The sequence below is a fragment of the Mesorhizobium sp. 1B3 genome (assembly GCF_050958605.1).
Lineage (GTDB): Bacteria > Pseudomonadota > Alphaproteobacteria > Rhizobiales > Rhizobiaceae.
In genome coordinates this window covers 223,115-279,359 of the sequence record NZ_JBJHDO010000006.1, presented here as the reverse complement: position 1 = coordinate 279,359, position 56,245 = coordinate 223,115, and the positions used below count along the sequence as shown (strand labels likewise).

Below are 56,245 nucleotides of genomic sequence, written 5' to 3'. Positions count from 1 at the left end.
GGCGGGGGTTGAGAAGGGGATTATCCCCCCGTCGATCGCGATGGAAATCGCTCGCGCCAAAGAGGTCGAGGTTCAAAAGGCGCTCGCAGATGCGTACGAGCAGAAGATCCTTCCGGGCAATCAAATTCTCGCGATCCGCAAGATCGTCGACCAAAGAAACCTCACCGGCAAGACACTTCATTCAGTTGGGCAGGTCAAGCAGGCAGCGAGGAAGCAGGTCACCGCTGCCGCGCTCATTCGTGTCTACCGCAAGGAAACGGAACGCCAAAAGCAGCTTGTAAGGAAGGCGACGCTCGCTCAGAGTCGCCTTCTGTTTGTGGTGAATGCGCTGAAACGGTTACTCTCGGACGAGCACTTCGTAACGCTTCTCCGCACAGAAGCCATAAACACAATTCCGGCGCCTCTCGCGGAGCGCCTCGGTCCAGAGGTACGTCCATGACAGACCAAGTACGCGCCGCTTTTGAGAATACCGTCAAGATACTGCATATCGCGTCCATCCTGCCACGCAGGATCGTTTCGGACATGCTGAAGAACACAGTCAAGTATCGACGAATCGCAAGATCGATAGAAGAGGTCGGCATCGTCGAACCTCTCATCGTCGCACATCTAAAGGGCAGCGGCGATCAATTCATCCTGCTGGACGGACACATCCGATACACGCTGCTGTTTGAACTCGGCATGGAAACGGTGCCTTGCCTCATTGCGGATGATGATGAGGCATTCACGCACAACAAGAGGATAAACCGCCTGGCCACTGTACAGGAACACTTCATGCTTCTGCGCGCCATCAAGAACGGCGTATCGGAAGAAAAGCTCGCACGTGCGCTGGATCTAGATATCGTCGCTATCAAGCGACGTCGAACTCTTCTCGATGGCATTTGCCCTGAAGCGGTGGAAGTTCTGAAAGACAAGTCTGTCAATCCGGCGACGTTCGACGCTCTTCGGAAAATGAAGCCGTTACGCCAAGTGGAAGTAGTCGAACTCATGGCAACGGCAGGGAATTTCACGTCGAGCTACGCGAAGGCACTTTTAGCCGCGACCCGACAGAAGGATCTTCTCCACTCGGATAAACCGAAGAAGATTGCCGGAATGACAAGCGAGCAGATGGCTCGGATGGAACGTGAGATGGCGTCACTTCATCAAGATTTCAAACAGATTGAGGAGTCCTACGGCGACGATATTTTGCACCTGGTTATCGCGTCAGGCTATTTGTCGCGCCTAGTGAACAATCCGGAGATCGAGCACTATCTCAGCGAGCACCACGCCGAAATCCTTCAGGAGTTTAAGGCTGTCATATCTGCGACTTCGTTGGACTAGACAACAGCAGCGTCGAGTCAGCCAACTACGCCCTCGCTAGGAAGTTCCTAGGGATGTTCGTAGGGTGTCGTCGCATTAATCATGTCCCTTTGCCGTTATCAGGTTATGAGCCGCAAGGTCATATCTGGGTAGTCGTTGTTGTCCCGGCGAAGGTCCGGTTTCGAGGCCCGTAATCGGTTTGGGATTATCAGCAATGGGTCAAATCACGCCGTCACCGACAAATCCTAGGTAAGGACGAGGGTTTGTTCGCAGTCGGGATGTTCCGTGTGTCTGAGCAGTTGGAGGACGATCCAGCCTCAAGCATCTAGACATGGTCGGTGTCGCGCGTCGCCACCCCGAAATTTCTTATTCCGCGCTTGGCCTACTGTCACGACTAAGAGTGTCATTTGACATCTAAATGTGTATACAGTATTGGATTGACATAGGCTCATTCCTGCATCCCGTACCGTTCCGGGCCCGCTGGCTCCGGCAGCCGCGCCCCAGGAGATCACCATGGCTTTTCCGGCGGTTTCGCTCGACGACAAGTATCTCCTGGACGACGGGCGCATCTACGTCACCGGCACCCAGGCGCTGGTGCGGCTGCCGATGGTGCAGCGCAGGCTCGACCGCGCTGCCGGGTTGGACACGGCAGGCTATGTGACGGGGTATCGCGGGTCGCCGCTTGGCGGCATCGATCAGGCCTTCGGCCAGGCCGGCAGGTTCGCCGCGGGCGAGGACATACGGTTCCAGGCCGGCCTCAACGAGGATATCGCCGCGACCGCCATCCTCGGCACCCAGCAGATCAATCTCATGGAGCGGGCCAACAAGCAGGGGGTCTTCGCCATGTGGTACGGCAAGGGGCCGGGCGTCGACCGTTCCGGTGATGCCTTCCGCCATGGGAACCTCGCAGGGTCGGCACCGCATGGGGGCGTGCTGCTGCTCGCCGGCGACGATCACACCTGCAAGTCGTCCACCACGTCCCACCAGAGCGAATATGCCCTGATGGACGCGATGATCCCGGTCCTCAATCCGGCCGGCGTTCAGGAGATCCTCGACTTCGGACTGCATGGCTGGGCGCTGTCGCGCTATTCCGGCTGCTGGACGGCGTTGAAGCTGATCGCCGAGACGGTCGATTCCTCGGCCTCCATCGTCGTCAGCCAGGATCGCGTCGCCATACGGATGCCGACGGATTTCGAGATGCCGGCAGGCGGCCTCAATATTCGCTGGCCCGATACGCCGCAGGAGCAGGAGCGGCGCCTGCACAATTTCAAGCTGCCTGCCGCTCTCGCCTTTTCCCGCGCCAACCGCCTCGACCGTGTGGCGCTCGGCGGGCCGCGCCGCCGACTCGGCATCGTGACGACGGGCAAATCCTATCTCGATGTGCTCCAGGCGCTCGACGAACTCGGCATTTCGCGGGAACGGGCACTCGAACTGGGCCTTTCCATCTACAAGGTCGGGATGGTGTGGCCGCTCGAACCGGAAAGCATCACCGCTTTTGCCGCCGGATTGGAAGAGCTGCTGGTCGTCGAGGAAAAGCGCCCGCTGATCGAGGGGCAGGTCAAGGACGTCCTCTACAATATGCCCGCCGATCGGCGGCCGCGCATCTACGGCAAGCGCGACGGCGAGAACCGCATCGTCCTTCCCGCTCATGACGACTTGACGGCCGTGCAGGTGGCGCGGGCGATCGCGGCCCGCATCCTGCCCTGGCTGGACGACAAGGAACTGGTCGAGCGTATCGCCGGCCTGTCGGAGGTGGACGGCGCCAAGCTTGCCAGTCTCGCACCGGTTCAGCGCACCCCCTATTTCTGCTCGGGCTGTCCACACAACACCTCGACGCGCGTGCCCGAAGGCAGCCGGGCGCTTGCCGGCATCGGCTGCCACTGGATGTCGCAGAGCATGGAGCGCAACACCGCCACCTATACCCATATGGGCGGCGAAGGGGCGAACTGGATCGGCCAAGCCCCCTACGTGCCGACGCGCCACGTCTTCCAGAATCTCGGCGACGGCACCTATTTCCACTCGGGCCTGCTGGCGATCCGCGCCGCGGTCGCTGCGCGGATCAACATCACCTACAAGATCCTGTTCAACGACGCGACGGCGATGACGGGCGGTCAGAGGCATGACGGGACGCTGAACCCGCAACGCATCACCCATCAGCTGCGCGCCGAAGGCGTCGACCGTATCGCGGTCGTCTCCGACGACATCGAAAAGTACCAGGAGCAGGAGGCCTTCGCCGCCAACGTCTCCATCCACCACCGCGACGAGCTCGACACGGTGCAGCGCGAACTGCGCGAAGTCGAAGGCGTTTCGGCGATCGTCTACGATCAGACTTGTGCTGCCGAAAAGCGCCGCAGGCGCAAGCGCGATCCCAAGCCGCGCACCGAGCGTCGCGTCATCATCAACGAGCTTGTCTGCGAGGGGTGCGGAGATTGCTCCGCCAAGTCGAACTGCCTTTCGGTGACGCCCATCGACACCGAGTTCGGGCGCAAGCGCCGCATCGACCAGTCGTCCTGCAACGAGGATTTTTCCTGCGTGAAAGGCTTCTGCCCGTCCTTCGTGACCGTCGAAGGCGTGAAGCCGCGCCGCTCGAAGGCGCTCGATCTCAAGGACATCCTTGCTCGTCCCATCGAGGAGCCCGCACTGCCGGAACTGACGGAACCGTGGAACGTGTTGATCACCGGTGTCGGCGGCACGGGAGTGATCACCATCGGCGCCATCCTGGCAATGGCCGCTCATCTCGAGGGGAAGGGGTGTTCGACGCTCGATATGGCCGGGATGGCGCAGAAGGGCGGCCCGGTGACGACGCATCTGCGCCTGTCAGGAAAACCCGACGACCTGCACGCAGTGCGCATATCCTCTCGCGCGGCCGATGTCGTGCTCGGCTGTGATCTCGTCGTCGCCGCAGGGAAAGAGGCCTTGGGCGTGATGGCCAGGGACAGGACACGCGTCGTCCTGAACTCCGAGGAGACAATAACCGGCGCCTTCATCCGTGATCCGAATTTCCGTATCCAGGGGCTCGGTCTCGCAGGTGTGGTCAGGGACGTTGCCGGGAAGGACCAGGTCGAATCCATTTCCGCGACGCGGATCGCCACGCAGCTCCTCGGCGATTCCATCGGCACGAACCTGTTCATGGTCGGCTACGCCTGGCAGCGCGGGCTTATCCCGCTGTCGCAGGCGAGTATTGAGCAGGCGATCAGCCTGAATGGCGCTGCCGTTGAGATGAACCGGGCCGCCTTCAAGCTCGGACGGCTTGCGGCTGCCGACCCTGCTGCGGTGGATGCGCTGCTGCCCAGGCAGCGGGCCAACGGGGATCTCGGACACCGGGTCGCCTCGCAATCGCTCGACGAAATGGTGTCGCGACGCGTCGCCTTCCTCACGGCCTATCAGAACGCCCGCTACGCCGGCGACTACCTCGCCTTCGTCGATAAGGTGAGGACGCGCGAGAAGTCGGTGATGGGCGGAGAAGGCAAGCTCTCGGAAGCCGTTGCCCGCTACCTCTTCAAGCTGATGGCCTACAAGGACGAATACGAGGTGGCGCGTCTCTATTCGGATGGCGCTTTCCGCCGGCAGCTTGCTGAGACCTTCGACGGCCGGGGCAGGCTGACGTTCCACCTGTCGCCCCCACTCCTGGCGAAGACGGACCCGAACACGGGCGAGCCGGCCAAAATGACCTTCGGGCCGTGGATGCTTGGCGCCTTCGGGGTTCTGGCAAAGTTCAAGGGGCTGCGCGGCACGTGGCTCGATCCATTCGGCCATAGCGCGGAGCGCCGCGCCGAGCGATCGCTGATCGGAGAATACCGCAACCGTATCGAGAAGGCGCTTGCGCGGCTGACTCCAGCCGAGCATGCGACAGCCGTGGCGATCGCCGAGGTGCCCGAACAGATCCGCGGCTACGGTCATGTCAAGGAACGCAGCCTCGCCAAGGCTCGCGCCAAATGGGCCGAACTCGAACAGCTGTCCGTCGCGGACCCCTTGCCGATAGCGGCCGAGTAGACGCCAGCAAAGGCTACCGCGAGCTGCCTCACTAGCTTGCCGGACATCTCTCCCGGCAAGCTACGACACAAGACGTCTTCTCGGCGCCGTGCAAGTTCCCCCTCTCCGTCTCGGCTTCGCCGAGCCACCTCTCCCCCACTTCGTGGGGAAGAGGAAAGGCGCCGCGCGCGCGGCCGGCGATTCCTCTCCCTCACGAAGTGGGGGAGAGGTGGCTCGGCGAAGCCGAGACGGAGAGGGGGCCTGTCGCGCGTCATGTTCATCTGGGGAGGGTTGGCCGTCGGGGAACCGAAGCGGGGCGAGAGACGCGGGTCGCCTGAGTACCCTACACAAAACCTCAAAGTGCATCACAATGTGTATTCACTTATGGCGAAAAGTGTGTCTACATACCCATAGCAGAGGGGACCGGGGCGCCTCACGAAGCGGCCGGCCAGAACCAAAACGGAAGGAGATCACCATGCACAAAGCTCTATTGGCCGCCGCCTGTCTTGCCCTTGGCAGCGTGCCCGCATTGGCCCAGGAGGTCGTCCTGGGCGCGGTCCTGCCGCTGTCTGGGGCGAGCGCCACGCTCGGCGACGACCAGCGCCGGGGCATCGAGTTGGCCGTCGACCAGATCAACGAGAAAGGCGGCGTGCTCGGCGGGCAGAAGCTACGCGTCATCATCGAGGATTCCGGCGGCCGCGCTCCCTCGGCGCTGGATGCCGCGAAGAAGCTGGTGACCGTCGACAAGGTGCCTCTGGTGATCGGCGAATATTCTTCCGGAATCACCATCCCGGTCGGCCAATACCTGGTCCAGGAGGGCCGCGTTCATCTCAACATCGGCTCCTCGAGCGGCAAGATCCGGGCCCTGGGCGACGGATCGTTCAGCCTGATCGGCCTCGACAACGTCTCCTCCGGCTTTGCCGCGCAGGACGTGGTCGACAATGGCTGGAAGAAGGCTGCGGTGATCGTGCCGAACAACGCCTATGGCCAGGGTGTCGCCGAACAATTCCAGAAGGCGTTCGCCGAACGCGGCGGCGAGGTCGTCACCACCGTCATGTACACCGAAGGCCAGACCACCTATCGGCGTGAATTGCAGCAGATCGAGCGCGCCGCACCCGACGTTTATGTTTATTCGGCCTACGGCAAGGAGGCTGCCACGATCAATCGCGAGGCCTTCGAACTCGGCATAAATGCCACCCCGTGGTACGCCATCTACCTGTCGATGTGCACCTCCGACGCAGATCCGAAGTTCGTTCAGGGTCAGTATGGGCTCGACCTCAACTATATCGGACCTGATGGGAAGGCCTATGAGGAAGCCTACCGGAAGAAGCATGGCGAAGGCTTCAAGACCAGCTTCAACGGCTACGGCTACGACGCTGTGATGATGGCCGCGGCCGCTATCGAGAAAGCCGGATCGGCCGAGCCCAAGGCCATCACGGCCGCCCTCAAGGAAGTCGGCAATGGCTACAAGGGCGCGACGGGCGACATCACCTTCGACGCCGATCGCCAGCGTTCCAAGCAGCCTTACCTGAAGCTCAAGATCGAGGACGGCGTCCAGAGCCGCTAGGCCGTTAGGCGCCAGGTTACGCCCGGCGCCTCCGACCTTGCGCCGGGCCCCGGTGCGACGAAATTCCCTGGGAGGAACGAGATGGTCCAGTTTGCCGTCGACGTGATCATCCGCGCGGTCGATCTGGCATTGATCGCAATCGGCTTGAGCAGCGTCTATTCGTTGATCCGCTTCCCCAATGTCGCGCTTGTGCAATACGCGACGACGGGGGCGCTGCTGACGCTCGGCCTGCAAATGATCGGTCTGCCCCTTATCATGGCAGGGGTCTTCGCCTGCATATTGGTCGGGGTTGTCGCCGTTCTGCTCAACGTCGCCATCTTCGAGCGCCTGCTGCGCGCCGGTTCCGCCGTCGCGATGATCGGCTCCCTGGCGCTGAGCATGGTGTTTTCGGCGATCTTCCTCGTCACCGCCGGCCCACGTCCGCAACGTTTCGAACTGGAGGTCAATCCTCCCCTGCGTTTCCTCGGCGCCCGGCTCACCGAGCACCAGCTGACCTCCGTCGGCATCAGCGTATTCGCCATTGCCGCCTTTGCGCTGATCCTGTTCCGGACGGATCTCGGCCGCTGCATGCGCGCCACCGCCACCAACTCCGTGCTCGCAAGCGCCACCGGCATCGACACCCGCAAGGTCACCAACGTGGTCGTGTTCCTTTCAGGCGTAATGGCGGCGCTCGGTGGCATCGGGCTTTCTGTCAAGGGCGAGATGAGCGCCCAGCTCGGCCTCGACATGCTGCTGCCGGTATTCGCCGCGGCTATCGTCGGCGGTCTCGGCAATGCGCTCGGCGCAGCCGTCGGCGCGATTGTCATCGCCGCCGCCGAAACGATCGTCACCAACGTCAATTTCGGCCCTTTGCTGGGCGAATCCTTCCTGTTCATCCCGGCTGCCTACGCCACCGCCGCGTCCTTCCTGCTGCTGGTCGTCGTCCTGCTGTTCAAGCCGTACGGCCTCTTCGTCTCGGAGGTGAAGCGTGTTTGAGTTCCTGATCCATGTCGCGATCATGGCCTGTCTCTACGGGCTGTTATCGCTCAGCCTCAACCTGCAGGTCGGCTTCGCCGGGCTCGTCAATTTCGGCCAGATCATCCTGTTCGGCTGCGGCACCTATGGTGCGTCGATCGCCTTTTCCAACCAGTTCGGGCCTGTCGCCGGCATTCTGCTCGGCGTGGCGTTCGCGCTGGTCGTCGCCGTGGCTTTCGCCCGTCTCGGCCGCAATCTCGGCGCGGACTATTGGGGCATCGCCACGCTGGCCGTCGCCGAGGTGTTGCGCATCCTCGCCAACAACGAGGCGTGGCTGACCGGTGGCGCACAGGGTGTCGGCGGCATACCGCTCATCTTCGGCGACATGCCGCGCCCTGCCGGACCGCTGATGACGCTCGGCCTGTGCATCGCGCTGTTGCTCGTCGCTTGGTGGCTGTGCAACCGGCTGACCACCAGCCGCTACGGTCTGGCGCTCAAGCTGATGCGCGAGGAGCCGCAGCTGGCGGCGTCGCTCGGCTACGACATCGCCTCGCTCAAGACGCAGACGCTGATGGTCGCTGCCGTGATGGCTGCAGCCTCGGGCTTCGTCTTCGCTCATTACGTCACCTTCGTCGGGCCCGATCAGCTGGTCAGTTCCGAGACGTTCCTCATCTGGGCGATGGTGATCATCGGCGGCTCCGGCAATCATGTCGGCGCGATCGTCGGCGCCGTGCTGATGCAATTCCTCTTCGCCTTCGTGCCTTTCGTGAAGGATGCCTTCGACCTGCCGTCGGAATACGTCGCCGCCATGCGGCTGACGCTGGTCGGCGCCGGCCTGCTCGCCTTTCTGATGTGGCGCACGCAGGGCCTTGTTCCCGAACGCATTGGGGAGAAGCGCAATGGCTGACTGCCTACTGAAAGTCGACAGTGTCGCCAAAGCGTTCGGTGCCCATCAGGTCCTGGCCGATGTGCGGTTCCAGGTCGGGGAGGGTGAGATCGTCGGCCTGCTGGGGCCGAACGGCTCAGGCAAATCGACCCTGCTCAACATCGTCTCCGGCTTTTCCCGACCGGATGCCGGCGCAATACGGTTCGTCGGCGAAAACATCGCAGGCTCGCCATCCTTCCAGATCGCCCGGCGCGGCCTCGTGCGTACGTTCCAGTTGCCTTCGATGCCGCATCGCATGACAGTGCGCGAGGTGTTGCGCGCCGGTTCGCGCGATGCCGCATCCCTTGTCGACGCTTTCGTGGGAAGATCCGGCGACGATGCGGAAGTCGAGGAGTTGATCGAACAGTTCGCATTGGGGCCGGTCGCCCATCAGCCGGCAAGCTCCCTGTCCGGCGGCCAGAAGAAGCTGCTCTCGATCGCGCTGGCTCTTCGAACCAGGCCAAGGCTGCTCTGCCTCGACGAACCGACGGCAGGTGTCCATCCCCAGCTTCGCAGCCGCATGGTCGGGCTGCTCAAGGCCTTCAATCGCCGCGGGGTCGCCATGCTGGTCGTCGAACACGACATGCATTTCATTCGTGAGCTCTGCGGCCGCTGCATCGTGCTGGATCGGGGCGAGATCATTGCCGATTGCGCTCCCGGCGAGCTCACCGAAAACGAGCGGGTGGTCGAGGCCTATCTCGGCAAATCGGTAGGAGAGCAGAAGGTGCCGGCATGATCCGCGTCAAGAATGTGCGCGCCGGCTATGGCGATGGGCCGGACATTCTCGGGGGCATCGACCTCACTGCCGCCGCCGGTGAGATCGTCACGATCCTCGGGCCCAATGGCTGCGGCAAGTCCACCCTGCTCAAATGCATTGCAGGCTTCGTCAGGCCGCGCGGCGGCACGGTGGAAATGGATGGAAGCGACGTCAGCAACGTTCCGGTCCATGAGAAGGTGACACACCACCGCGTGGGTTTCGTGCCTCAGACCGACAACGTGTTTTCGACGCTCACCGTGGCCGACAATATCCTGCTCGGCGCGCGACACCTGCCGGCCGCGGAGTGTCATGCCCGTTATGCCGAGCTGATGGCGCAATACCCGTCGCTCGCGTCGAAGCAGGATCGCAAGGCCTCCGCGCTTTCGGGCGGCGAACGCCAGATCCTTTCGCTCGCGCGCGCCTTGATCTCCGATCCGAAAGTGTTGCTCCTCGACGAACCTTCGGCCGGCCTCTCGCCGCTCATGATGCATGAGGTTTTCGCGGCAATCGCGGCGATCCGCGACCGCACGGGCATGTGCATCGTGATGGTCGAGCAGAACGCCTTCGAGGCGCTCGGCGTCTCCGACCGCGCTTACGTGCTGTCGCTCGGCAAGGTGGCGATCGAAGGCCGCTCGGAGGACCTGCTCGCCGACCCCGCGATGCGCCATCTCTATCTCGGCGGGGAGCCGCCTGCCGCCGAACGCCGCCCCCGGCTTGCCGTCGTCGGCTGATGCCGCAACTCCCAGATCCCAGACAGGCCAGAACCCAGATAGAAAGGCCAGATCATGACAATCGCTGTGCAGCCGGCCGGCCAGGCCGGGCTCGTCTCGAACACCGAGAACATCCCCTTCGAGACCGACGACGGTGTCGGCCGCCTCGCCAATCTCGGCCTGCTGGTGCTGCGCACGGACCAGACCATAGAGGACGAGTTCCGCTTCGCCTTGCCTGATGGCGTCGCGCTCTACGGAGCCCGGCTGCATTCGCCGGTCGAGATCACGCCGGACAATCTTCGTAAGATGGAGGCGGACATTGCCGGCACCGTTGGCCTTCTGCCCGACGTGCGCTTCGACGTCATCGGCTTCGGCTGCACGTCCGGCGCCCTCGTTATCGGCGAGAGCCATGTGGCCAAGCGCGTGCGGGAAGCAATGCCTGAGGTGAAGGTGACGGATCCGGTGACGGCGGCGCTCGCCGCCTTCAAATCGCTTGGCGCAAAACGGGTCGCGCTCCTCACCCCCTACATAGCCACGATCAACCATTCGCTGCGCGAAGCCTTTATCGCGCGCGGGCTGGAGATCCCGGTCATGGGCTCGTTCAACGAGCCCGACGACAATCGCGTCGCCCGCATCACGGCCTCGGCGATCGAGAAGGCGATCGTCGATGTCGGTTCATCCGATGCCTGCGACGCGGTCTTCGTCTCCTGCACGAGCCTTCGCGTAGCGCGCATCGCGGAAAAGGTGGAGGCCCGGCTTGGCAAGCCCGTGACGTCGAGCAACCACGCCATGGCCTGGCACATGCTGCGCCTCGGCGGATACGACAAGCCTATCGAGGGCCTCGGCGCGCTTTATCGCCGCGGGCTTGGCACGTGAATGGAGGTTTGGTTTCGGTGAATTATCGAATTTGAGCCATTTGTCTCGTAGCGGATTTTTCGCGGAACCGGGCGACTAGTTTCGGGTTTCGACACCATGGGAAGGTGATCTTGGCGGTAGGGTAGTATGGCGATCGGGTTCCTCCTCGACTAAGTCTACTGTTGAAGCAAACGGGAATCATCGCATGGCCGGCAGGACGGAATGGATCGCGGTCGATTGGGGCACGTCCAACCTGCGCGCGTGGGGCATCGATGCAGGCGGTTCCATCACCTTCGCCGCATCCTCCGACAAAGGCATGGGCAGGCTGGAACCGTCCGCCTTTCCCGCGGCATTGACGGAGGTCCTGACGGGCCATGTCGAAAGAGATGGCGATCCGCTCGACGTCCTGATCTCTGGCATGGCGGGAGCCAGGCAAGGCTGGCGAGAGGCGCCTTATCTCGAAACCCCCGCGAATCTCGCCAGGCTCGCCGCCGCCTCCGTGCGTCCAGAAATCAAGGGCTCACGCCTCTCGCCACGCATCCTGCCCGGCATCTGCCAGCGCGAGCCCGGCGCCGAGGATGTGATGCGGGGCGAGGAGACTCAGTTGCTGGGCGTTTCCGCGCTGATCAAAGGTTTCTCCGGAATAGTCGTCATGCCGGGAACCCATTCCAAATGGGTTGAACTGGACGGCCGCATGGTTCGGCGCTTCGCCACGGCCATGACGGGCGAGATTTTCGAAGTGCTCGGGACACATTCGGTGCTTCGTCATTCGGTGAGCGGCGCGGACGACGACGGTGATCGCAACGAAGGCTTCGAAAGCGGCCTCAATGCAGGTTTGGCGCGGCCCGAAATGCTGGTCTCCGAGCTCTTCCGGATACGGCCGCGGGCCTTGCTTTCCGGTGTCGACCCCGCCTGGTGTTCGGGCTTTCTTTCCGGCCTGCTCATTGGCGCGGAGATAGGCGGCTTGCGCCGTTGGACATCGGGTGGAGAGATACCGTTGGTCGGCGGCAAGAAGCTTTGCAGCCTCTATGCCAGGGGCTTTGCCAAACTGGGCATTTCGACGCGCATGGTTGATGCGACCGACGCGACCCTCGCCGGTCTCAAGGCCGCGCGGGAACTCTGATACGTCTGGCGGTGATTAGGCTATAATCGACCCGGAGGCTCGTTGCGGTCGGGGCCGATGGCTGATTTCAAGGAAGCACGGGCAAGGATGGTCGATCGCCAGATCGCATGGCGCGGCGTTGGCGACGACCATGTCCTTCGCGCCATGCGATCGGTGCCACGTGAAGCTTTCGTGCCTGAAAGCATGCGCGTCTTTGCCTATGACGACGCGCCCCTTCCCATCGGCGAGGGACAGACGATCTCGCAACCCTACGTCGTCGCGCTGATGATCGAGGCGGCCGCGCTTCGCCCCGGCGAGCGGGCGCTGGAGATCGGCACCGGCTCCGGTTATGCGGCTGCGGTTATGGCGGAGATCACCGGGCAGGTATTCACGATCGAGCGCCTTGGCGGGCTGGCCGACGCGGCTCGGCGCCGCTTGACGGAGCTGGGCTACGCCAATGTCGAGGTGCGCATCGGCGACGGCACGCTTGGCTTGCCGGAGGCTGCTCCTTTCGACGTCATCATCGCGGCGGCCGCGGGCCCCGAAGTGCCGGCGGCCTGGAAGGGGCAACTTGCGGCGGGCGGCCGCATCGTCATGCCCGTCGGCAGCCACTGCAGCCAGGACCTCATCCGCCTGACCCGCCGCGAAGACGGCGGATTCGACAAGGTGTCCCTCGGCGACGTCCGTTTCGTGCCACTGCTGGGCGCCCAGGGCTGGCGCGATCCGCGGTGACGGACGACCTTTCCGGCAAGCCCCTCATCCGCCTGCCGGCCAATTCTCTCGCACGGAGAAGCCGCTGCCATGTCGGCCTTCGCCGATCGCCAAATCCATGCGGCCGGCGTCTGAAAATGGCCTTCCTCATTGCTGGGCAGCTCCCCCTCTCCGTCTCGGCTTCGCCGAGCCACCTCTCCCCCACTTCGTGGGGAAGAGGAAAGGCGCCGAGCGCGCGGCCGGCGATTCCTCTCCCCTACGCGCAGCGTGGGGGAGAGGTGGCTCGGCGAAGCCGAGACGGAGAGGGGGAGCCTGTCGTGCGCGCCATGCTCATCTGCAAAGATTGGCCGCCAGGCAATCGTGCAGGAAAGTGTGAATCCGATAGGTCAGGGGCGTCTCTCGGCCAGCCTGTGGCTGGCGAGCTACATTCCCTTGTCCTTCAGGACTTGCGCGGCGTTCTCCGCGGTCACCTTCTCGGTCGGCAGGGTGATCGTCTTTTCGACTTTCTCACCCTTGAGGTGTTTCAGCGCCTGGCGAAGCCCTTCCGCCCCGGGTGTGGCGTAGAGGAAGGTGGCGGTCAGTTCACCGTTCTTCACCCAGGTCACCCCTTCCGCGGGCAAGGCGTCGATGCCAATGAATTTGATCTCCTTCTCCCGGCCGACATCCTTGGCCGCCAGATAGGCGCCATAGGCCATGGGATCGTTGTGGCCGTAGACGAGGTCGATCTTCTCGTGATTGCGCAACGCGGTCGCCATGATGTTGTAGGCCTGATCCTGCTTCCAGTCGCCGGATTGCTGGTCGAGCAGGTTCTTGATGCCGGGCTCCTTGTCGGTGAACTCGTGGAAGCCGTCATGGCGGTCATGCGCCGGCTGGGTGCCCATGCCGCCCCAGATTTCGACGACGTTGCCCGCGGCCTTGCCGGGACCCCCGAGCAACTCGACGGCATACTCGCCGGCCGCGCGGCCGATCAACTTGTTGTCGCCGCCGACGAACTGCGTGTACTGGTCCGTATCGACATTGCGATCCAGCACGAAGACCGGGATCTTGGCATCGATCGCCTGTTGCACGACACCTGTCAAACCTGCCGATTCCTTGGGTGAGATCAGCAGCGCATCCACTTCCTGGCGGATGAGGTTCTCCACATCGGCCACTTGCTTCTCGGTCTTGTCCTCGCCGTCGGTGATGATGAGCTCGACGTCCGCGTGCTTCTCCGCCTCGGCGATGATGTCCTTGTTGAACTGGGCGCGCCACGGTTCGATCGTGGTCGCCTGGGAGAATCCGATCTTCCATTTCTTGTCCTGCGCGAAGACGTCCTGGCTGGCGAGCAGCGAGGTACCGGAAACGAGGATGGCTGAGAAGGCGGCAAGCTTGAACAGGTCACGGCGTTTCATTGGCGTTTCCTCCGATTTTCTTGACCACGGTTTCTTGTGACGTCCGTTGTCGTCCGGACGCGTCCTTTTGCGCCGGCCGGGATGCCGGCCGGCGCATAAAGCTCAGGAAGTCGGCGAGGTTGCGCTCTTGTACGAGCACGGTGCCGATGATGATCAGCCCCTTGAAAACCAACTGCAGGTTCGAGTTGATGTTGTGGAGCTGGAGGATATTGGAGAGCAGCCCGAAGATCAGGACGCCGCAGAAGGTGCCGGCCATGCTGCCGCGCCCGCCCATGAGGCTGGTGCCGCCGATGACCACCGCGGCGATCGCGTCGAGCTCGAGTCCGGCGCCCGCATCGGGCTTGCCCTGCCTGTACTGCGCGACATAGAGCACCGCCGCGATACCGGCGAGCAGGCCGGCGACGGCATAGGTGGCTATCTTCACCTTGTCGGCTTCGATGCCGGAAAGCCGGGCGGCCTCCTCGTTGCCGCCGATCGCGTAGACATAGCGGCCGAACGGCGTGAAGCGCAGCACGGCTGCGTAAAGAGCGATCGCCGCGATGAAGAACAGGCCGGGCATCGGAACGACCCCGAACACGAGCGAGCGCAGCGTGTCGAACTCGGCGACGGCATTGCTGCCGGTATAGACCGGCAGGACGGCGTTGTTCTGCCCGGCCGTCAGGCGGGCTATGCCGAGCGCCGTCACCATCATCGCCAGCGTGACGATAAAGGGCTGCAGCCTGCCGGCGACGATGATGATGCCGTTGATCGCCCCGAAGCACAGGCCGACGCAGGGCACGACGATCAGCACGCCCAGCACGCCGAACTTCGCATTCATCTGCGGCAGCAGATACCAGAGGAGGAGGCCGGCAAGCGCGATACCGACAGCCAGGGGAATGACGACGCCGCGTGTCCTGTCGAGCGGCAGGTCTCGGGCCTTTTCGGCACCGCCTCGCGATTTCTCGGCATTGGCGAACAGGAAGCGCGCGACCGCCGCTCCGACCAGCAGGGCGACGAGAGCCGCCATCGGCAGGCCCATCGCCGCGGCAGGCGTTCCGCCGGCGACCGTGAGCAGCATGGCGCAGACCACGCTGCAGATCGCCATCAACGAACCGACCGAAAGATCGATGCCGCCGGTGATGATGACGGCCGTCATGCCGGTGGCGATGAGGCCCGTGATGGAGACCTGCCGCAACACGTCGAGCAGATTGCCGTAGGAGAGGAAGATGTTCTTGCCGGAAGAGGTCTCGGGCGAGAACAGGACGCCGATCAGGAAGATGGCTATCAGCCCCCAATAGAGCTTGGTGCGTGACAGGAGGCGCAGCACCGTCATGCCGCCGCCTTCCGGCCGTAGGGCGCAGCAAGCTGCATGATGCGCTCCTCGCTGGCTTCGTCCCTCTTGATCAATCCGGTCTGGCGGCCTTCGGACATGACCAGGATGCGATCGGAAAGCAGCAGCAGCTCGGGCATTTCCGAACTCACCACCACGATCGCCAAGCCGTCTTTCCGGGCCAGATGGAAGACAAGGTCATAGATCTCGCGCTTGGCGCCCACGTCGATGCCGCGGGTCGGTTCGTCGAGCAGCAGCACGCGCGGTTGCGTCGCCAGCCATTTGCCGATGACGACCTTCTGCTGGTTGCCGCCGGAAAGCGTGCCCGCGGCCTGACCGACGCTCTCGCATCGTATGCCGAGCGCCTGGACGGCCTGCCGCGCCAGCCTCGTCTCACCGGCAAAGGAGCGGATGCCGAATCGGGCGAGGCGTCCGACAAGGGGTAGCGCGACATTGTCGGTGATGGACGATTGGAGATGCAGTCCCTGGCCTTTGCGGTCTTCCGTCACCATGGCGAGGCCGAGCCGGCGGGCGTCGCGGGGCGAGCGTATGTCGGCCAATTCCCCCCGGATCCGGATTTCGCCGCCGGGGCGTCCCGTGGCGGAGCCGAAGATCGTCTCGAGGATTTCCGTGCGGCCGGATCCCAGCAATCCGCCGATGCCCAGGATTTCTCCCGCGTGGAGATCGAAACTGACGCCGCGCAGGACCTTGCGCCATCCGCGGCGATGGGGCTTCTCGAGAGTCAGGTCGCGCACGGAGAGAAGAGTCGCACCGCGTTCCGTCATATCTGCCGCCGTCGCCGCGAGAAGATCACGGCCGACCATGGCGGCAATGATGTGGTCTTCCGTCAGCTCGGTCATGATGCTGGTCATGACATGGCGGCCATCTCGGAACACCGTCACCCGGTCGGCGAGATGCATGACCTCGTCGATCCGGTGCGAGATATAGACGATCGCGACTCCTTCCCTGGCGAGCTGTCTTACGATCCTGAACAGCCTCTCGCATTCCAATGGCGACAGCGCAGAGGTCGGTTCGTCCATGATCAGGATACGCGCGGAGAAAGACAGCGCCTTGGCGATCTCGACGAGCTGCTGCTCGCCCACCCGAAGATTGCCGACCCGCATGTCCGGATCGAGGTTGATGCCGAGCCTTCCGAGCAGATCTCGGGCGGCCGCCCTGCCGGCCTTGCGGTCGATGACGAGGCCGGCGATGCGCGGCTCGCGCCCAAGGAAGACATTGTCGGCGACGGTGAGCTCCGGCACCAGGTTGAGTTCCTGGTGGATGATGGCGATGCCCGCGGCCTCGGCCTGCCGGACATTGGCGAAGCTGACAGGCATGCCGTCGAGCAGCACCTCACCCTCATATTGGGGATAGACGCCGGAGAGGATCTTCATCAGCGTCGACTTGCCGGCGCCGTTTTCGCCCATCAGCGCGTGGATCTCGCCGGAAGCGAGTTCGAAATGGACATCGCTCAGCGCGACGATCCCGCCGAAACGCTTGCCGATCCCGCGCGCGGCGAGAACGGGCGCGCCCTCATGAGGCTTCTTGTCCTGATCGGAAGACACAACAACACGCGCGCCTGTCATAACAACGATGGCCTCCCGTCCACGCTGCTACCGCCGGAAACGCTAATCGAAACGTTTCGGTCTTGTCAATCGGTGCGACGGGCCGCGATCTATGTTGCAACGCAAATGCTTGCTTTTCTTCTTCATATTCCCTAGTCATCATCGATCTGAACTATCTAAACGTTTCGGCAGATGGACGAAGTTAGGCGCCGAGGCAGGAAATCCAACGCACCGACGATGATCGACGTGGCGCAGGCGGCAGGCGTCTCCATCGCTACCGTCTCGGCGTTCATAAACGGCACGTCCAATGTCAGCCCGGAATTGGCGCAGCGCATCGAGACGGCGATCGGTGCGATCGGATATCAGCGTAACGCCATAGCCAGGAGCCTCAAGACCGGCGCCACCAGGACGATCGGCCTGACCGTCGCGGACATACGCAATCCATTCTTCACCGATGTCGTCGCCACTATCCAGCAAGTGCTGAACAAGGCGGGTTACGCGGTCATGCTCTGCAGCAACGACGAGGATACCGCCAAGCAGGACGATCAGATCAAGCTCCTGCTCGACAGGATGGTCGACGGGCTGATCATCGCTCCGGCAGGCGAAGATGACGTCATGAAGCGTCTCGTCACGACCGCGCGCAAGCCGGTCGTGCTGATCGACAGGATCTGCGACGGCCTCGACATCGACGCCGTCGTGCTCGACAACCTCAAGGCTCTCTTCGATGTCACGAGCTACCTGCTGGGTCTCGGCCATCGCCGGATAGGCTATCTCTCCGGCCCACCCGACACGTCGACGGGCAGGGATCGGTTGACCGGCTACCGCAAGGCCTTGGGCGCGGCCGGCGTAGAGTTCGTCGCCGACCTCGTGCGCGACGGGAGCTACCGCGAGGCCGACGGCTACCGCGCCGCCATGCAGTTGCTGACGATGCCTGAGCAGCCTACAGCCATCGTCTCCGCCAACAATCTCATGGTCATCGGCGCTATGCGCGCGATTCGCGATATGGGCCTCACCTGTCCTGCCGACATCTCGGTCGCCTCCATGGACGATTTCCCCTGGGCAGATGCCTTCAGCCCGCGCCTGACCACGGTCGCCCAGCCGGTCGAGGCGATCGGCGAGCAGGCGGCCAATCTGCTCCTCGAGCGGTTGCAGGGCCGGGCGCCGGAGCGCGCGCGCAAGATCGTGCTGCATGGCAGTCTGGTGGTTCGCAACTCCTGCGCTCCCCTGGCGGTCCGCTGAGCGGAGCCATACCAACGGTCAAAAAGATTGACCGTTGCAACGCGCGATCGCAAGCTCTGCCACTTTGAGTGACGCATCGTGCTTTCCGAACCCAAGGTTCGGACCGATGCGTGGCGCGAAAGCCAAGCGGCCCGGATGGGCCGCACCGACAATTGAGGCCCCCTGCCAACATCCAGGACCAGTTTATCACTCCGGATGGAGTGTTCTCGCGATGGAATGCTGGACCCGAACGGCGTCGCCGTGGCGGGTGAGCCTCATGTCCATCTCTTCGGCCGACGTGCTGCCGGGACCTGAACTCGGCGGCTTCAGGCGCTTTGCGGCTTTATTCCCATCTCCTGCATATCCTGGAAGCGGTCGCCGATGCGCGGATGCATGCGGCCGCCGTCCGAGGCGCCGATCGCCACCAGGATCTCGTCGCGGTCTGGTGCGTCGCTGACGCAAAAATCGAGCGTCAGAAAATGCGAGCGCTGGCCGACGATGGTCTTGTGCGTCATCGGCAACGACACCATCGCGCCGGCGGCGTGGCGGGTGTTGGTGAAGCTCAGATAACTGGTCCCGCCGGCGGCTTCTCGGAAGACATTGCCGAAGCGCAGCGTATGGATGAGAGCCGAGCCATGCTCGATCTCGCCGGCGAGGCCGACCACCGCAGCCTTGCCATAAGCCTCGATGCGCTCGGGAGGGCACAGTTCCAGCAGTCGGCCGACTAGCGCGTCGGCGAGCTTCGGAGAGATCTCCAGAACCTCGGGGCGCAGATCCTCGACGAAGCCGCGGTGCGCCCAAGGGTTCCTGACGATTGCCGCGACGGCCACTGCCGTCACCGGCCGTGGTCCGGCTTTGCCGCCTTCGATGAAGACCTCTTCGGCGTGGCGGACGATCTTGCGAATTTCCAGGCTCATGGTCTTCCTTCGTCAATGGGTTCCGATCGGGATTGCTGGAGGCCCCGACGCCATGGGCACGATAGGCTCCACGCGGCCGCGCCTCTTCCTACGGGAACGAGGAGAAACCCTCGTTGAAATCCTGCCTTAGAGATGACAGTTTCCTGGCGTTCACCCACAGCCCATGTTTGAGGAGGATCTGTTGAACGCGATCGATCGCCCGCTTTCGCGTGCCCTAAGGGATGTCGCGCGTCTCATCAACTCGAGCGTCGATCTCGACACCACGCTGCAGCATCTCGTCGACGCCGCCTGCCACAACACGGTCTGGAAGATGGGCGGGGTGATGAGCATAGATCAGGCAAGCGGCGACGCGCTCGTGGTGGCGCGGCATGATTCCAATCTCTTGGGCGGGTCCTACCAGGACCGCTGGACGCTCGCGACGAGCCCAACCCTGATCGCCCTCACGCGCAACGAGCCGGTCATCATTCGCGACGCGCAGGCGGCGTCGGAGTTTCCCGGCTATCAGGAGGAAGCCATTAAGCGCGGCTACCGCACGGTTGTCGTGCTGCCGCTCGGCTGTAAGGACATGGAGGGCCGTGCCATCGTGCTTTCGGTCCAGTCGCGCAGCGTCGTGGATCTTTCCGAGGCCGATCTCGCCTTCCTCGAGACCATCGTGCATTTGGGCGCAATTGCCGTCGACAAGGCCCACCGGCTGAGGGCCGAGCGCGTCGCGGCCGAGCGGCTGCAGAACGTGCTTGCCGCGCATTCCGCGCTGATGCGCAAGGTGCTCTCGGACGGCTCCGTGGCCTCGGCCGCCGCCATGGTCGAAACCTTCCTGCCGAATCCCACCGTCGTGGTGGACCTGACCGCCAATCTGGTCGTTGCCGACCGCTCTCCCAAGCCCGACGTCGTGGACGATGTCCGCTGGCGCGACGAGGTCAATCGCAGCATGAGTCGCCAGTTCCTGCGCATCACCCGCGAAGTGGCGAACAATACGCGGCTGGAAATCGGCAAGCTTTATCTGAGCGTCGGCGACCAGCACCTCAACCTGCCCGCCGTCGTGGAGCCGCTATCGGTGGACGATGAAACGGTGGGCGCGCTGATCGTCTTTTCCCTCAACACCGATTTCAGCGATCTCGACCACCTGCTTCTGGAGAGCGCGAAATTCGCGCTCAGCGTCCAGATGATGCGCAGCCATCTGCGCTTCCAGACGGAATCGCATACCGCCAGCGAACTGTTTGCCGAGATCGTCTCGGGCAAATGGCGCAACACGGACGACCTGATCGCCCGCGCACGGCGGCTGGGCATAGGGGTCGATTCTGCGGCGAGGCTCGTCGCCATAGGGCTGACGGAAAGCTGCACGAAAGACGGCAAATCCCTGCAGGAACTGCATCGATCCGTCGTTCGCCTGGCAGAGCAGCAGAACCCGCCGGCAACGGCCGCCCTGCTCACGGATATCATCCTGTGCCGGGTTCCGGGCCCGGAACTGGACGGCGAGGCCGCGGCGAAGGCGCTGGTGCGCAAGATCATCGAGGAGGCGCAATGGCTGATCGGCAGCAAGCCGATCGTGGTGATCGGGAAATCCTGCGCCGGCATCCACGACCATGCCCAGGTCTGGCGCGAATGCGAGCGGATGATCCGCCTCGCCGTGCGATTCAACCGGACCGGCCTTCTCGCCGCGCAGGACTTCGGCCCATTTCCGCTGCTGCTTTCGGCGGCCGATACGAACGAAGTGCGCTCCTTCGTGGACGTCACCATAGGCGCGGTTTCCCGCCACGACGAGGCGCACGGCACCGACTATGTCAGGACGCTGACGGTCTTTCTCGAGCATGGCTGCCGGAGCCAGGCCTGCGCGGACGCCATGGGGCTGCATGTCACCACGCTGCGCTATCGCCTGAACCGTATCCAGGAATTGTTCGGCATCGAGATCGATACGCCGGAGCGCCGTTTCGCGCTGGAACTCGCCATCCGCCTCGACGAAACGCTCTCGCATAACGAGCAGATCTGAAGCCGTTCTGCTCTGCTGCCTAGGAGGTTGATCGAAACCTCTCCTGCGGAGCGCAGGAAGAGCCCACCTGCCCCCAAGGCTATCTTCTCCGCAAAACGGAGAGGCATGGCGCATGTTGGCCGTGAGCGAAAAAGAGCAGAGCACGATCGATCCTGTGGAGTTGCGGCGGGCGTTCGGCACTTTCGTCACCGGTGTCACCGTGGTGACGACGCGCGACCGGGATGGCGCGCCGCGTGGGATGACCGCGAATTCCTTCACCTCCGTCTCGCTCGATCCTCCGCTTCTCCTCGTTTGCATAGGAAAGACGGCAAGCAGCTTCCCGGCATTCGATGCCGGCGACAGCTTCGCGGTGAATATCCTGCACGAGCACCAAAAGGAGGTGGCGAGCCTCTTCGCTTCGAAATTGGTCTCGAAGTTCGATGCGGTGGCTTATGACACCGTCCATACCGGCGCGCCGGTCCTGTCCGACAGCCTAAGCTGGTTCGACTGCACGGTGCACGATCGCGTGGAGGCAGGCGACCATGTGATCCTCGTCGGCCGCGTCCGCGCTTTCGGCACCAGTCCGGCCGCCCCGCTGGGCTTCTGCCGCGGGCGCTACGTCTCGGTGGAAGATCCGATGCCGCCCGGATGGACGCCTTCGCACCGGATGATGATCGGCTACCTCGTCGAGCATGAAGGCCGCATCCTGCTGCGCAGCGACGGATCGGGAGGTTGGGGCCTGCCGGCCGCGAGCCGGCGCAAGGCCGGCGACGTCGTCAGCCTGGACGAGCAGGGAACGGTCGCGCTGCGTGCCGACGGTGCGTTCCTCTATTCCGTCTTCGACGTCGCCGACCAGGAACCCGGCTATGTCGTCTATCGCAGCGTATTGTCCGACCAGGGCGGCAAGACCCCGGAGTTGCCGTCCTCGCTGAAGTTCTTCGCGCCCGACGAACTGCCCTGGGAGCGCATACCCGTCCGGCAGATCCGCGCGATGCTGCGCCGCTATCTGCACGAACGCAGGGAGGCTCGTTTCGGCATCTATGTCGATTCCAGCGATGGCGGCCGTGTCGCCATGATCGACGGTCCGCCGCGGCATTGGCGCATGCTCGACGGCATGGCCTTCGACCAGGAAAATGCAAAGGAATGAACGGAATGGACCTTACGGCAAGGGCGATCGAAGGGTCGCGGCAGGATTTCTACATCGCCAATGAGCGCGTCGCTCCGAAATCGGGCCGCTACATACCGAGCTACGATCCGACCAATGCCGAGCCCTGGTATGAGGTCGCCGATGCCGGCGCGGAGGATGTGGACACCGCCGTGCAAGCCGCGAAAAAGGCGTTCGCCGATCCGGCATGGCGGCGCCTGACGCAGACCGATCGCGGCAAGCTGCTGCGCCGGCTCGCCGATCTCGTCGCCGAGCATGCCGACGAGCTGGCGGCGATCGAGACGCGCGACAACGGCAAGCTCCTCAAGGAAATGCACGCGCAGCTTCGGGCGGCGCCCGACAGCTATCTCTATTTCGCGGGGATGGCCGACAAGCTGCAGGGCGACACCGTGCCGGTCAACAAGCTGGACATGCTGAATTTCACGTTGCGCGAGCCGATCGGCGTGGTCGGCATGATCTCGCCCTGGAATTCGCCGCTGATGCTTCTGACGGGCACGCTGGCGCCTTGCCTGGCCATCGGCAACACCGTTGTCGTCAAGCCGTCCGAGCACACATCCGCTTCCACCCTCGCGCTGGCCGAACTGATCGCGCGCGCCGGTTTTCCGGCCGGTGTCTTCAACGTGGTGACCGGCAATGGCGCGACCGCAGGCGAGGCCCTGACGCAGCACCGGGACGTCGTCAAGATCGCCTTCACCGGCAGCACGGCGACTGGCCGTCGCATCGCCGCCAACGCCGCCAGCCGGCTTGTCTCCTGCCAGATGGAGCTGGGCGGCAAGTCGCCTCATGTGGTGTTTGGGGATGTCGACCTTGACCGCGCGGTGAACGGCGTCGTCGCCGGGGTGTTCGCCGCCGCGGGGCAGACCTGCATCGCCGGCTCCCGTTGTTTCGTCGAGGCAGGCGTCTACGAGGCGTTCGTCGAACGGCTGGTGGAGCGCACGCAGCGCATCCGCATCGGCCACCCGACCGACCCCGAAACCGAGCTCGGCCCGTTGGCGCTGGCCGCCCAACTCGACAAGGTCGAGCAATATGTGGGCTACGGCATTGCCGACGGTGCGCGGCTGGCGATCGGCGGCCGCCGCCCACAGCGGGAGGCGCTCGCGAAGGGCTGGTATTACGAGCCGACCGTGCTGGCGGATGCTCGCAACGACATGCGCTTTATGCGCGACGAAATCTTCGGCCCCGTGGTCGGCGTCGTGCCCTTCCGTGACGAGACCGAACTCATGGCGCTCGCCAACGACACGAATTACGGCCTGGCCGCCGGCATCTGGACCCGCGACATCGACCGCGCCATGCGCTTCGCCCGCAATGTCGACGCCGGCACGGTCTGGATCAATACCTATCGCTCGGCCGCTTTCATGTCGCCCTCCGGCGGCTTCAAGGAAAGCGGCTACGGCAAGCGTGGCGGCTTCGAGGTCATGAGGGAATTCTCGCGTCTGAAGAATGTCGTGGTCGATTATTCGGGCGCCACCCAGGACCCGTTCGTCATCCGCCTGCGCTGATTTCCTGTCGAGCGATCCGCTGAAATACTGGAAAGGACATTGCCATGAAGTTTTCCGTCGCCCTGAACATGGAGCGATTCAGTCCCGCCCGGGATATGCGGGAGGTGGTGGACGAAACGCTGGAGATCGTGCGCATGGTCGATGCGGCCGGCTTTGAGACGCTCTGGTCGGCCGAGCATCACACGATCGAATTCACCATCGCGCCCAACCCGTTTCAACTGTTGACATGGTGGGGCTCGCATACCGAGCAGATCCGGCTCGGCACCGCGACGATCGTCGCGCCCTATTGGACCCCGATCCGCCTCGCGGGCGAGGCCGCCCTTTGCGATCATCTGACCGAGGGCCGCCTGGAATTCGGCATCGCGCGGGGCGCCTATCAATATGAGTTCGACCGCATGGCCGGCGGCATCCCGCAACAGGAGGGCGTAGCCTATATGAAGGAGCTGCTGCCCGCGGTCCAGAAGCTGTGGGCTGGCGATTACGCTCATGAAGGTAAGTATTACAACTTCCCGCTCGCCACGTCCGTCCCGAAGCCGTTGCAGCAGCCCAATCCGCCGATCTGGGTGGCCGCGCGCGATCCCGGCACCTTCGACTGGGCGGTGCGCAACGGCCACAACATCCTCTCCACGCCGCTGTCGCGACCGGTGGCCGAGGTCGGCATTCTCGGCGACAAGTTCAAGAAAGCGGTGGCCGACCATCCCAATGTACCCCGGCCGCGCTTCATGATGCTGCGTCGCACATGCGTCTACGAGCGCCCGCAGGACTGGGAACTGCCGGTGCGTTGCAGCATCGACTATGGCCGCAGCTTCGAGAACCTTTTTCAGAACATCGGCACCGTGAAAAACGGCTTCCCCGAAGCCGTGCCTTACGAAGCCGTCGCCAACCGCACCGAGTACGATCCGCAGGCCATTCGCGACAATCTCGTCTTCGGCACGCCGGACGAGGTGATCGAGAAGCTGATGGTCTATGAAGCAGCCGGGGTCGATCAGTTCTGTCTCGGCCTCGCCTTCAATCTGCCTTTCGAGGTGCAGAAGAAGTCGCTCTCGCTGTTCGTCAAGGAAGTGATGCCGGTCTTCGCCGCGCGCGAGCGCGACGCGGCAAAGGAAAAGTCGCGGGCGATCGCGTGATGGCTGGCACGGGGAATGACGATATCGATGCGGTGTTCGACGCTGATGGCGTCGGCATCCGTTATCGGCTGGAGGGAGCGGGCTCGCGCCCTCTCATATGCGTACACGGCGTCGGCTCCTATCTCGAGGCCTGGGACGGCGTGGTCGAGCGGCTCGCGCCCCATTTCCGTATCCTGCGCTTCGACCTGCGCGGCCATGGTGGTTCGGCGCGCGTGAAGGGACGCTATGAGATCGACGACTTCGTGCGCGAGCTCCTGCATCTCGCCGACCATGTCGGTTTTGCGGGCTTCGCGTTGGCCGGCTTCTCGCTGGGCGGCCTGATCGCCCAGCGCGCGGCGCTCGATCACCCTGACCGTATCGAGCGGCTGGTTCTGCTCTCTACCGTTGCCGGACGCAACGAACTCGAAAAGGAGCGCGTGTCGAACCGCCTTTCCATGCTCCAGAGCAAGGAGCCCGGTTCGCATTACGACAATTCGGTGAGCCGCTGGTTCAGCGAGGCGTTCCAGAAGGCAAATCCGCAGCTCATGGCGAGGCTGCGCGAACGCAACGCCGACAATGATCCGGAATGCTATGCCGCCGCTTATCGCGTGCTGGCCGAGAGCGACTTCGGCGACGAATTGAGCGGAATCCGGTGTCCGACGCTCATCGCGACGGGCGAGGAGGATCAAGGATCCAATCCTCGCATGGCCGCGCTTATGCATGAACGCATTGGCGGCTCGCGACTCGTGATCCTCCCCGCCAAGCGTCACTCGATCCTGATCGAGGCGCCGGACCAAGTGGCGGAATTGATGCTACCATTCCTGCTTTCCGACCAAAGCAACGAGACGAAACATGGATAGAGACCTTCAGGCGAAGGGCGAGAAGGCTCGCCGTGCCGTCCTCGGCGACGCCTATGTCGACACGGCATTCGCCAACGCCGACCAGTTCTCGCTGCCGTTTCAGGACGTGCTCAACGAATATTGCTGGGGGCAGTGCTGGACTGATGACGGCCTGTCGCTGAAGCAGCGCAGCCTGCTCAATCTCGGCATGCTGGCCGCCTTGGGGCGGATGCATGAATTCAAGACGCATTTCCGCGGAGCGATCCGCAACGGGTTGGGCGATGCGGAACTGCGCGCGGCGCTGATCCAGATCGCCGTCTATTGCGGCGTGCCGGCAGGGGTGGAGGCATTCCGCGTCGCCCGTGAGGTGCGCCAGGAAATGGCTTCGGAAGCAGCCGGCGGGAAAGGCGGGTCATGATCGTCGAGGAACGCATCTACAAGATCAAGGCCGGCAGGCTCGCCCGCTACATGCAGCTTGTGCGCGAGGAGGGCCTGGCGATTCAGCAGCCGATCCTGGGTAATCTCATCGGCTATTTCCAGACCGAAATCGGCCCGCTTAACCATGTCGTGCATCTGTGGGGCTATCGTGACCTGAACGATCGCGCCGAACGCCGCGAGCGGCTTGCGGCCGACCCGGCATGGCAGGCCTTCACCGTGAAGCTCACCGAAAACATCGACGGCCTTGAAAATCGGATACTTGTCCCGACCGATTTCTCGCCGCTGCGCTAAAACGTGTCGCCGATAATCGGATTCGCGACACGCTTTATGTGCTTGATTGTACATGTCGTTATCGCAAAAGCGCTGCGCACTTTAGGGCGACATGCTTTAGGCTAGGCCGGTGCCCGGACGGAGGCGGGTGCCGACAATCCCAGCGTAGTCAACACCGCGTCGGCCGTCATCACCCATCCATAGTTGCGCGCGAAGCCGTCGAGCGTCGCCCGGTGGCTGGGAACATGGTTGGATGACACGGCATCCTCCACGAGAACGGTGGGGTATCCGAAATGGACGGCGTGGCGAGCGCTGTCCTCCACACACATCTCAGTGACCGTGCCGACGAAGACAAGCCCGTCGACCTCCAGCCCCTTCAGTCTCTCGTCGAGATCGGTGGCGTGAAATGCGCTGAAGTAGATCTTGTCAAGGACCGATTCGCCGGAAAGCGGCGCCAGCTCGTCAATCACCCCGGCCGCATCGAGCATGCCTTCCGCATCCGCATAGGAACGCAGGAAACCCGGCACGCACGCGTAGGTCGGAGCATCGAGCAAGCCGATCCATCCGAGCTTGCGGGCAAGGGGTCGATAGAGGGGGGCAGCAATGTAACGGGTGAACAGGACAGGCTTCGCACCGGCGCGAAACGCCTGGATCAGCGTGCGGATCGCGGGGATGGTCTGGCGCGCAGATGGCACCTCCAGCGGCGCTCCCCTGCGCACGAAGTCGTTCTGCATGTCGATGACGACTAGGGCCGGTTTCCTCAGTTCCGTCAGCATGCAGGCTCCCCGATCAGTGCGTCTTGCAGCCTACGACGGCCGGTGCCGATACGTATGCTGCTATTCATAGCATCCAGGCGCGCGGCAATCCTCGTTAACGGTGGAAGACGCAGGTGGGAATTACTCTTTGATTGGACGCAATGGCGAGCCTGCGATGCAATTGATAACAACACGTAGCGGGTCGCAGGAGCGGAGGGTCGGTGTGACAGATCGAATAACGGTCGAGGGCGTCTACAAGATTTTCGGTAAATCCCCCGAAGAGGCGCTTCGGCTGATGGAAGCCGGCGATACGAAAGAGGGCGTGCTCGCCAAGATCGGGCAAGTCGTAGGCTTGTGCGACGTGTCGCTTACCGTGCCCGCAGGTTCGATATACATGATCATGGGGCTATCGGGCTCCGGCAAGAGCACGTTGGCCCGGTGCGTTAACCGTCTTATCGAGCCCAATGCCGGGCGCATCCTTATCGACGGACAGGAGATCACCGGGGCCGACGAAGCCCAGTTGCGCGAAATCCGCCGTACACGGATCTCAATGGTTTTCCAGCACTTCGGCCTGCTGCCGAACAGGACGGTCGTCGAAAACACCGAGTTCGGCCTGAAGCTGCGCGGCGTTACGGTGCGCGAGCGCAGAAACAAGGCGATGGAGGTTCTCCAGATCGTCGGTCTTGCCTCCTGGGCAAATCATCTTCCGCACGAGTTGAGCGGCGGCATGCGCCAGCGTGTCGGTCTGGCGCGCGCGCTCGCCACGGATGCGGATGTGCTGATCATGGACGAGGCGTTCAGCGCGCTCGATCCGCTCATCCGCAGCGAGATGCAGGACGAATTGCTGCGCCTGCAAAGGACTCTCAAGAAGACCATCCTCTTCATCACGCATGATTTTCAGGAAGCCCTGAAGCTTGGGTCCCGCATCGCCATCATGTCCGATGGGAAGGTGGTCCGCGAAGGCACCCCGCAGGACATCGTGCTGAACCCGAACAATGACTACGTCGCCGCTTTCACCCGTGACGTCGATCGGGCGCGCCTGTTCGATGCCTGCTCCGTCATGGCGCAATGCAAGCCGCTCGCGCTCAACGGAGAAGGCAAGGCCTCGAGCACCGTCGACAGGGACGCGCCAGCGTTTGTCATCGACGACGGTGGGCGGATAGCCGGTGTCGTGGCTGCGGACGCGCTGGCGCGCCTCGAGCAGGGCCTGGCCATCCGGTCCGTCATGACCCAGGACTACGAGATGGTGACGAGTACGGCCAAACTGTCGGAGGTGGCCAGCATCTACCGACGGGACAGGCCCATCGCGGTGGTCGACCAGAGCGGCCGTCTGATGGGCCGCATCGATCCCCTGCAGATTTTGGCTCGCATCGGCGTACCGGCGCAACCCCCCGCGGCAGGTAACTGACCATGTTCAATGCGGATAATCTCTATGTCGTCCCGCTGGATCAATGGATCCAGGTCGGCGTCCGATGGCTGGCGCTCCATTTCCGGCCGCTGTTCCAGAGCATCAAATGGCCCGTCGAGACGCTGCTGACGGCGATCGACAGCCTGCTGCACGCGGTTCCCTTTCCCGTGCTCGCCATCTGCCTGGCGCTTATCGCCTGGCGAATCGCCTCGCGCGGCGTTGCAATCTTCACGCTGATTTCGCTGATCGTGATCGCCTTCATCGGCCTGTGGTCCGAAGCCATGACGACGCTGTCGCTCATCGCAACCGCGATCGTCGTGTGCGTGATCGTGGGCATTCCCATCGGCATAGTGTGTGCGCGTAGCGATCGCGCCTGGACCATCATCCGACCGGTGCTCGATGTCATGCAGACGACCCCGAGCTTCGTGTACCTCGTCCCTGTGGTCATGCTGTTCGGCGTGGGAACCGTTCCGGGCGGCGTCGCGGTGATTGTTGCGGCCGTTCCTCCGCTGATCCGCTTCACCAATCTCGGCATTCGGATGGTGGACGCCGAAATGATCGAGGCGGGCCGCGCCTTCGGGGCCACCAATCGCCAGCTCCTGTGGGAAGTCCAGCTGCCGCTGGCCCTGCCCACCATTCTCGGGGGGTTGAACCAGACCGTGCTCATGGCGATGGTCATGTCGGTGATCGTGGCCATGATCGGCGCCGAAGGGCTCGGGCTTGTGGTGCTGCAGGGCCTTGGCCGCCTCGACGTCGGCATGGCCGCGGTTGGCGGCATCGCGATCGTATTGCTGGCGATGATCCTGGATCGCATCACGCAGGGGTTGGCCAGACAGAAGCCGAAATCCGATCGAGGTATCCGGACCGCCCTGTCGCGGGCATTGCGGCCCCGGCGCGAAGATGTCGAAGACCTGGAAGCGCATCATCAGCAGATCTGAAGCATCCCACCCATTCAGACAGGACGACTGACATCCTGTCGCAGGAGGAGAATACATGACACTGAACTACAGCAAATTGGCAGGACTTGGGTTTGCCGTGACGCTCGCCACGGTTCTGGCGGGAGCGCCAAGCCATGCGCAGGACAAGCCCGGCGAAGGCAAAACCATCCGCTTCGTTTCGTCCGATAGCCTCGGCGCAAATTACGTTCAGGACCAGATCCTGATCGCCGGCCTCGAGAAGCTGGGCTACGAGGTGAAGCTGTCGACCATGAATATGTCGGCGATCCTGCAGGCGATGTCGCAGGGCGACCTCGATATGACCGGCGACATCAATTGGCCGCAGGCCCAGCCTGCCATCGAGCAGATCGGCGATACCGTCGAATTGATGAATGAGGGAACGATCACCGGCGGCGGCATCAACGGCTATGTGATCGACAAGAAGACGGCCGAAGCCCACAACATCAGCAATATCTCGCAGCTCAAGGACCCCAAGATCGCCGCCCTGTTCGACAGCGACGGCGACGGAAAGGCCAATCTCACCAACTGCGATCCCGCATGGAAATGTGGAGACGTCGTCGATTACCAGATCGAGGAATTCGGGCTGAGCGATACGGTGCGTTCGGTTCGCGCCAAGTACGAGCCGCTTGTCGCCGAGGCATTCGCGCGCGCCGATCGCGGCGAGCCGATCCTGCTCTACACCTGGAGCCCTTCCTGGATCGTCTATCGGCTGAAGCCCGGCGAAAACGTCGTTTGGCTGCCGATCCCGTACGACGCCCTTCCCGAAGGGGTCACGAAACCGAAGACGCACGAGATCAAGGATGTCGCAGGCTGTGCCGGCGGACAGAACCCGTGCCGCATGGCGGTGGGGCCGTGGAACTGGCGCACGCTCGGCAACAAGGAATTCGTCGCTGCGAATCCGGCCGTCAAGAAATTCGTCGAACAGGCGAAATGGCCGCTGGACACCTGGAGCAAATGGGAAGGCGATCTCGGAACCGGCGCCAAGACCAATGCCGATATGAAGAAGGTCGCCGACGCCTGGATTTCCGAAAACCAGGCCGAGTTTGACGGGTGGTTGAAAGAAGCTGCGGCCGCCGCGCAGTAAAGCGAGCAACCGACCGGGACCGGGACGAGGTTCAGATCCCGGTCGGGATGTTGCAAATATCCGATCTGACGTCCGGCAGGCTACCCACCTTGCTCAAGGTTGGCAGCCTGCCGTTTCGATCAGGCGGTCCAAACCGTTGCGATGCCGAACTCGAGCGCCGGCGCGTCTTCGCACGCGCAAAGGACGCTTCATCTCTCAGACCGGCATCCTGCTTTCCGAACCTTCGGTTCGAGCCGATGCGTTGGCGCGAAAGCCGAGCGGCCCGGATGGGCCTCTATCACTCCGCATGGAGTTTGCGCGAGATCGGCGGGCCGACCTCTATTCCTTTGAAGCTGGCTTCGAAGCCTGCGCGCTCCGGCGAGCAGGCCATGACGCCGACCCGCGCGTCGGCGTCGGAGAACGGAGCCAGGCGTGCCATGCGCCAAGGCGTTCCCGCGATGGAATACTGGATCCGAACGGCGTCGCCGTGGCGGGTGAGCCTTATGGCCACGCCTTGTTCCGGCCGTGCCTCCGGCAAGGGGATCACCGACCAATCCGACACGTCCCGCGTGACGACGACGCTGAAGTGCATCAGACCGTCTGTATATTCGATGCCGGTCTTGATCCAGTTTCGCTCGTCGATCCGCAGCATGAGGCCGGCCTGGTCGTAAAGATGCCGATAGTCTCCGACGACCGTCGCCGAAGCCGTGAAGTCGCCGGAGACGTCGGTCAGATAGGCGTGGCCGTTGTCGCGTACGAATCCGTAGAAGGTGTGGCGCCAGAAATCCGTCGCATCCTCGGTTGAGAGCGTCAGCTTCGCGCTGTCGCCTTGCCAGCGGGACGGCGGATTGAGCCAAGCGAATGCTCGTATTGCCATGTCTGCCTCGCACGCATTTGGATCGTCCGTGGTTGAGTCCACAGGGGAGCACATCTCCGCGGTTGACGATAGGGGATCGCCTCGCTAGCTTCCCGCCCGGAATTGGTTCCGCCGAGAGCGGACGAAGAGGGAACACGGTGAGGCCTGTCGGCCGAAGCCAGGACTGCCCCCGCAACTGTAGCCGTTGAGCCATCTTCCACGAAGCCACTGGGAAGCCTCGCGCGACCGGGAAGGCGGAAGAGGGGCGATGACACGGAAGTCAGGAGACCTGCCATTTCCGGTCACCCATGCCTGGACACGGGGTGTGTTCCGGCGCGGTCGTCCGTGGCGGTGACATTGAAAAGTGTTGCCGCATGCCGGAACGGGCGGAGGGTGAATCACGCGCACCTTTCCAAGCTGTTTCCTGCCTGCGGTTGGGCCAAACCGCAGGGCGAATCCTTTTGCCCTGCCTGAGCAGCTTGGGGCAGGAATGAACAGGCAACTGATGGGTGCTGGCGCGATCGCGCTGGCGTTGACGATAGGGGCTGGGGCGCAGCAGGCCGAAAGCGATACCGATGAAGCGCTTCGGCTCGACACGGTCCTCGTTACCGACGGGCTGACGCCGATCGAGCAGGAGAAATCCGGCAGGGCCTTCACGGTCATTTCGGGAAAGGAGCTCGAGCAACGCCAGATCCGCTACGTGGCGGACGCGCTGCGGCAGGTGCCCGGCTTCGCCGTCTCGCGGACGGGCTCATTCGGCGGCCCCACCCAGGTGCGGGTCCGCGGCACTGAAGCAAACCACCTCCTGGTGATGATCGATGGCGTCGAGGTGAGCGAGACGTCCACCGGCGAGTTCGACTTCGGCAGCCTGCTGGTGGACGATATCGACAGGATCGAGGTGCTGCGTGGGCCCCAGAGCGCCTTCTGGGGGTCGAACGCCATGGCCGGCGTCGTCAACATCATCACCAGACGAGGCGAGCGCAACAGTTTTTCCGGCAGCGCCCGGGTCGAAACCGGCACCGACGGCACCTGGCTGGGCGGCGTTTCGCTGAGCGGCGGCGGCGAGACCTACGACATCGCCCTGTCGGGGGCTTTCCAGAACACGGGAGGCTTCAACGTCTCCGATTTCGGAGACGAGCGGGATGGCGATCGCAATGCGACGCTGAACGGCCGCTTCGCCGCCGACCTGTCGGATGCCCTCAGCCTGGACGGGACCTTGCGCTACGTGAACCGCCGCAGCGATCTCGACCCGCAGGATTTCAACCCGGGTAGCCCAACATATGGGCTGGTGATCGATGGTTCCGACGAGACGGCTACCCGCGAATTGTTCGGCTCCATCGGCGTGACCCATGTCGCTCTCGACGGCGCGCTGACCCAAAAGGCTCGCGTCACCGGCGGGGATATGTATCGCGAGAACGTCGCAGAGATTGGAACCTCCTGGAGTGACGGCAATCGCTATACCGGCGTCTATCAGGCGAGCTATCAATTCGACACGCCGGGCCTGCTCGATGCAAGCCACCAACTCACCGGTGGATACGAGTGGCAACGCGAGACCTTCACGCCGTCGCATCTCGACCAGACCTTCGACCGGAGCACCAATTCCTTCGTCGGCGAATACAGAGGGGCCTTTCTCGATCGCTTCTTCCTCAACGCCGGCCTACGGCGGGACCTCAACGATCTCTTCGGCGATGCGACGACCTACAGCCTGAGCGGTGCTTGGAAGCTCACCGAAGCCACCCGCCTGCATGCCTCCATCGGCACCGGCGTCACCAACCCGACCTTTTTCGAACAGTTCGGCTATGTGCCCGATTCCTTCGTCGGCAATCCGAACCTCGATCCGGAGAAAAGCTTCGGCTGGGATATCGGCATCGAACAACGCTTCTTCGACGGTATGCTTGTCGCCGACATCACCTACTTCAATCAGGATCTCACCAACGAGATCGCGATAGTCTATGGCCCCGACTACACTTCCTCGGTAGTTAACCGCAACGGCGTGAGCAAGCGCCAGGGAATCGAGATCGGGGCGACGCTCGACCTCTTCAACGGCTTCTCGGCCAACGCATCCTACACCTACACCAAGGCGACCGAGCAGATGGTGGCCGGCGGCCCTCGGCTTGCCGAGATACGGCGCCCCGAACATTCGGGTTCGATCGGCGCTGCCTATCGCTTCCATGACGACCGCGCGCGCATCTTCGGCGAGGTTGCCTTCAATGGCGAAATGGAGGATCTGGCGTATGTGCCGAGCTTGCCGCCACGCGTCACCCTTGCTTCCTCCACCGTCGTCAATGTCGGTGGCAGCTTCAAATTCACCGAATATCTCGAAGCCTATGGCCGGGTCGATAACCTGCTCGACGCGGACTATGAAGAAGTGTTCGGCTACAACACCCAGGGCCTGACCGCCTTTTTCGGGCTGAAAGGTACGTTTTAGATGGAGATGCGCTTCAGCGCCTCGAAAGCAGCGAAGCGGAGCCACGCAAGCCTCTCCGGCTTGATGGCCGCTTTCCTGGCTTTCGGCTGCTTCGGCAACGCCGTCGCGGACGAGGCGCCGAAACGTGTCGTGTCGATGAATGTCTGCACGGACCAGCTTGCCATGCTGGTTGCCGGCGAGGGGCAGCTTCATTCCGTATCCCATCTCGCGGCCGACCCGAACAGCTCCGTTCTCGCCGAGCAGGCAAGGCGCTACGTGGTCAACCACGGTCTCGCCGAAGAGGTTTTCCTGATGCATCCAGACCTCGTGCTGGCCGGCACCTACACGACGCGGACGACCGTCGGCCTGCTGCGCCGGCTTGGCGTTCGGGTCGAGGAATTCACGCCGGAGAGTTCGATCGAGGACATCCGCGCAAACATGGCACGCATGGGAGAAATCCTCGGGCGGCAGGAAAGAGCCGGCGAATTGATAGCCGAATTCGACCAAGGATTGGCCGATCTCGCGGCGAAACCGCCGCCGCGCCGGGCGGTCGCTCTCTACGAACCGAACGGCTACACTTCCGGCGCGGGCACACTGGTCGACGCGATCGTCGCGGCGGCCGGCCTGGAGAACGTCGCCGACCGTTTCGGGCTTGTGGGGACCGTCCAGCTGCCGCTCGAACTGCTTGTCCTTGCCGCCCCCAACCTTCTGGTCGGCGGAGGGGACGGTCATGGGGCACCCGCGCTCGCCGAGCAGATTTTCGTGCACCCCGCCTACCGTGCCCTGCTTGGCTCCGCCGAGAGCATGACGGTTCCCGGCCCCTACACGATCTGCGGCGCTCCTTTCACGCTGGAGGTCGCCCGGCGCCTGCAGGCAGCGGCGCGATCGGAAAGGGGGGCCGAATGAGCGCCGGCGGGCAATATCGCCTCGTTCTCGCGTTGCTTGGCGTCGTGACCGTCGTGCTTTTCCTCTTGTCACTGACCGTCGGGCCCGCGGCGATCGGCTTTGCCGACAGCATCCGGGCGCTCTTTTCGGCGGATGCGGGCGCGGTCGCCGTCGTCATGCAGGAAATCCGCCTGCCGCGCGCGATCCTCGGCCTGATGGTCGGAGCGACGCTCGGCCTTTCCGGTGCCGCGCTTCAGGGGTATCTGCGCAACCCGCTGGCCGAGCCCGGCCTTATCGGCGTCTCCGCCTCCGCTTCGCTCGGCGCGGTGATCGCCATCTACTCCGGCCTCAGCCTGCTCTTCCCTCTTGGTTTGCCGTTGGCCGCACTGGCCTTCGCTGTCGTTGCGGTCATGGTCGTCCAGGCGCTGGCGGGCAAAAAAGGCGGCACGCTTGCCATCATCCTCGCCGGTGTCGCGGTGTCGAGCTTTGCCGGCGCCATGACCTCGCTCGCCCTCAACCTTTCGCCCAACCCCTTCGCCGCGCTCGAGATCATGTTCTGGATGCTGGGCTCGCTCAGCGACCGCTCCATGACGCATGTCTGGCTTGCCGCGCCTTTCATGCTGGCCGGCTGGCTCATGCTCGCTGCGCTGGGTCGTGGGTTGGATTCGCTGACAATCGGCAGCGACGCGGCACAGAGCATGGGCGTCGACATGCGCCGGGTGCAGTTGCTCGCCGTCTTCGGTACGGCCGCGTCGGTCGGTGCGGCGACGGCGGTTGCGGGTGCCATCGGCTTTGTCGGGCTGGTGGTCCCGCATATGTTGCGGCCGCTTGTCGGCTCGCGGCCGTCACGCCTGCTTGCCGCCAGCACGCTTGGTGGGGCGTCGATGCTGATGGCGGCAGACGTGCTGGTGCGCGTGATCGCGCCCGGCAGGGACATCAAGCTCGGGGTCCTCACCGCCATCGTCGGCGCGCCGTTCTTCCTGTGGCTGGTCTGGCGGACGCGGAGGGCTGAGACATGACACTGCTTTCGGTGTCCTCCCTCAGTGCCTCCCTGAGCGGCAAGCCTGTCCTGAAGGATATCTCGTTCGCCGTTCGCGCCGGCGAATTCGTCGGTCTGCTCGGCCCCAACGGCGCGGGGAAGTCGACGCTTCTGCGCTCGATACTCGGCCTCACCCCTTCCCAGGGCGAGGTCGCCGTGAGCAACCGCCCGGCCGCCGCCCTTTCGATGGCGGAACGGGCCCGTCTCGTCGCCTACCTGCCGCAGGAACGTGAGATCGCCTGGGGGATGGCGGTCGAGGATCTGGTTTCGCTCGGCAGGACACCGCATCGCAGGGCCTTTGCCGGTCTTGGCCGGGACGACCATGCGGCGATCCAAGGGGCCATGCGGCGCATGGAAATCGAGCATCTGCGACATCGGGCGGCGACCGAGCTCTCGGGCGGCGAAAAAGCGCGCGTGCTGATCGCACGCGCCCTGGCGCAGGATGCCCCTCTGCTTCTCGCCGATGAGCCCACGGCCGGGCTCGATCCGTCATACCAGATCGCGCTGATGCGCATCTTCGCGAAACTGGCGGAGGAAGGCCACGCGGTTATCGCCTCCCTCCACGATCTCGGGCTTGCCGCGCGCTGGTGCTCGCGGCTGGTTCTGATCGATCGCGGCTCGACCGTGGCGGACGGCCCGCCGCCGGCGGTGCTTTCGCCCGAGCGCGTCCGGCAGGTCTACGGGGTGGAAGCCTATTTCGGCGAGGCCGCCGGCAAGATGATCCTGCAGCCATTCGACGTCATGGCCGGGAAACCGGCAGAACAAGACGGAAATGGGTGAGCGAACCGGGGCACCTTTTCCGTTCCGCGGCCATCTCGTGGATTGACCCGACCCAAGTCCTGTCCCAGCACCCCGTTCATGCGCTAGACTGGCGTCTCCGATGGAGGAGATCGCGGAATGACCAGGGTGATCGTGACGGGTGGCAGCGGCAAGGTCGGCCGTGCTTGCGTGGAGGATCTGCTGGCGCACGGCCATGACGTCGTCAATATCGACGCCGTGCCGCCGGCTCGCGAGGTTTGTCCTTTCGTTCAGGCTGACCTCACCGATTTCGGGCAGGCTTTCGAGGTCTTGTCGGAGGTCGACGACCGGCTGCGCGATATCGATGCGCTGGTTCACTTGGCGGCGATCCCGGCGCCGGGCAAGAACCCCAATGCCGTGATTTTCAAGGTCAACACGGTCAGCACCTACAATGTCTTCGAAGCTGCCCGTCGCTTGACGATACGCAACATCGTCTGGGCGTCGAGCGAGACCGTGCTCGGCCTTCCCTTCGATCGGCCGCCTCCTTATGCGCCTGTCGACGAGGATTATCCGGGCCGGCCCGAGACGGCCTATTCGCTGTCGAAGCTGCTCGGCGAGGAGATGGCCAAGCAGTTCTGCCGATGGGACCCCGCACTGAAGATCGTGGGATTGCGCTTCTCCAATGTCATGGAGCCGCAGGACTATGAGCGGTTTCCCTCGTTCGACGCCGATGCGCGGCTTCGCAAATGGAACCTCTGGGGCTACATCGACGCGCGCGACGCCGCCCAGGCGATCCGCAAGGCGCTGGAGGCGCCGATCAAGGGCGCGGAGGTCTTCATCATCGCCAATGCCGACACGGTCATGTCGCGGCCGAATGCCGAGCTGATGGCGGAGGTCTATCCGGATGTCCAGCTCAAGGAGGGCATCGAGCCGAACGAGACGCTGCTCTCGATCGACAAGGCGAGACGGATCCTCGGTTACGAGCCGCGCCATGGCTGGCGCGGCGGCTGATGTTTGCCGCCGTGATAGCAGCTCCCGCGTGCCCGGCACGGCGACCGGTCGCAATCGGCATGGGAAGATCGAAAAGAAGCGTCGGGAAAGCCTTGGCAATTGCCCGGCAATCGACTAGATGAGCCCCGCGCCCTGTTGCTTCGCGGCACCGCGGCGCATGCGGAGAGGTGGCCGAGTGGTTGAAGGCGCACGCCTGGAACGCGTGTATACGGGAAACCGTATCAAGGGTTCGAATCCCTTTCTCTCCGCCATTTGCCGCTTTTTACCCAGGTACTCTGCAAAATAACCACCCAGTCACCGCCGATAGCCGCCCAAATTTCTTGGAGCTTGGCGTGAGCGGAACGGCCTTGGACCTTTAATGCGGGATATCCGAGGTGGGGATCTGAGGAGCAACCCTGAGATGAGCGTAGCGGACGACGTCCGTTTCTGGGACCGGACTTCGCGGCAGTACGCCACGAGTGCGATTGCGGATCAGGCCGGATATGAGCGCACTCTGGACCAGACCCGCGCCCTGTTGAAATCAGACGACCGTGTGTTGGAACTAGGCTGCGGAACAGGAACAACGGCGCTCCGGCTCGCGGGCGACGTCCAAGACTATCTTGCGACGGATATTTCCGCTGGAATGATCGCGGTCGCCAACGAGAAGCACGCCGCTAGTCCCATCCCGGCTCTTACATTCCGCATTGCGACCGTAGAAGCGCTTGCGCCTGTCGCCGGGCAGTTCAACGCTGTTCTGGGATTCAACTATCTTCATCTGGTCCGCGACCTGCCTGGAACGTTGTGCCGCATTCACGCCTGGCTCGCAGCGGAGGGCTTGTTCATCTCCAAGACACCCTGCGTCGGGGATATGAACCCACTCATCCGGCTTGCGTTGTTGCCCGCGATGCGCGCGATCGGCAAAGCACCCTACGCAGGCGTCTTTCGGGCGGCGGAGCTGAGCCGGCATATATGCGCCGCAGGCTTCGACATTCTTGCCAGCGAAAGCCACGCAACGAAGGGCAACGACAAGCGCCCTTACATCGTGGCTCGCAAGAGGTGACGCGAACGGCCGAGGCTGCCTGGAACTCTTCTTGTCCTGATTTTCGACGAAAATTCGAGTGGTGTTTCGGATGTCTGGACCAGATTCTCCCCGCTGGTAGCCGAGGAGCCGCCCGGGGGGCACCAGACCGCTTACAAAGGCGCCGCAGCGGCGCCCAATTCTCAGTTGGAGAGTTCGAACACGACAGCGTGGCTGGCGATTTCGATCACCTGGACCGATGTGGCACCATGCAATTTGGCTTTGATCAATAATTGCGCCGCGGCGAAATGCTCGGCCTTCTGAACCGGGCCACCCATCGGTATCGACGCTACCTCGTTATTGCCGCGAAGGAAGCGAACCCGGTATGTCACGCGGTACCCGACGCGTTGCGGCGGCGAGCAGCCAGGCGTTTGGCAGGTGTCGTCAATTCGGTTTGGGCCTCTCTCGCCAACCGGGCGTGGCGAAGCCTTTGAGTTTTGGCATCACGCTTTGCCGCCTCATCCTCGATGATCGAGCGGGCAATTCTGGTCGTCGTATCGTTCTTGGCCTCCGTCGACGTCGGCTTCGGCTTGAAGATGCCGTCTGGTATCGGTTTGCTCACATTCGCTCTCCAGTCTCGAAAACGAAGAAGGCCGGGAACTGCCCGGCCTCTCCAAGTCGCTTCATCGGCCTATGCCAGTACATCCGTGGTCATGGACCGGAAGCGATTGTTGCTTACAGCGCTTGAAGGTTCTCAGCCGAGGACTTGCCCGAACGCGCGTCCTTCACGACCTCGAAGCTGACCTTCTGGCCCTCGAAGAGACTGCGCAGCCCGGCCCGTTCGACGGCGGAGACGTGGACAAAGACATCCGATGATCCCTCATCGGGTTGGATGAAGCCATAACCCCGGGTGGAATTGAAGAATTTTACAGTTCCGGTACTCATGACGATTTCCTTCAAATCGACGCAAAGAATTAGTTGCTTGGCGGAAGACCAAACATCACCGTCTTCGAAATTGAGAGGAAGATCCGTTAGGGCGCCGCAGCGCGAAAACAAAGCTAACAGCCAAGATCGAGCGTCAGAGACTAGGGAATTAAAGCGCTCAATGCAAGGCGGCCACAGAATTTAGCCAGAGACCGCGGACCTTCATCGAGAACTATGAGCCAATCGGAGGCCGGATTCCGCCATTGGGGAACGCCTGCGAGCCTTGACAGAAGCGGTCTTCCCATGGCGACCCTCGACTGAGTATGCCTGATACATCGGGAGGCCTCCCACCCGGTCCTTTAAGCGCCGATCGGCACCTTCAGCTCCTGGCCGACGAATATCCGGTCAGGGTCGGTGACGAACTGCGGGTTGGCGCGGGCGATTCTGGAAAAGAGGCTCGGGTCGCCGTAGTTGTCACGCGCGATATTGGACAGCGTATCACCCGCCTTCACCCGATGGATGCGGAAGCCGATATAGCCGGGCACGATGCGCGGGCCGTAGATGACGGGTACGATCACCTTGTTGATCTCGGAGCCGTCCTCCGCGCTCTCCTCGAAAACCTCGACGAACAGACGATCGAGCTGGAAGGCGGCGTTGCCGATCTGCGCCTGGACTTGGAACTGGCCATGTTCGCCAGTGCCGCCACCGACGTTGAAGAAGCCGGTGCGTTCGTCATGGCCGTCATGGACTCGCCAGTTGAGCGTAGCCTCGAAGCCCTGACCGATGCCCGCAATTAGCACGGGGTCGCCAACAAGGTCGAAGGGTCTCGGTTGCTGGATCTCGTTGGGCATTCCTCCCTCCTTGTTCTCTGCTTACGCAGGGGAAACCAAAGAGCTAGAATGCACCTGAGAAGGTACCGGAGTCGAGCGCGATCCGAACCTGTCGCCGTTGGAGCTAGAAGGAGAGATATATGCTCACTCCCGAGCGCCGGCGGTAATACCGCGGATAATTGTCGCGATAGCCGTAATAGCGGCCGTAATGGCGAGGATAGCAAGTGCCATAGTAGCGGCAGGATCGCCATGCGTGCCGCCTGTTCCAGCGCCGATCTGCGCGCCAATGGCGATAGTGCTTTTTCCGCCAATGTCGCCTGTGCTTGACCTGTTCGACAGGGCTTTGCTGCACTTGCTCAGCTTTCGGCACAAAGATAGGTGCGGCGTTCAGCGGCAGAGCGAAAGACGCGGCCAACACCATAGCCGTCAGGACCGACAACAGCTTGTTCATCGCTGCCTCCTGCTTCTCTTACGAGCGTCCCTCACCCGATATATAGGCTACCTGTCCTCCCAGAGCCGATCACGATTTCTTCTGGCCCATTTCCGTTCGTGCCTTGACAACGCGCCTGCGGCTCACCGAACGCCTTTGTCCTCGGCAACAATCTGCAATTGAAAGTTATCGCGCTGACCGCAGTTTGAACGGTTTGTGACAGTCCTGTGACGTCCGAACATTTTGGGGGCGCGCGACGATGAGCCGAGAAAATCTAGCGTTCGTTGTTGCAGCGTTTGCGGGTGTGATGCTGCTTTTTGCCATCGGCTTGTCCAGGCCCAACCTGTTTGTCGAAGACCATCTGATGGAAAACCTCAGCGCTGCTGGTTTTGCTGCGGGCTCGCTGCTCGCCCTGGGAGCGGCATTTGCCCGGCGGGCCTCCCCGACCGGCCGGGAGAGGGCCATCCTCATCGCGACAGGCGGACTATCGTCGATACTCTTTCTCAGCGAAATCAGTTTTGGGGCTCGTATCTTCGATATTCAGATGCCGCGGATGAGCGGAGGCGGCGAGTTCGATGGTGGCCATGACATTGTCATCGTCGTCTTTCGCAAGCTGCGTGGCGCAGGGCCCGCAGGCCTCTTCGTGGCGGCCATCGGAGGAGCCCTGCTCGTAACTGGCGCCGGTGCCCTGCTCTACCGGTTTCGGCAGCAGGCACGGACGACCGTCGAGCGTATTCTTCGAGGGGCATTCGAGTTCCGCCTGATTTTGGCGCTCGGGATGCTCGCGAGTGCTGTAACGCTCGATCTTATAAAGTCCTACAAGGCGTCGATCTTGGAAGAGGTGCTGGAGTTCTCCGCCAGTGTCGTGTTGATCCTGGCAGTGTTTGCTTGCTTTCGGCCCAAACGACCTGGTGCGCGTCCTGAACCGGATGCCGGGACGAAGCCTGGATCGCTCCATGCCCTTCCGGCAGATGCAGATCGCTAGCCTTGCTTGCCGCTTCCCTCACGCGATCTGGCGCAAATCGCCAGGCTGGAAAACAGTTGGAAGGCGGCAGCGTCGGTGCCGCCGCCCTGGCCGGTCTATTCCAACCGCGTCTTGAAAGAGCTACACCACCTCCTCCAGGCGCTGGTAGCTTACCTCCATGCCGTCGGCCATGCCTGTTGCGAGCATGGCGGCGCGGGTATCGGAATCCGGCAGCGTCATGCGCATGGTCATGAGCGTGCCTGTTCCGTCCGGTTCGAAACGTGTCTCGATATGGTTGTCGGGCGTCGCATCGGGAAGATGCATGCGTTCGACATGCACGATACGGCTGGGCTCCTGGATTTCGACGAACTCGCCGGTCAGATAGAAACCGTTGCCGGCGCCGTCGCTCCATTCGTAGCGGATTTTGCCGCCCGGGCGCGCCTCGTTGATGCAGACGGGCATGGTCCAACCGTCCGGACCGAGCATCCATTTCTTGATAAGCTCGGGGTCCATATGGGCACGGAAGACAACTTCCGGCGGGGCCGCGAAACGCCTTGTGACGAGCACATGGGTGTCGCCTTCCGTGGTCAACGTCAACTTACTCATGGTTCTTCTCCTCGCTTGAATTCTTCATCTCGGCCAGCAGGGCATCCAGCCGGTCGTAATTCCTGGTGAGTGCATCCCTCAGCATGGCCAGCCAGCGATCGATCTCGGATAGTGCTTCAGGTGCCAGCTTGCAGGGACGCCTTGTGCCGTCGACGCGCTGAGTGATCAGACCGGCATCGCTCAGCACCCTGATGTGGCGCGAGACGGCCGGCTGCGACATGTCGAACGGACGCGCGAGCTCCATGACCGTGGCTTCACCCAATGCAAGCCGTGTGAGAATCGCACGTCTCGTCGGATCGGCCAGAGCGGAAAATGCAGCATCGAGATTCATCTGGTCACCTATATAGCCAAATTATTATATAACAGATTTGCTATAGTCAAGGGCGTCGATAGGACGACGGCCTGGCGTCGTGCGCGCCAATTTCGGCCTACGGTCGGGACTGCCTCTGCAGTCCTTCCGGCGACACAACTCTTGGCTGTCGGCTGCTACCTCGAAAGATTAGCGCATTGGAGGTCGCGCTTCACGCGAGGGCAGGCTAGGAAGATGCGATGTTCAAAACCGTCATCCGTATTTTCGCCTGGGTCATGCTCCTCGCCATATTGGCGGTGACGATCTCGCCCCTGAACGACCGCCCGCATGTCGGCTCCGGCCCGACCTTCGAGCGGGCCGGAGCCTTCGCGTTGCTTGGGCTGCTGTTCTGCTTGGGATATCGCCGCTTCTGGCCGGTGGCGCTTCTGGTCGTGGTCCTGGCGGCCGGCGGGTTCGAGCTTGTCCAGGCGCTGACGCCAGACCGTCACGCCAGGCTCGCCGACGCCTTGGTGAAGGCTGGGGGCGGCGTCGTCGGCGTGGGGATCGGGCTGCTCGCGAAGCGTCCGGATTCACGTCGCTGAGTCCTCGCACTTGCGTCTCGACGTTGACACGAAGAAAAGAACAAAGCCTGTGCTCTGACAAACAGCGGGGCGGCATGTTCCGGCATTACTGCAGATCGGCCAGGAGGTGCTGCGCGTCGATCATATCCGGCGTTTCCAGGCCCTCGCCGAACCAGCGATAGATCGGGGAGAGCGTCTCCTTGGCTTTCCGCCAGTCGCCGCGGGCGGCCAGGAGCCGGGCGCGTGCGACGGTGGCGCGAAGCTCCGGTAGCTTGGCGCCTTGGGCCGCCGCGATCTCGATGGCTGTCTGGAATTCGGCGTCGGCCAGCAGCTCCGCCTTCGCCGGTCCGGCGAGCAGTAGCTCACCGCGCTCGCGATGGAGTTCTGCGTTGCACCAGCTTTCATGGCTTGTCTCAGCGGCAGCGAGGGCGGCTTCGACGAGCGTCAGCCCTGTCGCCGCATCGCCGGCCTGGCGATGCATCGCGGCGTGGGTCCCGAGATAATATGGATAGCGCAGCCCGGCGCCCGTGCGTCGGAAACTCTCCAAAGCGCGCTGGTAGCCTGTCAGGTTCTCGGGTGAGTGGCGGATTTCGGCGACGGCCCAGGCATGAACGAGATCGCTCCAGGCTTGGTAGTAGTCGAAGCCGAACTTCGCGCACATCTCCTGCGCTTCCTCCGCCAGTTCCAGTGCAGCCTGCGGCTCGCGCCGGAACTGACGCAGCATGGCAAGATAGGAGAGTGCCAGCGCGATGCTGAAGGGGTGGGAGACCTCGCGCGCGATCGCCAGCCCGTCCTCTGCGCTCCTGAGTGCCCGGGCGGGGTAGCCGAGATGCCAGTCGCAATGGCCGATATAGGCGCGGCAGAAGACACCCATGTTCATGCCATAGATCTCGGAGTGATAGCGGCCGTGATTTTCACCGGCTTCCATGCTTCGATCCAGCCAGCGCCGGGCGGTCTGGAAGCGGCCGAGGTGGAAGGTGAGGGCGCCTGCCAGATGGTAGCCCTCGGTCAGGAGCCCCGGCTCGCCGCTCTGCTCGGCCAGTGCGACGGTTTCGTCGGCAAGGGCCGTCGCTTCCCGCAGATTGGCACGTACATGATAGACGAAGCCCAGACCGCGCAGGGCGACGAACAGTTCGCCAGGGCTCCGCAATTCGCGGCTGAGCTCCTGGGCGCGCTGGTATGCCGCCTCGGCCTCGCTCGAAGCGAACCCCCTGGTGGCGAGCAAGGGGCCGCCAAGGGCCAGTTGCAGCGACAGTTCGAGGCGTGAGCGTGGCTCGCCGGGAGGCAAAGCCTGCAGACTGTCCATTCCCGCGTTCAAATGCGCGATCGCCTCGACATTGGCCGAGCGAGCAGCGGCGCGGCGACCGGCCTGAAGCCAATACGGAACGGCCTTTTCGAGCAATCCGGCCTCGCCGAGATGACGGGCAACGAGTTCCGGCTGCACTTCGATGAGTTGGGGGAATTGTTCAAGGAGGGCCGTGGCGACCTGCTCGTGCAGTTCCTGGCGACGGCGCTTGAGCAGGCTTTCATAGGCGGCGTCGCGTACCAGCGCGTGCTTGAAGACATAGGTCGCCACCGAAGCCGCTCCGCGCCTGAAGATGATCCCTGCATCGGCGAGACGATCAAGTGCGGCGGTGAGATCGCGCTCAGGGAGGGGCGCGACGGCGGCAAGCAATTGATGGCCGAACTCGCGGCCGATGCAGGCTCCGATCTGGGCAATTTCCTTGACTGGTGCGAGGCGGTCGAGACGCGCCATCAGCGAATCCTGCAGCGTTGCCGGAATGGCGAGCGAAGGCAGTGGACCCGAGAGCATGTACCGATCGCCGCAGTCGCGGAGCAGGCCGGTTTCGAGAACCGCGCGGGTCAGTTCCTCTGCAAAAAGCGGAACCCCCTCCGTCCTTTCGAGAAGCCGGTCAAGAACCACGGGCGGCACGGTCTTGCCTTTCGCGACGCGCTCAATGAGCGACTTGGCCTGGAGCGGCGGCAGTCGCTCCAATCTCACGGACGTGACATGCGGCAAGTCCGACCACTCCGGTGAGAATTCCGGCCTGGAGGTTACGGCCAGAAGTGCAGGCAGGAAGCGAAGGCGCTGGACCATCTGAGCGAAAAGCTCGCCGGAGGTCGGGTCGAGCCAATGCGCATCTTCCAGCACTATGAGAAGCGGGCCGCGCTTTGCCATGCCTTCCAGCCGTGCAAAAAGCGACTGAAAGAGCCGCGCCTTTCTCTCTTCCGGCGAGAGGTCGGGGTCGCTCGCTCCATTCGAGAGACCGAGCAGATCGGCAAGCAGCGCCACCTCGTCGCCCGGAACGTCCCCGACGCCCTCGCGCAGATACGAATCCAAGAGCTTGAGCCGCCTCTCCCTGGTGTCGCCGGGCGCGAACTGCGCCGCTCGTTCGATTTGGGCTATGAACGGGTGAAGGGCACTGCTGCTGTGCTGGGGCGAGCAGTCGTAGCCGATCCAGGTGATCGGCTCGGCCTTGAGCGCCTCGCGAAGCGCATGAACAAGTCGCGACTTGCCGATGCCGGCTTCGCCGCAGATCAGGACGACCTGCCCGTCTCCCTGCTTGGCTCGCCCCCAGCCCGACAGGATCGCTTCGAGTTCCTCGCTACGCCCGACAAGAGGCGTCAGCTGGATGCCGTGGAGGGCTTCAAATCGGTTGTCCGCGCCGCCTTCGCCGACGACGCGCCATGCCGTTACTGGCTCGGCGAACCCTTTAAGACGATAGATATCGGGTCCCGCCAGTTCGAACAGACTGCCCACCAGGCGGCGTGTGCTTTCCCCGATGACGACGCCATTGGGTTGGGCCACCTGTTGCAGGCGGGCCGCCAGATTCGGTGTATCTCCGGCTACCTCTTCCCGGGTCGGGCCGGCGCCGATCAGGTCGCCTACGACAACGAGCCCAGTCGCTATTCCGATGCGAGCGGACAGGAGCTCGCCGGATCGGCCCGCCATGTCGGCGAGAGCCTTCGTGATCGCCAGGCCGGCGCGTATGGCCCGTTCGGCCGCGTCTTCGCTGGCGCGCGGCCAGCCGAAATAGGCAAGCACGCCGTCTCCCAGGAATTTGGCGACGTGACCCTCGAACCGGACGATCTCGCCAGCGACGAGGTCCCGGAAGGACTGCAACATTTCTCCGAGTTCCTCTGGATCCAACCGGGCACTTAACTCGGTCGATCCGACGAGGTCGACGAAGACGAGGGTGAGTTGCCGGCGCTCGGCCGACCCGCGCGCGGCGTGTTCCCCAGCCTCTCGCTGCAGCAGCTTGATCGCATCGAGGATCCTGCGGCGATGGCCGACGGCCGCAATCCCAATTTCCTTGAGGTCGTCGACTGTCAGGAGAGGAAGGACCTCCATGTCTACGGCATGGCTGCGGAACGCCTGCTCATAGGATTGCAGGCCGAGACCGCCTAGCCAGTCGCCGATATCCACCTCCGGCTCACCCGCTCAAATTGCGACCGCCCCCCAGCGGCATTGTCCGCCCCGCCCATTTACTCTCGAAACGCCAGCCTATCCGGCGTTGCCGCAGTGTTTTCCGCCCCGGCTCTGCCGGTCGCAGCAGGTCTCAGGATAACGCAGCGGGTACGCATAGGAAAGGATTCGCCATCACGCCTGTCGCCGCTTCAACGATCCATTAACCATGTCCGTGCAGGCTGATCACGTCGGGCCGCGTTGCGTATCTCCCGGCGGCGACGGCAAGTGGCGGTTCCCAATGGCCGCCCTCAGGCAACACTTGCTGGCGCGTCCGATGCGGAAAGTCGTCGCGGGAGCAGAAACCCGGCGAGCCGACAGGGTGTCACGGCACGTCGTCGTTGCGCACGATACCACCTTCGCCCTCGAGGATGCCGAGGCGCCGCGTCACCGAACTGTTGAACTTCAGCCGGACGCCTGCGCCTCCGCCATTTTCAGGGATGAACACGACACCGGCCTCCTCCAGCGCATTTTGAAGCTTCGCCACGGTCTGCTCGTCCGGCTCGTCGATCTTGCGCTCGAAACGTTCGATGGCGCTTTCCTCGACGCCGGTCATGCGGCAAAGGGCGGCACGTGTAAGCTCGGCCAGCGCTCGGGCGGCTCGACATTGGGCGGGCGTGATCATCGGGTTCATCTCCTTACAGCTCTAGCGTCCAGACATCGTTACAGCATCGGCGACCAAAGTGGAGATCGGTGTCGAAGACGCTCGTCGCAGCGAGGTTGTGCGCGCCAGAAATGTGCATACTGTACTTGCAGGGACTTGTCGGTATGCTAGTTTTGCGCAGGGGACGGCTGATCGGAGAACCGTGATGCTCGACGGACTTGACGCCATCTTCCTCGCCCGTCTCCAGTTCGCCTTCACGGTTTCGTTCCACTTCATCTTCCCGGCCTTCACCATTGGCCTCGCCAGCTATCTTGCGGTCCTGGAAGGCCTCTGGCTCTGGACTGGCAGGACGGTCTACCTCAACCTGTTCAAATACTGGATGAAGATTTTCGCCCTGAGCTTCGCCATGGGCGTCGTGTCGGGCATCGTGCTTTCCTATCAGTTCGGGACCAACTGGTCAGTCTTGTCCGACAGGGCCGGCCCGATCATCGGTCCGCTCATGGCCTACGAAGTGCTGACGGCCTTCTTTCTCGAGGCGGGGTTTCTCGGCGTGATGCTGTTCGGAATGAGCCGCGTGGGGCGCGGTCTGCACTTCGTCGCCACGCTGGCGGTGGCGGTTGGGACCTTGTTCTCTGCTTTCTGGATTCTCTCGGCCAATTCCTGGATGCAGACGCCCGGTGGTCACCTCATCAACGATGCAGGGCAATTCGTTCCCGGCAACTGGTGGCAGATCATCTTCAACGTCTCTTTCCCCTACCGTCTGGTCCACACCGTTTTCGGCGCCTATCTGACGACGGCGCTGGTGGTCGGCGCCGTGGGCGCTTTCCACCTCCTGCGAAACCGCGCCAACGAAGGCGCGCGCGTGATGTTCGCGATGGCGATGGGCATGATCGTGGTGACGGCACCGTTGCAGATCATTGCCGGCGACCTGCACGGGCTCAACACGCTCGAGCACCAGCCGGTCAAGATCATGGCCGTGGAAGGGCACTTCCAGAGTCACCCCGAAGGCGCGCCGTTCTATGTCGTCGGTTTGCCCGACCAGGAAGGCGCAACCATGCGCTATTCCCTCGCCATCCCCAGGGTTGGCTCGCTGATCCTCAGGCACAGCCTCACGGCTCCGATGGAAGGCCTCGACACGGTGCCGCGTGCAGACTGGCCACCTGTCGCGATCGTCTTCTGGTCGTTCCGCATCATGGTCGGCCTGGGCCTCCTGATGCTGCTGCTCGGCGGTCTTGCATTGATCGCCCGGCTGCGCGGCACGCTTTACACCTGGGCCGGCCTGCATCGCTTCGCCCTGATCATGGGACCCGCAGGCTTCGTCGCTGTCACCGCTGGCTGGGTGACGACCGAAGTGGGCAGGCAGCCCTATACCGTTTACGGACTCCTGCGTACCGCCGAATCCGCCTCGCCGCTCGATGCACCCGCCGTCGCCGCGTCGCTTGCGGCTTTCGTCGTCGTCTACTTCACCGTGTTTTCCGTCGGCGCCTGGTACATGCTGAGGCTGATGCGGCATACGCCGGTCGTCGAGGAGCCGGGCATGGAGGAAGAGGCGGGGCCGATCCGCACCGCGGGCATCACGCCTGCCACGTCGGTCGACCCGGACCGGGCGCTCGGCACGACGGCGGAAGGGCATCGATCATGACCTGGCTCGATCTTCCCACCATCTGGGCCTTCATCCTGGCCTTCGGCGTGCTCGCCTATGTCGTGCTCGACGGCTTCGACCTCGGGATCGGCATATTGTTTCCCTTCTTCGAGAGAGGAAACGAGCGCGATGTCGCCATGAATTCGGTCGCGCCCGTCTGGGACGGCAACGAGACCTGGCTGGTCCTCGGCGGCGGCGGACTTCTGGCTGCCTTTCCGCTCGCCTATTCCGTCGTGATGCCGGCCGTATACGCGCCGATCATCGCCATGCTTCTTGCCCTGGTGTTCCGTGGTGTCGCCTTCGAGTTCCGCTGGCGTGATCCCGGCCATGAGAAGTTCTGGGACTTCGCCTTCACAGGGGGCTCGCTCGTGGCCGCGCTCGCCCAGGGCATCACGCTGGGCGCGATCCTTCAGGGGATCACGGTTTCCGGCCGGCAATATGCCGGAGGCTGGTGGGAATGGCTGTCGCCTTTCAGCCTTCTCACTGGCGTCAGCCTGATCATCGGCTACGCGCTGCTCGGCGCGACATGGCTGATCATGAAGGCGGAAGGGCAGCTCCAGGACCACGCGTTCCGACTGGCCCGCCTGTCCGGCATCGGCGTCATCATTTGCGTGGCGCTGGTCAGCGCCTTCACCCCTTTCCTCGAACAGGCCTATTACGAGCGCTGGTTCGCCTGGCCGAACGTGCTCTTCACCGCGCAGGTGCCGCTGCTGGTGGCCATTGCGTCGATCGCTTTTCTCGTCAGCCTCAATCGTCGCTACGAGAGGCTGCCTTTCCTATTGGCGCTCGGGCTCTTCCTGTTGAGCATGATCGGGCTGGGGATCAGCATGTTCCCCTACGTCGTGCCGGGGGCGATAACGATCCACGACGCAGCCGCACCCGACAGAAGCCTGATCTTCATGCTCGTCGGGGCGGTGATCATGATACCGATCATCCTCGCTTATACGGCCTATTCCTATTGGATATTTCGGGGCAAGGTGGGCCATGAAGGCTACCATTGATGATGGTAACCCGCAGGATGTGCGAAGCAGCAATGCTGGCGCGACCCGCTTGCCGCAGTACGGCTTCATTAGCTTTAACCTATTGTATTTCAATGAAATTTTTTGAAATGCATCAGTTGCAAGCGCAATGGTGTCGCCTGTGTGCATTGCAATAAACACTTTGTGAGACGGTCATTTCGCTCTTGATTTCGCTGGCCCTCGAAGCGATTTACGAATAAATGTTCGGAAAAAGGGACCAGGGGTTTGGGTCGACATCGCAAGATCGATCGTGAGGCGCTTCTCGACGCGGCGCAGGACGTGCTCCTGCGCGAAGGCGCGGCGAATCTGACGATCGAGGCTGTGGCAGCCAATGCCGGGATCAGCAAGGCCAGCGTGCTCTACGATTACAAGACGAAGCAGGCTCTGGTCCGCGCGATGATCGAGCGTCGCCTCGATACCGAGTGGGAAAGGGTCTGCGACATAAAATGCAGTCTGGAGTCTTCGCCGGATGCCGGAATCCAAAGCTGGATCCAGGCAAGCCGGCGGGAGCTGTCCGACGAGGACCGCATGCTTGCGATGGGCATGATGGTGGCCCTCGCCGGCGAACCCGATCTCAAACAACTGAGCCACCAGTTCTTCGAACGGATGTTGGCCACGACGGTCGACTCGGCAACCCATCCGCAGGGTGCCCGGCTTGCAATGCTCGCCGTCGAAGGCCTTAAACTTCTCGACTTCCTCGGCGTGCACAAATGGCCGAAGGATGAGTTCGAGGAGATCCTGCGCGATATCGCCTGGCTTGCCGGGCAAGAGCCCAAGGCAACCGATCCGAGCAATCCGTCATCTTCACCTTCGAACGAGTTTCCCGCATGCGCTCCCTGAAAAATTCCGGCATAGCGATACTTCTTCTTCTTCCTGTTTTGGCAGCTTGCACCCCGAGCGAAGCCGACAACAAGGCTGCGGCAGCGGCGCCTCCGCCTGCCGGCGTGAGCGTGGTGACCGTCGTGCCGGAAAGCCTTCCGGTCATGAACGAGTTGCCCGGCCGCATCGCGCCGACCCGTATAGCGGAGGTGCGTCCGCGCGTTTCCGGCATCATCGTCGAGCGCGTCTTCGAGCAAGGCAGCATGGTCAAGGCGGGCGACGTGCTTTACCGCATCGATCCTGAGCCCTTCCGGGTGCGTGTGGCCAGCGCCGAGGCCACTTTGCAGCGCGCCAAGGCAACGCAGTTGCAGGCACGCCAGCAGGCAGACCGGCAGCAGGAGCTCAAGCAGCGCAACATCGCCTCGGTCCAGCAGCTCGACAATGCGGTGGCAGCGCTTGCGCAGGCCGATGCCGATGTCGCCTTGGCCGAAGCCAATCTTGCCGAAGCCCAGCTCAATCTCGACTATTCCGAAGTGCGGGCGCCGATCGACGGAAGGATCGGCCGCGCGATCGTCACGGAAGGTGCGCTGGTCAGCGCAAACGGGGCGGAAAGCCTAGCTACGATCCAGCAGCTCGATCCCGTCTATGCAGACTTCACCCAGTCGGCAAACGAGCTTCTCCGCTTGCGCCATGCCTATCAGGCCGGTTCGCTTGCCAGTCAGGCCTCGGCACCGGTCAAGATGAAGCTGGACGACGACAGCGACTATGCCCATCCCGGCAAGTTGCTCTTCTCCGAGGCTGCGGTCGACGAGACGACCGGCCAGGTGACGTTGCGTGGCGAATTCCCGAATCCGAATGGCGACCTGCTTCCAGGAATGTATGTGCGCGTGCTTGTCGAGCAGGGCATCCAGCAGAACGCGGTCGCCGTTCCCCAGCAGGCCGTGCAGCGTGACTCCGGCGGCAAGGCCCTGGTCTATGTCGTCGACACGAAGAACGTGGTGGTGTCGCGCGAGGTGCAGGTGGACCGTAGCCTAGGCAACCGTTTCGTCATCGCGGGCGGCCTCGCTTCGGGCGATCGGGTGGTCGTCGAAGGCTTCCAGAAGATCAAGCCTGGGGCGGAAGTGGCGCCGGCGGAATGGAAGACGGCAGCACGTGAGGCTGAGGGGACGGCCACTCGATAGATTGCGGTCGAGCGGGAGGAGCCGCTTCAACCTTTTGAGCGTCGCGCTCGGGAGTCGTTCCAGCCTTCAAGCCGATGCATTCGTAACCTCGCCGCGGGCATTCGGCGGGGTCGTCGAAAAGGACCTTGTTCATGCCGCATTTTTTCATCGACCGTCCGGTCTTTGCCTGGGTGGTCGCGATCTTCATCATTCTGGCGGGTGTGATCGCCATACCCATGCTGCCGGTCGCGCAATATCCGAACGTCGCGCCGCCCCAGGTTTCGATCAGCACCAACTATACCGGTGCTTCGCCGGAAGAGATCTATCAGAGCGTGACGCGCCCGATCGAGGACGAACTCAACGGCGCGCCCGGTCTCATCTATTTCGAATCGACGTCGGATGCTTCCGGCCGCGTCTCCATCACCGTCACCTTCGCTCCTGGCACCAATGTCGGCGATGCGGCCGTCGAGGTTCAGAACAGGGTTCGCCGCGTCGAGCCGCGCTTGCCGCAATCGGTGACGCAGCAGGGCATCCGCATCGAGCAGTCCAGCTCCGGCTTCCTCCTGATGATAGCCGTACGCTCGCCGGACGGCTCGGTCGACGCGGTGGGCCTCGGCGACTATCTCAACCGTAACGTCCTTAGTGAAATCCGGCGTATCGACGGTGTCGGCACCGCGCAGCTCTTCGCTTCGCCTCGTTCCATGCGGATCTGGATGGACCCGGACAAGATGCTGGGGCTGAAGCTGACCGCAAGCGACGTGCTCGCCGCGATCCGCGCGCAGAATGCCCAGGTTGCGGCCGGCCGCATCGGCGCGGAGCCCAGCCCGGCAGAGAACCAGATCAGCGCCACCGTTCTGGTGCGGGGGCAACTACGTTCGCCCGAAGAATTCGGTTCGATCGTGCTGCGGGCCAATCCTGACGGTTCGCTGGTGCGGCTGCGCGACGTCGCGCGGGTCGAGATCGGCGGCGAGAGCTATAATTTCGCAAGCCGGCTCGATGGCCAGCCGAGCGCGGCGATCGGCGTGCAGCTTACGCCCACGGCCAACGCCATGGCGACGTCGACGGCGGTCCGGGCCAAGATGACCGAGCTTGCCCAGTTCTTCCCGCCAGGGATCGAATACCAGATCCCCTACGATACCTCGCCCTTCGTCAAGGTTTCCATCGAGAAGGTGTTTCACACGCTGATCGAGGCGATGGTGCTCGTCTTCGCCGTGATGTTCCTGTTCCTGCAGAATTTCCGCTACACGGTCATCCCGACGCTGGTCGTGCCCGTCGCCTTGTTCGGCACCTGCGCCGTGATGCTCGCCTCGGGCTTCTCCATCAACGTGCTCACCATGTTCGCCATGGTGCTGGCGATCGGCATTCTCGTCGACGACGCCATCGTGGTGGTGGAGAATGTCGAGCGCATCATGGCCGAGGAGGGGCTTGGCCCGCGCGAAGCGACCCGCAAGGCGATGAGCCAGATCACCGGAGCGATCATCGGCATCACGCTGGTGCTGACGGCGGTTTTCGTGCCGATGGCCTTCTTTCCGGGCGCGGTCGGCGTGATCTACAGGCAATTCAGCTTGACCATGGTCGTGTCGATCCTGTTCTCGGGCTTTCTCGCGCTGACGCTGACGCCGGCGCTCTGCGCAACCTTCCTGAAGCCCATCAAGCACGGGCATCACGTAAGGAAAGGGTTCTTCGGCTGGTTCAACCGTGGCTTCAACAGCGCGACGCGCGGTTACAGCGGCCTGGTCGGCGGCGTGGCGCGCCGCGCCGGTCGGTTCATGATCGTCTATCTCGCATTGCTCGCCGGGCTCGGCTGGGCCTATTTGCAGCTTCCCTCCTCCTTCCTGCCGAACGAGGATCAGGGATTCATCCTCGTCGACATCCAGGCGCCCGCCGAGGCCAGCGCCAACCGAACATCTGCCGTTATCGAGAAGATGGAGGCCATCCTCGCCGAGGAACCTGCCGTGCAGAACGTCGTCGCGCTCAGGGGCTTCAGCTTCTCCGGATCTGGCCAGAATGCGGGCTTGTCCTTCGTAACGCTCAAGGACTGGTCGGAGCGCGGGCCGGAGGATTCCGCGCAAGCACTTGCGGCACGCCTCAACGGCAAGTTCAGCCAGATCAAGGATGCGCAGATGTTCGCCCTGTCGCCGCCCCCGATCTCCGGTCTCGGCACGGCGAGCGGCTTCGAGTTCCGACTGCAGGACAGGTCCGGTCGCGGGCAGGCCGAGCTGACAGCGGCCAAGGATCAGCTCTTCGAAGAGGCCGCCAAGTCGCCTATCCTCGTCGGCATGCGCGTGGCTGGTCTTCCCGACGCGGCGCAGGTCAATCTCGTCATCGATCGCGAGAAGGCAAATACCTTTGGCGTCGCCTTTGCCGATATCAATGCGACGATCACCGCCAATCTCGGCTCGGTCTATGCGAACGATTTCCCGAATGCCGGGCGCATGCAGCGCGTGACCATCCAGGCCGACACTGGTTCGCGCATGCGGACTGAGGAGCTACTCGAGCTGCGGGTCCGCAATGCCAGCGGCGGCATGGTTCCGATGTCGGCTTTCGCCAGCATCGAGTGGATCAAGGGCCCCACCCAGGTGACGGGCTACAACGGCTATCCCTCCCTGCGTATCAGCGGCCAGGCGGCCCCCGGCTTCTCGACGGGCGACGCCATTCTCGAGATGGAGCGCATCGCCAGGACCTTGCCGGCGGGCTTCGGCTTCGAATGGACAGGGCAGTCGCTGCAGGAGATCCAGTCCGGATCGCAGGCGCCGCTGCTCTTCGCGCTCAGCATCCTGTTCGTGTTCCTGCTGCTCGCAGCACTCTACGAGAGTTGGTCGATTCCGCTTTCGGTCATGCTGGTCGTGCCGCTCGGCGTCATCGGGGCGGTTCTTGCGGTGATGATCCGCGAGATGCCGGACGACGTCTACTTCAAGGTCGGCCTTATCGCCATCGTCGGGCTGTCCGCCAAGAACGCGATCCTCATCATCGAGTTCGCGAAGGACCTCCGGGCGCAAGGCATGTCGTTGTTCGACGCCACCGTTCAGGCGGCGCGGATGCGCTTCCGCCCGATCATCATGACTTCCCTCGCCTTCACCTTGGGCGTGGTGCCACTGGCGGTCGCAACCGGGGCCAGCGCGGCCAGCCAGAACGCCATCGGCACGGGTGTGCTCGGCGGAATGATCTCCGCGACCGTGCTCGCCGTGCTCTTCGTGCCCGTCTTCTTCGTCTTCGTGATGGACCCGTTTGGACGCCGCAGGAGCGAGGAAACGAAGGGTGATTCCGGCGAAGCACGTCCGCTTCCCGCGGAATAGGCGGGGGTGGGGCTCGGGCGGGCGCGGTTTCGTTTCTCCGCTCGGGCCCCGATCTATTTCTATCGCTGATCTGGATGTCGACACATCCAGATCACCTCAAGCGCGGGGCGGCCTTATCCAGCCGCTTGGCTTTTGCGCCGACGGGTGCGGCGCGCGGTCGCGGCTCCAAATGCCGATGGTTTCGGCCGCTTGACAATCACTCCTTCACCGCGCCGGTGAGGGACGAGACGTAGTACTCGACGAAGAACGAGTAGAGGATCACCACCGGCAGCGAGCCGATCAGCGCTCCTGCCATCAATGCTCCCCATTCATAGACATCCGAACGGACGAGTTCTGTCAGCACGCCGACAGGCACCGTCTTGTTCTCCGACGATTGGATAAAGGTCAGCGCGTAGATGAACTCGTTCCAGGACAGCGTGAAGGCGAAGATGCCGGCCGAGATGAGACCCGGCACCGAAAGCGGCAGCACGATCTTGGTCAGGATCTGCCAGCGGGTAGCCCCGTCGATCAGGGCGCATTCCTCGAGCTCGAAGGGGATCGAGCGGAAATAACCCATCAGCAGCCAGGTGCAGAACGGGATAAGGAAGGTCGGATAGGTGAGGATCAGCGCGAAACGCGTGTCGTAAAGCCCGAGATTGAACACCATCACGGCGAGCGGGATGAAGAGGATCGACGGCGGCACCAGATAGGCGAGAAAGATCGCCAGCCCGATCGACCGCGAGCCGTTGAAGCGGAGGCGCTCGATCGCATAGGCAGCCAGCACCGAGGCTATGAGCGACAGGAAGGTGGCGGCCACCGAGATGATGATCGTATTGAGAAGCCAGCCCGGATAGGAGGTTTCGAACAGGAGATAGCGTATGTGCTGGAGCGTCGGCCGGACGACCCAGAGGGGGCTGTAATTGTTGTAGTCCGTCATCTCCTCGTTCGGCTTCAGCGCCGTGATCGTCATCCAGTAGAAGGGGAAGAGA

The 56,245-nt window shown here is 63.2% G+C and carries 51 protein-coding genes, 1 tRNA gene and 1 riboswitch (2 of these 53 cut by a window edge); of the genes, 36 read left to right on the top strand and 16 right to left on the bottom strand.

Features of this window, described 5'->3' with window-relative positions; genetic code table 11:
• The 11 genes from ACCO56_RS18630 to ACCO56_RS18580 form a co-directional block, all read left to right on the top strand.
• On the top strand, window positions 1–439 hold the final stretch of the coding sequence (locus tag ACCO56_RS18630; RefSeq protein ID WP_433642307.1) for a plasmid partitioning protein RepB C-terminal domain-containing protein. 455 nt of this gene lie to the left of the window's left edge; only the last 439 of its 894 coding nucleotides appear in the window; its start codon lies off the left edge, out of view; its stop codon occupies window positions 437–439.
• On the top strand, window positions 436–1,317 hold the full coding sequence (locus ACCO56_RS18625) for a plasmid partitioning protein RepB C-terminal domain-containing protein (protein ID WP_433642306.1): 882 nt from the start codon (window positions 436–438) through the stop codon (window positions 1,315–1,317). The genes ACCO56_RS18630 and ACCO56_RS18625 overlap by 4 nt, the downstream gene beginning before the upstream one ends.
• A gap of 459 nt (window positions 1,318–1,776) precedes the next feature.
• The gene (locus ACCO56_RS18620) at window positions 1,777–5,289 is read left to right on the top strand and encodes an indolepyruvate ferredoxin oxidoreductase family protein (protein WP_433642408.1); all 3,513 of its coding nucleotides are present in this window, start codon (window positions 1,777–1,779) and stop codon (window positions 5,287–5,289) included.
• Between the two features lie 454 nt (window positions 5,290–5,743).
• Complete coding sequence (locus ACCO56_RS18615) at window positions 5,744–6,835, top strand: ABC transporter substrate-binding protein (RefSeq protein ID WP_433642305.1); 1,092 nt, start codon at window positions 5,744–5,746, stop codon at window positions 6,833–6,835.
• Between the two features lie 81 nt (window positions 6,836–6,916).
• Window positions 6,917–7,810: a branched-chain amino acid ABC transporter permease gene (locus ACCO56_RS18610; protein WP_433642304.1), complete on the top strand. Its 894-nt coding sequence runs from the start codon at window positions 6,917–6,919 to the stop codon at window positions 7,808–7,810.
• Window positions 7,803–8,696, top strand: coding sequence for a branched-chain amino acid ABC transporter permease (locus tag ACCO56_RS18605; RefSeq protein ID WP_433642303.1), 894 nt, complete (start codon window positions 7,803–7,805; stop codon window positions 8,694–8,696). Before ACCO56_RS18610 ends, ACCO56_RS18605 begins: the two co-directional genes overlap by 8 nt.
• Window positions 8,689–9,450, top strand: a complete 762-nt coding sequence (locus tag ACCO56_RS18600) for an ABC transporter ATP-binding protein (protein ID WP_433642302.1) — start codon at window positions 8,689–8,691, stop codon at window positions 9,448–9,450. The genes ACCO56_RS18605 and ACCO56_RS18600 overlap by 8 nt, the downstream gene beginning before the upstream one ends.
• A complete protein-coding gene (locus tag ACCO56_RS18595; RefSeq protein WP_433642301.1) occupies window positions 9,447–10,202 on the top strand; it encodes an ABC transporter ATP-binding protein in 756 nt (251 codons plus the stop codon). Before ACCO56_RS18600 ends, ACCO56_RS18595 begins: the two co-directional genes overlap by 4 nt.
• A gap of 54 nt (window positions 10,203–10,256) precedes the next feature.
• Window positions 10,257–11,057 (top strand): maleate cis-trans isomerase family protein, encoded by an 801-nt coding sequence (locus ACCO56_RS18590; protein ID WP_433642300.1) that lies wholly within the window; start codon window positions 10,257–10,259, stop codon window positions 11,055–11,057.
• Between the two features lie 184 nt (window positions 11,058–11,241).
• Window positions 11,242–12,159 (top strand): 2-dehydro-3-deoxygalactonokinase, encoded by a 918-nt coding sequence (locus ACCO56_RS18585; protein ID WP_433642299.1) that lies wholly within the window; start codon window positions 11,242–11,244, stop codon window positions 12,157–12,159.
• 57 nt (window positions 12,160–12,216) lie between these two features.
• Window positions 12,217–12,870 (top strand): protein-L-isoaspartate(D-aspartate) O-methyltransferase, encoded by a 654-nt coding sequence (locus ACCO56_RS18580; RefSeq protein ID WP_433642298.1) that lies wholly within the window; start codon window positions 12,217–12,219, stop codon window positions 12,868–12,870.
• A 401-nt stretch (window positions 12,871–13,271) separates the two neighbouring features.
• Here ACCO56_RS18580 and ACCO56_RS18575 read toward each other — a convergent pair whose 3' ends face one another.
• The 3 genes from ACCO56_RS18575 to ACCO56_RS18565 are packed head-to-tail and all read right to left on the bottom strand — an operon-like array spanning window position 13,272 to window position 17,135.
• Window positions 13,272–14,240 carry a substrate-binding domain-containing protein gene (locus tag ACCO56_RS18575; protein ID WP_433642297.1) on the bottom strand — a complete coding sequence of 323 codons (969 nt, stop codon included), beginning with the start codon at window positions 14,238–14,240 and terminating at the stop codon, window positions 13,272–13,274.
• Window positions 14,227–15,552 carry an ABC transporter permease gene (locus ACCO56_RS18570; protein ID WP_433642296.1) on the bottom strand — a complete coding sequence of 442 codons (1,326 nt, stop codon included), beginning with the start codon at window positions 15,550–15,552 and terminating at the stop codon, window positions 14,227–14,229. The genes ACCO56_RS18575 and ACCO56_RS18570 overlap by 14 nt, the downstream gene beginning before the upstream one ends.
• Complete coding sequence (locus tag ACCO56_RS18565; protein ID WP_433642295.1) at window positions 15,549–17,135, bottom strand: sugar ABC transporter ATP-binding protein; 1,587 nt, start codon at window positions 17,133–17,135, stop codon at window positions 15,549–15,551. The genes ACCO56_RS18570 and ACCO56_RS18565 overlap by 4 nt, the downstream gene beginning before the upstream one ends.
• A 216-nt stretch (window positions 17,136–17,351) precedes the next feature.
• Between ACCO56_RS18565 and ACCO56_RS18560 the strand changes: the two genes are divergently transcribed.
• The gene (locus ACCO56_RS18560; RefSeq protein ID WP_433642406.1) at window positions 17,352–18,353 is read left to right on the top strand and encodes a LacI family DNA-binding transcriptional regulator; all 1,002 of its coding nucleotides are present in this window, start codon (window positions 17,352–17,354) and stop codon (window positions 18,351–18,353) included.
• A 305-nt stretch (window positions 18,354–18,658) separates the two neighbouring features.
• On the opposite strand, the gene ACCO56_RS18555 is transcribed toward ACCO56_RS18560, so the two are convergent.
• The gene (locus tag ACCO56_RS18555; RefSeq protein WP_433642294.1) at window positions 18,659–19,249 is read right to left on the bottom strand and encodes an amino acid synthesis family protein; all 591 of its coding nucleotides are present in this window, start codon (window positions 19,247–19,249) and stop codon (window positions 18,659–18,661) included.
• A 181-nt stretch (window positions 19,250–19,430) separates the two neighbouring features.
• On the opposite strand from ACCO56_RS18555, the gene ACCO56_RS18550 reads away from it, so the two are divergent.
• From ACCO56_RS18550 to ACCO56_RS18520, 7 genes are all read left to right on the top strand, one after another.
• Window positions 19,431–21,236 carry a helix-turn-helix domain-containing protein gene (locus ACCO56_RS18550; protein WP_433642293.1) on the top strand — a complete coding sequence of 602 codons (1,806 nt, stop codon included), beginning with the start codon at window positions 19,431–19,433 and terminating at the stop codon, window positions 21,234–21,236.
• A 112-nt stretch (window positions 21,237–21,348) separates the two neighbouring features.
• On the top strand, window positions 21,349–22,362 hold the full coding sequence (locus ACCO56_RS18545) for a flavin reductase (RefSeq protein WP_433642292.1): 1,014 nt from the start codon (window positions 21,349–21,351) through the stop codon (window positions 22,360–22,362).
• A 5-nt stretch (window positions 22,363–22,367) separates the two neighbouring features.
• Entirely contained in the window at window positions 22,368–23,879 is a 1,512-nt protein-coding gene (locus tag ACCO56_RS18540) for an aldehyde dehydrogenase (RefSeq protein WP_433642405.1), read from the top strand.
• 44 nt (window positions 23,880–23,923) lie between these two features.
• Window positions 23,924–25,006: an LLM class flavin-dependent oxidoreductase gene (locus ACCO56_RS18535; RefSeq protein WP_433642291.1), complete on the top strand. Its 1,083-nt coding sequence runs from the start codon at window positions 23,924–23,926 to the stop codon at window positions 25,004–25,006.
• A complete protein-coding gene (locus tag ACCO56_RS18530) occupies window positions 25,006–25,845 on the top strand; it encodes an alpha/beta fold hydrolase (protein ID WP_433642290.1) in 840 nt (279 codons plus the stop codon). Before ACCO56_RS18535 ends, ACCO56_RS18530 begins: the two co-directional genes overlap by 1 nt.
• Window positions 25,838–26,242 carry a carboxymuconolactone decarboxylase family protein gene (locus tag ACCO56_RS18525; RefSeq protein WP_433642289.1) on the top strand — a complete coding sequence of 135 codons (405 nt, stop codon included), beginning with the start codon at window positions 25,838–25,840 and terminating at the stop codon, window positions 26,240–26,242. The genes ACCO56_RS18530 and ACCO56_RS18525 overlap by 8 nt, the downstream gene beginning before the upstream one ends.
• Window positions 26,239–26,553: an NIPSNAP family protein gene (locus ACCO56_RS18520; RefSeq protein WP_433642288.1), complete on the top strand. Its 315-nt coding sequence runs from the start codon at window positions 26,239–26,241 to the stop codon at window positions 26,551–26,553. The genes ACCO56_RS18525 and ACCO56_RS18520 overlap by 4 nt, the downstream gene beginning before the upstream one ends.
• Before the next feature lie 101 nt (window positions 26,554–26,654).
• Here the strand turns inward: ACCO56_RS18520 and ACCO56_RS18515 are convergent, their stop codons facing one another.
• On the bottom strand, window positions 26,655–27,308 hold the full coding sequence (locus ACCO56_RS18515) for a cysteine hydrolase family protein (RefSeq protein WP_433642287.1): 654 nt from the start codon (window positions 27,306–27,308) through the stop codon (window positions 26,655–26,657).
• Window positions 27,309–27,510: 202 nt separating this feature from the next.
• On the opposite strand from ACCO56_RS18515, the gene ACCO56_RS18510 reads away from it, so the two are divergent.
• The 3 genes from ACCO56_RS18510 to proX are packed head-to-tail and all read left to right on the top strand — an operon-like array spanning window position 27,511 to window position 30,735.
• Window positions 27,511–28,695, top strand: a complete 1,185-nt coding sequence (locus ACCO56_RS18510) for a quaternary amine ABC transporter ATP-binding protein (protein WP_433642286.1) — start codon at window positions 27,511–27,513, stop codon at window positions 28,693–28,695.
• 2 nt (window positions 28,696–28,697) lie between these two features.
• The gene (locus tag ACCO56_RS18505; RefSeq protein ID WP_433642285.1) at window positions 28,698–29,633 is read left to right on the top strand and encodes an ABC transporter permease; all 936 of its coding nucleotides are present in this window, start codon (window positions 28,698–28,700) and stop codon (window positions 29,631–29,633) included.
• Window positions 29,634–29,688: 55 nt separating this feature from the next.
• A complete protein-coding gene (gene proX / locus ACCO56_RS18500) occupies window positions 29,689–30,735 on the top strand; it encodes a glycine betaine/L-proline ABC transporter substrate-binding protein ProX (protein WP_433642284.1) in 1,047 nt (348 codons plus the stop codon).
• Between the two features lie 277 nt (window positions 30,736–31,012).
• On the opposite strand, the gene ACCO56_RS18495 is transcribed toward proX, so the two are convergent.
• Window positions 31,013–31,591, bottom strand: a complete 579-nt coding sequence (locus ACCO56_RS18495) for a DUF1349 domain-containing protein (RefSeq protein WP_433642283.1) — start codon at window positions 31,589–31,591, stop codon at window positions 31,013–31,015.
• A gap of 86 nt (window positions 31,592–31,677) precedes the next feature.
• A riboswitch (cobalamin riboswitch) is annotated at window positions 31,678–31,881 on the top strand.
• A gap of 179 nt (window positions 31,882–32,060) precedes the next feature.
• Here ACCO56_RS18495 and ACCO56_RS18490 point away from each other — a divergent pair.
• The 7 genes from ACCO56_RS18490 to ACCO56_RS18460 all read left to right on the top strand — a co-directional run bounded on the left by ACCO56_RS18490 (window position 32,061) and on the right by ACCO56_RS18460 (window position 38,689).
• A complete protein-coding gene (locus ACCO56_RS18490) occupies window positions 32,061–33,998 on the top strand; it encodes a TonB-dependent receptor plug domain-containing protein (RefSeq protein ID WP_433642282.1) in 1,938 nt (645 codons plus the stop codon).
• A gap of 6 nt (window positions 33,999–34,004) precedes the next feature.
• Window positions 34,005–34,883: an ABC transporter substrate-binding protein gene (locus ACCO56_RS18485; RefSeq protein WP_433642404.1), complete on the top strand. Its 879-nt coding sequence runs from the start codon at window positions 34,005–34,007 to the stop codon at window positions 34,881–34,883.
• Complete coding sequence (locus ACCO56_RS18480; protein WP_433642281.1) at window positions 34,880–35,881, top strand: FecCD family ABC transporter permease; 1,002 nt, start codon at window positions 34,880–34,882, stop codon at window positions 35,879–35,881. The genes ACCO56_RS18485 and ACCO56_RS18480 overlap by 4 nt, the downstream gene beginning before the upstream one ends.
• Window positions 35,878–36,681, top strand: coding sequence for an ABC transporter ATP-binding protein (locus ACCO56_RS18475; protein ID WP_433642280.1), 804 nt, complete (start codon window positions 35,878–35,880; stop codon window positions 36,679–36,681). The genes ACCO56_RS18480 and ACCO56_RS18475 overlap by 4 nt, the downstream gene beginning before the upstream one ends.
• A 117-nt stretch (window positions 36,682–36,798) precedes the next feature.
• Entirely contained in the window at window positions 36,799–37,650 is an 852-nt protein-coding gene (locus tag ACCO56_RS18470; RefSeq protein WP_433642279.1) for an NAD-dependent epimerase/dehydratase family protein, read from the top strand.
• Window positions 37,651–37,811: 161 nt separating this feature from the next.
• Window positions 37,812–37,901: transfer RNA gene (locus ACCO56_RS18465), tRNA-Ser, on the top strand.
• Window positions 37,902–38,050: 149 nt separating this feature from the next.
• Window positions 38,051–38,689, top strand: a complete 639-nt coding sequence (locus ACCO56_RS18460; RefSeq protein ID WP_433642278.1) for a class I SAM-dependent methyltransferase — start codon at window positions 38,051–38,053, stop codon at window positions 38,687–38,689.
• Window positions 38,690–38,850: 161 nt separating this feature from the next.
• Here ACCO56_RS18460 and ACCO56_RS18455 read toward each other — a convergent pair whose 3' ends face one another.
• The 5 genes from ACCO56_RS18455 to ACCO56_RS18435 form a co-directional block, all read right to left on the bottom strand.
• Window positions 38,851–39,039, bottom strand: coding sequence for a hypothetical protein (locus ACCO56_RS18455; RefSeq protein WP_433642277.1), 189 nt, complete (start codon window positions 39,037–39,039; stop codon window positions 38,851–38,853).
• A complete protein-coding gene (locus tag ACCO56_RS18450; protein ID WP_433642276.1) occupies window positions 39,036–39,269 on the bottom strand; it encodes a hypothetical protein in 234 nt (77 codons plus the stop codon). Before ACCO56_RS18450 ends, ACCO56_RS18455 begins: the two co-directional genes overlap by 4 nt.
• 113 nt (window positions 39,270–39,382) lie before the next feature.
• A complete protein-coding gene (locus tag ACCO56_RS18445; protein WP_433642275.1) occupies window positions 39,383–39,592 on the bottom strand; it encodes a cold-shock protein in 210 nt (69 codons plus the stop codon).
• A 338-nt stretch (window positions 39,593–39,930) separates the two neighbouring features.
• The gene (locus tag ACCO56_RS18440) at window positions 39,931–40,422 is read right to left on the bottom strand and encodes a Gmad2 immunoglobulin-like domain-containing protein (RefSeq protein ID WP_433642274.1); all 492 of its coding nucleotides are present in this window, start codon (window positions 40,420–40,422) and stop codon (window positions 39,931–39,933) included.
• 103 nt (window positions 40,423–40,525) lie between these two features.
• Window positions 40,526–40,852: a hypothetical protein gene (locus ACCO56_RS18435; RefSeq protein WP_433642273.1), complete on the bottom strand. Its 327-nt coding sequence runs from the start codon at window positions 40,850–40,852 to the stop codon at window positions 40,526–40,528.
• A 238-nt stretch (window positions 40,853–41,090) separates the two neighbouring features.
• On the opposite strand from ACCO56_RS18435, the gene ACCO56_RS18430 reads away from it, so the two are divergent.
• Window positions 41,091–41,816: a hypothetical protein gene (locus tag ACCO56_RS18430; protein ID WP_433642272.1), complete on the top strand. Its 726-nt coding sequence runs from the start codon at window positions 41,091–41,093 to the stop codon at window positions 41,814–41,816.
• A 120-nt stretch (window positions 41,817–41,936) separates the two neighbouring features.
• On the opposite strand, the gene ACCO56_RS18425 is transcribed toward ACCO56_RS18430, so the two are convergent.
• Window positions 41,937–42,401, bottom strand: a complete 465-nt coding sequence (locus ACCO56_RS18425; protein WP_433642271.1) for an SRPBCC domain-containing protein — start codon at window positions 42,399–42,401, stop codon at window positions 41,937–41,939.
• Window positions 42,394–42,732, bottom strand: a complete 339-nt coding sequence (locus ACCO56_RS18420; protein ID WP_433642270.1) for an ArsR/SmtB family transcription factor — start codon at window positions 42,730–42,732, stop codon at window positions 42,394–42,396. The genes ACCO56_RS18425 and ACCO56_RS18420 overlap by 8 nt, the downstream gene beginning before the upstream one ends.
• 218 nt (window positions 42,733–42,950) lie before the next feature.
• Between ACCO56_RS18420 and ACCO56_RS18415 the strand changes: the two genes are divergently transcribed.
• Window positions 42,951–43,292 (top strand): VanZ family protein, encoded by a 342-nt coding sequence (locus tag ACCO56_RS18415; protein WP_433642269.1) that lies wholly within the window; start codon window positions 42,951–42,953, stop codon window positions 43,290–43,292.
• An 85-nt stretch (window positions 43,293–43,377) separates the two neighbouring features.
• Here ACCO56_RS18415 and ACCO56_RS18410 read toward each other — a convergent pair whose 3' ends face one another.
• Both ACCO56_RS18410 and ACCO56_RS18405 read right to left on the bottom strand, forming a co-directional pair.
• Window positions 43,378–46,698 carry an AAA family ATPase gene (locus ACCO56_RS18410; protein WP_433642268.1) on the bottom strand — a complete coding sequence of 1,107 codons (3,321 nt, stop codon included), beginning with the start codon at window positions 46,696–46,698 and terminating at the stop codon, window positions 43,378–43,380.
• Window positions 46,699–47,062: 364 nt separating this feature from the next.
• Window positions 47,063–47,362, bottom strand: a complete 300-nt coding sequence (locus ACCO56_RS18405; RefSeq protein ID WP_433642267.1) for a helix-turn-helix domain-containing protein — start codon at window positions 47,360–47,362, stop codon at window positions 47,063–47,065.
• Between the two features lie 184 nt (window positions 47,363–47,546).
• On the opposite strand from ACCO56_RS18405, the gene ACCO56_RS18400 reads away from it, so the two are divergent.
• From ACCO56_RS18400 to ACCO56_RS18380, 5 genes are all read left to right on the top strand, one after another.
• Complete coding sequence (locus ACCO56_RS18400) at window positions 47,547–48,983, top strand: cytochrome ubiquinol oxidase subunit I (protein WP_433642266.1); 1,437 nt, start codon at window positions 47,547–47,549, stop codon at window positions 48,981–48,983.
• Complete coding sequence (gene cydB, locus ACCO56_RS18395; protein WP_433642264.1) at window positions 48,980–49,984, top strand: cytochrome d ubiquinol oxidase subunit II; 1,005 nt, start codon at window positions 48,980–48,982, stop codon at window positions 49,982–49,984. The genes ACCO56_RS18400 and cydB overlap by 4 nt, the downstream gene beginning before the upstream one ends.
• 243 nt (window positions 49,985–50,227) lie before the next feature.
• Window positions 50,228–50,842: a TetR/AcrR family transcriptional regulator gene (locus ACCO56_RS18390; protein WP_433642263.1), complete on the top strand. Its 615-nt coding sequence runs from the start codon at window positions 50,228–50,230 to the stop codon at window positions 50,840–50,842.
• Entirely contained in the window at window positions 50,830–52,002 is a 1,173-nt protein-coding gene (locus ACCO56_RS18385; protein ID WP_433642262.1) for an efflux RND transporter periplasmic adaptor subunit, read from the top strand. The genes ACCO56_RS18390 and ACCO56_RS18385 overlap by 13 nt, the downstream gene beginning before the upstream one ends.
• A 131-nt stretch (window positions 52,003–52,133) precedes the next feature.
• The gene (locus tag ACCO56_RS18380; RefSeq protein ID WP_433642261.1) at window positions 52,134–55,277 is read left to right on the top strand and encodes a multidrug efflux RND transporter permease subunit; all 3,144 of its coding nucleotides are present in this window, start codon (window positions 52,134–52,136) and stop codon (window positions 55,275–55,277) included.
• Between the two features lie 196 nt (window positions 55,278–55,473).
• Here ACCO56_RS18380 and ACCO56_RS18375 read toward each other — a convergent pair whose 3' ends face one another.
• Window positions 55,474–56,245, bottom strand: partial view of a carbohydrate ABC transporter permease gene (locus tag ACCO56_RS18375; protein ID WP_433642260.1) — the 3' portion only. The gene runs 116 nt beyond the window's last position; only the last 772 of its 888 coding nucleotides appear in the window; the start codon falls outside the window, past its right edge; its stop codon occupies window positions 55,474–55,476.

Bases quoted from the DNA above. Each gene is read 5' to 3' on its own strand.
- ACCO56_RS18625 (WP_433642306.1), top strand. From the start codon at position 436: ATGACAGACCAAGTACGCGCCGCTTTTGAGAATACCGTCAAGATACTG.
- ACCO56_RS18615 (WP_433642305.1), top strand. From the start codon at position 5,744: ATGCACAAAGCTCTATTGGCCGCCGCCTGTCTTGCCCTTGGCAGCGTG.
- ACCO56_RS18610 (WP_433642304.1), top strand. From the start codon at position 6,917: ATGGTCCAGTTTGCCGTCGACGTGATCATCCGCGCGGTCGATCTGGCA.
- ACCO56_RS18600 (WP_433642302.1), top strand. From the start codon at position 8,689: ATGGCTGACTGCCTACTGAAAGTCGACAGTGTCGCCAAAGCGTTCGGT.
- ACCO56_RS18595 (WP_433642301.1), top strand. From the start codon at position 9,447: ATGATCCGCGTCAAGAATGTGCGCGCCGGCTATGGCGATGGGCCGGAC.
- ACCO56_RS18590 (WP_433642300.1), top strand. From the start codon at position 10,257: ATGACAATCGCTGTGCAGCCGGCCGGCCAGGCCGGGCTCGTCTCGAAC.
- ACCO56_RS18585 (WP_433642299.1), top strand. From the start codon at position 11,242: ATGGCCGGCAGGACGGAATGGATCGCGGTCGATTGGGGCACGTCCAAC.
- ACCO56_RS18580 (WP_433642298.1), top strand. From the start codon at position 12,217: ATGGCTGATTTCAAGGAAGCACGGGCAAGGATGGTCGATCGCCAGATC.
- ACCO56_RS18575 (WP_433642297.1), bottom strand. From the start codon at position 14,240: ATGAAACGCCGTGACCTGTTCAAGCTTGCCGCCTTCTCAGCCATCCTC.
- ACCO56_RS18570 (WP_433642296.1), bottom strand. From the start codon at position 15,552: ATGACGGTGCTGCGCCTCCTGTCACGCACCAAGCTCTATTGGGGGCTG.
- ACCO56_RS18565 (WP_433642295.1), bottom strand. From the start codon at position 17,135: ATGACAGGCGCGCGTGTTGTTGTGTCTTCCGATCAGGACAAGAAGCCT.
- ACCO56_RS18560 (WP_433642406.1), top strand. From the start codon at position 17,352: ATGATCGACGTGGCGCAGGCGGCAGGCGTCTCCATCGCTACCGTCTCG.
- ACCO56_RS18555 (WP_433642294.1), bottom strand. From the start codon at position 19,249: ATGAGCCTGGAAATTCGCAAGATCGTCCGCCACGCCGAAGAGGTCTTC.
- ACCO56_RS18545 (WP_433642292.1), top strand. From the start codon at position 21,349: ATGTTGGCCGTGAGCGAAAAAGAGCAGAGCACGATCGATCCTGTGGAG.
- ACCO56_RS18540 (WP_433642405.1), top strand. From the start codon at position 22,368: ATGGACCTTACGGCAAGGGCGATCGAAGGGTCGCGGCAGGATTTCTAC.
- ACCO56_RS18535 (WP_433642291.1), top strand. From the start codon at position 23,924: ATGAAGTTTTCCGTCGCCCTGAACATGGAGCGATTCAGTCCCGCCCGG.
- ACCO56_RS18530 (WP_433642290.1), top strand. From the start codon at position 25,006: ATGGCTGGCACGGGGAATGACGATATCGATGCGGTGTTCGACGCTGAT.
- ACCO56_RS18525 (WP_433642289.1), top strand. From the start codon at position 25,838: ATGGATAGAGACCTTCAGGCGAAGGGCGAGAAGGCTCGCCGTGCCGTC.
- ACCO56_RS18520 (WP_433642288.1), top strand. From the start codon at position 26,239: ATGATCGTCGAGGAACGCATCTACAAGATCAAGGCCGGCAGGCTCGCC.
- ACCO56_RS18515 (WP_433642287.1), bottom strand. From the start codon at position 27,308: ATGCTGACGGAACTGAGGAAACCGGCCCTAGTCGTCATCGACATGCAG.
- ACCO56_RS18505 (WP_433642285.1), top strand. From the start codon at position 28,698: ATGTTCAATGCGGATAATCTCTATGTCGTCCCGCTGGATCAATGGATC.
- proX (WP_433642284.1), top strand. From the start codon at position 29,689: ATGACACTGAACTACAGCAAATTGGCAGGACTTGGGTTTGCCGTGACG.
- ACCO56_RS18495 (WP_433642283.1), bottom strand. From the start codon at position 31,591: ATGGCAATACGAGCATTCGCTTGGCTCAATCCGCCGTCCCGCTGGCAA.
- ACCO56_RS18490 (WP_433642282.1), top strand. From the start codon at position 32,061: ATGAACAGGCAACTGATGGGTGCTGGCGCGATCGCGCTGGCGTTGACG.
- ACCO56_RS18485 (WP_433642404.1), top strand. From the start codon at position 34,005: ATGCGCTTCAGCGCCTCGAAAGCAGCGAAGCGGAGCCACGCAAGCCTC.
- ACCO56_RS18480 (WP_433642281.1), top strand. From the start codon at position 34,880: ATGAGCGCCGGCGGGCAATATCGCCTCGTTCTCGCGTTGCTTGGCGTC.
- ACCO56_RS18475 (WP_433642280.1), top strand. From the start codon at position 35,878: ATGACACTGCTTTCGGTGTCCTCCCTCAGTGCCTCCCTGAGCGGCAAG.
- ACCO56_RS18470 (WP_433642279.1), top strand. From the start codon at position 36,799: ATGACCAGGGTGATCGTGACGGGTGGCAGCGGCAAGGTCGGCCGTGCT.
- ACCO56_RS18460 (WP_433642278.1), top strand. From the start codon at position 38,051: ATGAGCGTAGCGGACGACGTCCGTTTCTGGGACCGGACTTCGCGGCAG.
- ACCO56_RS18445 (WP_433642275.1), bottom strand. From the start codon at position 39,592: ATGAGTACCGGAACTGTAAAATTCTTCAATTCCACCCGGGGTTATGGC.
- ACCO56_RS18440 (WP_433642274.1), bottom strand. From the start codon at position 40,422: ATGCCCAACGAGATCCAGCAACCGAGACCCTTCGACCTTGTTGGCGAC.
- ACCO56_RS18435 (WP_433642273.1), bottom strand. From the start codon at position 40,852: ATGAACAAGCTGTTGTCGGTCCTGACGGCTATGGTGTTGGCCGCGTCT.
- ACCO56_RS18430 (WP_433642272.1), top strand. From the start codon at position 41,091: ATGAGCCGAGAAAATCTAGCGTTCGTTGTTGCAGCGTTTGCGGGTGTG.
- ACCO56_RS18425 (WP_433642271.1), bottom strand. From the start codon at position 42,401: ATGAGTAAGTTGACGTTGACCACGGAAGGCGACACCCATGTGCTCGTC.
- ACCO56_RS18420 (WP_433642270.1), bottom strand. From the start codon at position 42,732: ATGAATCTCGATGCTGCATTTTCCGCTCTGGCCGATCCGACGAGACGT.
- ACCO56_RS18415 (WP_433642269.1), top strand. From the start codon at position 42,951: ATGTTCAAAACCGTCATCCGTATTTTCGCCTGGGTCATGCTCCTCGCC.
- ACCO56_RS18405 (WP_433642267.1), bottom strand. From the start codon at position 47,362: ATGATCACGCCCGCCCAATGTCGAGCCGCCCGAGCGCTGGCCGAGCTT.
- ACCO56_RS18400 (WP_433642266.1), top strand. From the start codon at position 47,547: ATGCTCGACGGACTTGACGCCATCTTCCTCGCCCGTCTCCAGTTCGCC.
- cydB (WP_433642264.1), top strand. From the start codon at position 48,980: ATGACCTGGCTCGATCTTCCCACCATCTGGGCCTTCATCCTGGCCTTC.
- ACCO56_RS18385 (WP_433642262.1), top strand. From the start codon at position 50,830: ATGCGCTCCCTGAAAAATTCCGGCATAGCGATACTTCTTCTTCTTCCT.
- ACCO56_RS18380 (WP_433642261.1), top strand. From the start codon at position 52,134: ATGCCGCATTTTTTCATCGACCGTCCGGTCTTTGCCTGGGTGGTCGCG.